Here is a 56698-nt window from a genome sequence, read left to right as displayed (position 1 = left end):
CGCGGCCGCTGAGTTCGGGAAAGGGCTTGCACCAGGTGATGATGGTGCGGCCCGCCAGCAGCACGCGGTCCTGCTTGAGCATGGTGGAACCGGCCACGTAGGGATAGGCGTCCAGCGAGACGTCCTGCTTGGCCATCGCGGCCTCGATCAGCGGCAGGGTCTCGGCGGAGCGGCCGAAGTTGGGTTGGCCCATGACCTTGTGATGCGAGATCACGACCGGCACGTCCAGTTCGCGGCCGATGCGGAAGGTTTCTTCCAGCGCCTCGACGATGTGTTCGCCCTCGTCGCGCATGTGGGTGGCGTAGATGCCGCCGTGCGTTTGGAGCGGGCGGCAGACTTCGATGATTTCCTCGGTGGTGGCCTGGGCGGCTGGCGGGTAGAACGTGCCGGTGGAGATGCCGATGGCGCCGCTGGCCAGCGCGTCGTCGGCCAGCGTCTGCATGGCCTGCACTTCATCCGGCGTGGCGGCGCGCTGCAGGTCGGGCATGACCGCCGCGCGCAGCGTGGAGTGGCCGACCATGCAGGCGGCGTTGACGGCGGCGGGCGTGGCGCGCAGCGCGTCCAGGTAATCGGAGAAACGTTCGAAGCGATACGAGCCGCCTTCGTCCAGCAGGTCCAGCGGCGCGGGCGGGCTGGCGTGGGCGTGGGCCAGCGGCGCCAGGCTGATGCCGCAGTTGCCCGTGACGACGGTGGTGACGCCCTGCGAGATCTTGGGCGTCATGTCGCGGCGCTTGAGCAGGTAGTTGTCGTCGTGGGTGTGCGAGTCGATGAAGCCGGGCGCCACCACTTTGCCCGTCACGTCGATGCGGCGTTGCGCGGCGCAGCCGGACAGGTCGCCCACGGCGGCGATGCGGTCGCCGCGCACGCCCACGTCGGCGCGCTGGCCGGGGGCGTTGGTGCCGTCGATGACGGTGCCGCCGGCGAGGATGTAGTCAAACGGGGTGGCGTCAGGCTGGGACATGCGGTTCTCCGGCTGAATGGGATCAGGCAATGGGGCAATAAGGCAATGCGGGGATCAGGCAAAGTGGCAGGCGACCTGCTGTTCGGCGGCGACCTGGCGGGGCTGGGGCGTTTCTTCGGCGCAGCGCGGCTGCGCCATCGGACAGCGCGTGCGGAACGCGCAGCCGGATGGAGGCGACAGCGGGCTGGGGATTTCCCCCTTCAGGACCTCGACCGGATTGCGCTCTCCCTGGCGCGCGGACGGCACGGCGGCCAGCAGCGCGCGCGTGTACGGATGCGCCGGGCGGTCAAAGATCGCGTCGCGCGTGCCGATCTCGACGATCTTGCCCAGGTACATCACGGCCACGCGGTGGCTGATGTGGCGCACGACGCTCAGATCGTGCGAGATGAACACGTAGGTCAGGCCCAGGTCGCGCTGCAGGTCCATCAGCAGGTTGATGACCTGCGCCTGCACCGACACGTCCAGCGCTGACACCGGCTCGTCGCAGACGATGAGGCCAGGGTCCAGCGCCAGGGCGCGCGCGATCACTATGCGCTGGCGCTGGCCGCCCGAGAATTCGTGCGGATACTTGTCGGCCGCATCGGGCCGCAGGCTGACGCGCGCCAGCAGCTGCGCCACGCGCTCGCGGATGGCCTCGCGGCCGTGTCCGAAGTTGCGCAGCGGCTCGCCGATGATGTCGCGCACCCGCATTCGCGGGTTCATCGACGAAAACGGGTCCTGGAAAATGAACTGCATGCGGCGGCGCATGGCGCGCAGCTGGTTGCTGTTCATCTTGGCGAGGTCTTCGCCTTCCAGCAGGATGCGGCCTTCGGTCGGATCGGTCAGGCGGATCAGGCACTTGCCTGTCGTGGATTTGCCGCAGCCGGACTCGCCGACCAGGCTGAGCGTCTGGCCGCGCGGCACCGATAGCGAGATGCCATCGACGGCGCGCAGCACCTTGGCGCCGCGCCCGCTGTCCACAGGAAAGTGCTTTTTCAAGCCGATGACTTCCAGCATGGGCACCGCAGTGGCCGCGGGCGCGGAAGACGCGAGAGGAATGTCGTGCAGATTCATGGCGGGTCTCATGCGTCTCAGGCAGTCAGGGCGGCGCGCGCGGGGGCGTCCTGGCGCGCCCAGCACCAGACGCGGTGGCGCGCGCCGGCGTCGGTGGCGGACGGCGCTTCCTCGGTGCAGCGCGGCAGGGCCTCGGGGCAACGCGCGGCAAAGGCGCAGCCGCGCGACGCGGGTGTGCGCACCGGGACGATGCCGGGCAGCTCGGCAAGCCGGGCAGTGTGGTCCTGGCCGTCGACGAAGTCGGGCAGCGAACGGATCAGCGCCTGGGTGTACGGATGTTGCGGGCGGTCCAGCACGTCGTCCACGCTGCCTTCCTCGACCTTGCGGCCGGCATACATGACGATGACGCGTTGGCACATCTGCGCGACCACGCCCAGGTCGTGCGTGATCAGCACGATGGCCGTGCCAAGCCGCGCCTGGATGTCTCGCAACAGGTGCAGGATCTGCGCCTGGATGGTGACGTCCAGCGCCGTGGTGGGTTCGTCAGCGATCAGCACCTTGGGCTGACAGGCCAGCGCCATGGCGATCATGGCGCGCTGGCGCATGCCGCCCGAGAGCTGGTAGGGATACTCGCGCACGCGGCGCGCGGGGTCGGAGATCTGCACCAGGTCCAGCAACGCCTCGGCCTGCACCAGCGCCTCTTTGCGCGACAGGCCCTGGTGCAGCATGAGCGATTCACTGATCTGCTTGCCCACCGTGATGACGGGGTTCAGCGACGTCATGGGCTCCTGGAAGATCATCGAGATCTGGTTGCCGCGGATGGCGCGCATCGATTTTTCCGGCAGCGCCAGGAGGTCGCGGCCGTCGAATTCGATGCTGCCGCCCGCGACGCGGCCGGGAGCGCGCAAGAGCCGCATGATGGACAGGGACGTGACGCTCTTGCCGCAGCCCGATTCGCCGACCAGACCCAGCGTTTCGCCGGGCAGGAGGTCGAACGAGAGCTTGTCGACGGCCAGCACGGTGGTGTCGTCGCCGTCGAAACAGGTGGTGAGGTCTTGCACGCGCAGGACGGGTTGGGTTTGCATGTGCGCTCCTACAGCTTCTTGGCCAGACGGGGATCGAGCATGTCGCGCAGCCCGTCGCCGACCAGGTTGACGGCCAGCACGGCCACGCCCAGGAAGAGGCCCGGATACAGGATGATGTGGAACGCCACGGCCACGAAGTTGCGGCCTTCGGCCATGATGTTGCCCCAGCTCGGAATGTGCGGCGGGATGCCCACGCCCAGGAAGCTGAGCACCGCTTCGGTCAGGATGGCCGAGGCCGCGATGAACGTGGCCTGCACCATCAGCGGCGCGAAGAGGTTGGGCAGGATGTGGCGCAGCAGGATCGACGGCACGCGCGTGCCGACCGAGACGGCGGCCTCGATGTACGGCTGTTCGCGGATGGTCAGGACCAGCGCGCGCACCAGGCGCACGACGCGCGGCACTTCGGGCACGACGATGGCGATGATGACGGTGCCCAGTCCCCCTTTTAGCGTGGCCATCAGCGCAATCGCCAGCAGCACGCCGGGGATGGCCATCAGGCCGTCCATGATGCGCATGATGACGGCGTCGATGCGGCGGAAATAACCCGCCATCATGCCCAGCACCACGCCGGCCACGGTGGAGACGACCGCCACCACGATGCCGACCAAGAGCGAGATGCGCGCGCCCCAGACGGTGCGCGAATAGACGTCGCGGCCCAGCGCATCGGTGCCGAACAGATGCTCGGCCGATGGGGGCTTCATGCGCGCCATGGGATTGATCTCTTGCGGATCGACGGTGGCCAGCCACGGCGCGGCCAGCGCGATGGCGGCCAGCACCAGCAGGATGGCGCCGCCGGCATACAGCATGGGATGGCGGCGCACGGATCGGAAGGCGCGCCGCAGGCGCGGGCGCGCGGCGGGAAGCGGCAGGGTGGTCGTGTTCATGCGTTGCCTCTTCTCAGTAACGGATGCGCGGATCGAAGAGCCGGTAGCTCAGGTCGACCAGCAGGTTGATCAGCACGTAGATGCCCGAGGCCACCAGCAGCACGCCCTGGATGACCGGGTAGTCGTGGCGCAGCACGGCGTCGATGGTCAGGCGGCCCAGGCCGGGGATCGCAAACACGGTTTCCGTTACGACCACGCCGCCGATCAGGAGCGCCACGCCCACGCCGATGGTGGTGACGATGGGATTGGCGGCGTTCTTCAGCGCATGCCAGACGATGGGGCCGGACGACAGGCCCTTGGCGCGCGCGGTCCGGATGTAGTCTTCGGACAGGGCTTCCAGCATGGTGGCGCGGGTCATCCGCGTGAGCAGGGCCATGTAGACCAGGCCCAGCGACAGACAGGGCAGCACCAGGTGGCGCAGGTAAGGCACAAGGCCATCGGCCAGCGGTTTGTAGCCCTGGACTGGCAGCCAGCCGAGCTTGATGGAAAAGCCGTACACCAGGCTATAGCCGATCAGGAACACCGGCACCGAGAACGCACAGACCGCGCCCACCATGACCAGCCTGTCCAGCCACTTGCCGGCGTTCCACGCGGCCAGCACGCCCAGCGGAATCGCGGCCAGCACGGCAAACAGCATCGTGAAAAGCGCGATCGAGATCGTGGGGCCCATGCGCTGCGCGATGAGCTGCGACACGGGCATCTGCGTGGACATCGAGGTGCCCAGGTCGCCCACGGCGATATGGCTGATCCAGATGACGAACTGCTGCAGGAGCGGCTTGTCCAGCCCCAGGTTCTGCCGGATTTTTTCGACGTCGTCGGCGGTAGCGTTGTCGCCTGCGATGACCGCCGCGGGATCGCCCGGCGACAGGTGTATCAGCAGGAACACCACGACGGCCACGACGGCCATGACGGGTATGACGGCCGCGATGCGGCGCAGGATGAATTTCACGCTGGATTCCCCCCGGCTTGCGGCCGGGCGCGCGCGGCGCCCGGCGTCTGCCTTACGGTTTCTCGATGTTCCACATCACCGGAATGCCGGACTTGATCAGATCGGTCTGCTTCAAGCCGCGCACCGCGAAGACAGGCTTGAATTCGCCCCACATCACGTAAGGCACGGTCTGGTAGGCGCGCGCCTGGATCTGCGCCGCGATGTCCTTGCGCTTGGCGGCGTCCGTTTCGCGGATCCAGCTGGTGCGCAGCGTGTCCAGTTCCTTGTCGCACGGCCAACCGGGCAGGCTGTTGCCGCAGGCGGCGGACAGCCACGGGTTGGTCACCGGCGTGCTGGCGTCGAAGTAGCCGCCCCAGGTCAGGAAGATGTTCCAGCCGCCCTGGGCGGGCGGATCCTTCTTCAGGCGGCGGCCGGCCAGCGAGGCCCAGTCCATCGACTGCACGTCCACGTTCACGCCGGCCTTCTTCAGGTTCTGCGCCAGCACCATGACGGCGGGGGCGCTCAGGTGATCAGTCGGGTACAGCAGCACCACCTTCTCGCCCTTGTAGCCGGCTTCCTGCAGCAGTTGCTTGGCGCGTGCGGGATCGGTCTTGGCGTAGGGCGCGGCGCCCGCGTCCGTGGCCAGGGGCGAACCGCAGATGTACATGGTGGCGCAGTAGTCCACGCGGTACTTGTCCGGGTAGCCCATCGCGGTCAGCATTTCCTTCTGGCTGACCAGGTAGTACACCGCCTGGCGCGCGAGCGGGTTGTTGAATGGCGGATGCAGCGAATTCAGGATCACCATGCCTTGCGAGGCCACCGACGTGCTCAGCGTGATGTCCGGGTTGGATTCCAGCACCGGCAGGAAGTCGGGCGTGACCTGTTCGACCATGTCGACCTCGCCGTTCATCAGCGCGGCCGTCGAGGTGTTGCCGTCGGGGATGTAGACCCATTCCACGCGGTCCACCTTCACGTTCTTGCCGCCCGCCAGGCCGTCAGGCGCTTCGGAGCGCGGCACGTAAGCCGGGTTCTTGACGTACACGACCTTGTTGCCGGGCACCCATTCATCGCGCTTGAAGAGGAACGGGCCCGAGCCGACCATCTCGGTGACCTGGGTGTTCGGATCAGTGGCGGCCAGCCGCTTGGGCATGATGAAGGGCGGCATGCCCGAGGGCTTGGACAGCGCGTCCAGCACCAGGCCGAAGGGCTCTTTCAGCGTCAGCGTGAATGTGTTTTCGTTGGTGGCGGCAAATTCTGCGCCGGCCGCCATCATGGCCTGGCCCAGCGTGTCCTTCTTTGCCCAGCGCTGGATCGACGCAATGCAGTCCTCGGCCGTCACCGGCGTGCCGTCGTTGAACTTCAGACCGGGACGCAGGGTGAAGGTCCAGGTCTTGCCGTCTTCGGACGTGGTCCAGGTGTCCACCATTTGCGGCTTGACCTGGCCCTTGCTGTCCTGCGCGAACAGGGTGTCGAACACCATGTAGCCGTGGTTGCGCGTGATGTAGGCGGTGTTGAAAAGCGGGTCCAGCGTCTTCAGGTCGGCGTGCGGCACGAGGCGCAGCGTCTTGGTCTGGGCGAGTGCACCGGTCGCGGCGCTCATGGCCAGGAGCGCGGCGGCTCCCAGCAGGCTGAAACGTCTGATCATGGATTTCCCCTTGTTGGTTCTGAGTGCCCGGGCAGGGCGGCTATGGTGGGCGGCTTGGTCTTGGTGCCGAGCCTTGATGTCAGGCCTTGAAGGGCCACTTGGGCAATTTGCGCTTCACGAACGGCAGCGTGTTGAGGTCATTCGTGATGGCGCCGGGCGTTTCGACGTAGATGACGTGGCGGCCGACCTTCGAATACGAGGCATAGAAATGCTGCGAAGACTTCACGATGATGAGTTTCATCGCGGCCAGGTCCACGCCGAACTGCGTGAACAGGTCGGTGCCCATGGCCTGGGTGCGCGAGGTGGTCATGACGAGGGTGACGCCGCCGGTGCGCACGACGGCCACGTCGCCCAGCAGCGCGGGCGTGCCGGCCAGACCAGTCATGACGGCGTCGCGCTTGAGCGCCAGGATCTCGCAGTCCAGGTCCAGCGGCTGGCCGGACACCGGCGCCACCTTGCCGCCCACGCGCAGCTTGATCTGCGCGCCTTCGCCGGCCTCGAAGCACAGTTGCACGGCAACCGGATCCCAGAACGGGCCGGTGGCGACATCGGTGATGCCGCGCGCCAGCACGCGTTCCAGGATGAAGGTGGCATCGCTGGGCGCGCCGCCGCCGGCGTTGTCGGCCGAATCGGCCAGCACCACCGGGAATTCCTTGTGCGCCAGCGCCTGGTCCAGCGCTTCGTCCGCGCCGGGGTAGGGCGGCGCCAGCTGATCGCGGAAACCGATGATCTCCTCGCCCAGCGTGCGCGCCAGCGCCTCGGCCTGCGCGGCGTCGCCGTCGGTATAGACCAGCACCTTCGAACCCATGTCCGGCGTGTCGCCCCACGGGAAGCCGTGCGCGATGGACACGGACAGCACGCCTTCCTTGCCTTCCATCGCGAGCAGGCGGTCCACGAAGCTGCGCATCGGCTCGCGGCTGGTGTGCATGATGGAGATCATTTCGCAGTCGTAGACCGCACGCGTGGGGTTGATGCGGCCCTCGGCGCGCGCCACGCACAGGTCGACCAGGTCGAACGCACGTTCCAGGATGTCGGTGTGCGGGTATTCCTTGAAACAGACCAGGAAGTCGGCGCTCTCGACCATCGCGTCCGTCAGGTGGCAGTGCGGATCGAGTTCGGCGCCGATCACAGCGTCCGGGCCGACGATCTCCCGCGCGCGGCGCAGCAGGTCGCCTTCGCAGTCGTCGTAGCCGTCGGCGACCATCGCGCCATGCAGGCCGAAGAGTGCGATATCCACCTTGCCCGCGCGGCGCAGGTCGTCCAGCAGCTCATCGCGCAGCGTCTCGTAGGCGTGGCGGGTGGTGATGCCGGCCGGCGTCGCGCCTGCGGTCAAGCCTTCGATCAGCGTCCAGTCCTTGCCCGCGGCGCGCTGGCGCGCGGCCCACAGCGGACCCGAAAACATCTGCATGCGGTCCGGATGCTGGCCGGCGGGGAAGTAGCCGCGCGCCCGGTAGGAAGCCAGGCCGGTCGGAATGGGGGAGAAGGTGTTCGTCTCGGTCGCCAGGGACCCGGAAAAGATCTTCATGAATGACGCTCCGCGCTAGAGAGGGGCTTTGAGGGCGCGGGCATCGGGGCGCGCGCTGGGGGGTGTCGCCCCGCCAGGCGTGGGCCTGGCGGTGTCATGCAATCGAACGAATACGGCGTCAGGCGGCTGCGGGACCCTTGGGCTGGCTGTCGCCCAGCCAGGCCTGCACTTCGATCTCGACATCCACGTCCATGGCCAGCTTGGCCTCGACGGTGGAGCGCGTGGGGAAATCGGAGGAGAAATGGCTGCGGTAGGCCTCGTTGAACTGCGCGAACAGCGCCAGATCGGTCAACCACACGGTCACGCGAACCACGTCCTTCAGGCTGGCGCCGGCCAGTGCGAGCGTGTCCTTGATGCGCTCGATGGCGGCATTCGTCTGGGCGGTGATATCGCCACGCACGACCTGGCCGTCGGCATCCAGCGGGATCTGCCCGGACAGGAACAAAAAGCCGCCCGCCTGAGTGGCGCGCGAGAAGGGCAGGGGCAGGCTGCTGGGGTATCGGGTGATGGCGGTCATGTCGGGGTCTCGGTTATCGGTGATTGGATCAGCGCAAGCGCTCGGGCCGCACGGCGTCGGCATTGACGCCGTGCGCGTGGAGGTGATCGGGTAGGGGCTGGCGCGTCAGCAGCGCGGCGGCAAGCTCGGACGTGGCGGCGGCGGTCTGAATGCCGTAGCCGCCTTGCGCGGCCAGCCAGAAGAAGGCCGGCGTGGCCGCGTCCCAGCCCACCACGAAATCACCATCGCGCACGAACGAGCGCAGGCCGGCCCAGATGTGCTTCGGGCGGCGGATGGTCAGCGACGTGGCGGTTTCGATGCGGTAGATGCCGGTTGCGACATCCAGCTCTTCGGGCACGACGTCGTGCGCGTCGACCGGATCGGCATTGGCGGGCGAGCCCAGAAGTTGTCCGGCGTCCGGCTTGAAGTAATAGCTTTCGTCCACGCCGACTACGGCGGGCCAGTGCGAGAAATCGACGTCGTCCGGACCGCTGAAGGTGAAGGCGGTGCGGCGGCAGGGTTGCAGGCCGACGGGGGCGGCTCCGCACAGCGTTGCCGTGTGGTCGGCCCACGCGCCCGCGGCGTTGACGACGGCGCGCGCTCGGATCTGGCGCCCGTCGGCCAGGGTCAGCGTCCAGACCTCATTCTCGAACGCGGCGCCGGTCAATTCGGCATTGTTGTGCAGCACCGCGCCTTGGCGGCTCATGCCGCGCAGAAAGCCCTGATGCAGGGCATGCACGTCGATGTCGCGCGCGTCCGGTTCCTCGATCGCGCCGCAGAGCTGGTCTTCGCGCAGGCAGGACACGCGGGCCACCGCTTGCGCGGCGTCGATCAGCGTGACGTTGGGTGACTGGCGGTGGAAGTCATCGAACACTTCCTGCAGCAGATCCTTCTGGTCCGGCGTTGCGATGTACAGCACGCCGCGCGGGCTAAGCAGCGGATGCTCGCAGAAGCCTTCGGGCGGATGTTCGTAGAACGCGCGGCTGGCGCGCGTAAGCGCCTTGATCTGCGTGGTGCCGTAGGTCTCCATGAACATGGCTGCGGAGCGGCCGGTGGAGTGATAACCGGGTTGGGACTCGCGTTCCAGCACTGCCACGGACGCCGAGGCGCTGAGGCGGTAGGCCACGGAGGCGCCGGCGATCCCGGCGCCGACCACGGCAAAGTCGTATAGGGTTTCAGCAGTCATTTTGTCGGAAGCGAGAATTCTCTTATTTGATAATTCTCGAATACGATAGTTTTTTGACGCGGCTGGAGTAATAGGGGAATGCCCGCATGGGCGCAAAAGGCGCGCACGATGCGGCGCAGCCTTGCGCGGAGAGGGAAGCCGCGCTACCTGTCCATGGGTGCGCGACGGCGGGCCGCGCTACCCCAGCTTGCCCAGCAGCCCGATCAGTTTTCGCCGATCCGCCGCGCCCAGCTTGCCGCTGATACGCGCGTCGTGCGCCTGCACGGCCTCGGTGATGGCGGCCAGCGCGGTGTGGCCGGCCGGCGTCATGGCCAGCGCGTAGGCGCGCCGGTCGCGTTCGGCTTCCTGGCGCTCCACGTAGCCCAGGTCCTGCAACTGGTTGACGATCTGCACCGCGCCCGAGCGCGCAATGCCCAGGATGCGCGCCAGGTCGGTGAGCTTGAGGTTTTCATTGGCGGCGATCAGCGTCAGTGCCGAATAACGCTGCGGCGTGATGTCCCACGGCGCCAGCGCGGCCAGGAAGTCCTCGTAGATCAGGATCTGCGCGCGGCGGATGGCGTAGCCCACCAGATCGTCCAGCGCGCCGTACTGAATGCCGGGCACATGCGGATCGAAGTGTTCGCCGCGGGCAGCAGGGCGGCGAGGGCGTGGGACGGAGGCTTTGGACATCGGGGGCGGATCGTGAAACGGGGCCTCAACACTAATGCACGCGTCGCCGCCGCGCCACCGGATTGCGGGAAATCCCTCGTGCGAAACGCGGGGCGATTTTGTTATGTTGCATAACAAATAAGACCAGGAGTAGACATGCAAATCGTCATTGCCGGGGCCGGGATCGGCGGGCTGACCCTTGCGCTGATGCTGCATCGGCGCGGCATCGGCTGCCGCATCTATGAAAGCGCGCAGGAATTGCGGCCATTGGGCGTCGGCATCAATCTGCTGCCCCATGCGGTCAGCGAGATCGAACAATTGGGCCTCATGCCCCAGTTGGCCGAACGCGCCATCGAGACCTCGCAGCTTCACTACTACAACAAGCTCGGCCAGCCGATCTGGCGCGAGCCGCGCGGCCTCGAGGCCGGTTATCCGCTGCCGCAGTTTTCGGTGCATCGCGGCGAATTCCAGATGCTGCTCGCGCAGGCCGTGCGCGACCGGCTCGGCCCGGACGCCATCGTGCCGGGCATGGTGCTGGAATCGGCCAGCCAGGATGCGGCGGGCGTGCACGCGCAGTTCCGCCGCCGCGCGGACAACGCGCTGCAGACCGTGCACGGCGACATCCTGGTGGGCGCCGATGGCATCCACTCGGCACTGCGCCGTCAGCTTCATCCCGTCGGGGACGAGCCCCGTTTTTCCGGGCGCATGCTGTGGCGCGCCGTGACCGAGGCGCCGCCGTATCTGGACGGGCGCAGCATGTTCATGGCGGGTCACCAGGACCAGAAGTTCGTCTGCTATCCGATCTCCGAACCGCTGCGCAAACAAGGCCGTTCGCTCATCAACTGGATTGCCGAGCTGTCGATCCCCGGCGCGGAACTGCCCGCCACCGACTGGAATCGCAAGGTCGACAAGTCCGTCTTCGCAGACCGCTTTGCCGATTGGCGCTGGGACTGGATCGACATCCCTGCCATCATCGACGGCGCCGAAGCAATCTACGAATTCCCGCTGGTGGACCGCGATCCTTTGCCGCGCTGGACGCGCGGGCGCTTTACGCTGCTGGGCGACGCGGCGCATCCGATGTATCCGATCGGCTCGAACGGATCGGCCCAGGCGATCCTGGACGCGCGCTCCCTGGCCGACTGGCTGGATCAGGCGGTGCAGGGCAAGGCGCGTTCAGCAGAGATCGCGCTGCTGGAGTACGAGGCCGAACGTCTGCCGCGCACCGCCGGCATCGTGCTGCGCAATCGTTTGAACGGCCCCGAGCAGGTGATGCAGTTGGCCGAAGAGCGCGCGCCGCAAGGCTTTGCGAACATCAACGACGTCATATCGGGCGAGGAGCTGGCGGCGGTATCGCTGCGCTACAAGCAGCTGGCGGGTTTTGACCCCGCCGCGCTGCGCCTTGCCCGCGGAGAAAAGCCATGAGCAGTGCCGATGCCATCAACGAACCCCACGCGCCCCGGCTGGAACATGTGACCACCGTGGTGGTCGACGTGGGCGCGCCGCAGGAAGTGGGCGATACGCCGCAGGGCCGGCGCCGCGTGATCCCGATCACGGGCGGCACGGTCGACGGTCCGCGTCTGTCGGGCAAAGTGCTGCCCGGCGGCGCGGACTTCCAGATCATCCGCTCGGCCACATTCACGGACATCCACGCACGCTATGTGATCGAGACGTCCGCAGGCGAGCGCGTGTATGTCGAGAACACCGGCATCCGCACGGGCAGCGCCGAGGACATCGCGCGGCTGGCGCGCGGTGAAGCCGTCGATCCGGCGCGCATCTACTTTCGCAGCTATCCCCGCTTTGAAACGTCGTCGCCCGCGCTCGGCTGGATGAACGAAAGCCTGTTCATCGGCACCGGCGCGCGCTACCCCGACCGCGTCGAATTGCGTTTCTATCGCATTTGCTGAACCCGCGGCAGCCGCCGCGGCATTAAAAAAACCAGGAGACAACCATGCAAACGATGCTGCGCCGCCTGCTGGGCGGCTTCATGCTGTGCCTGCCGCTTGCGGCAGTCGCCCAGTTCCCCAATGGGCCGGTGCGCCTGAACGTGGGCTTTCCGCCCGGCACGGGGCCGGACATCGTGGCCCGCACGTTGTCCCAGCACATGGGACCGCTGCTGGGCGAAAGCGTGGTGGTGGAGAACAAGGTCGGTGCGGGCGGGCAGATTGCCGCCCAGAACGTCGCGCGCAGTCCGGCGGACGGCCAGACGCTGCTGCTGGGCGAGGTCGGCTCGATCAGCATTTCGCCTGCCACGTACCGCAACCTGAACTACGATCCGCCGCGCGACTTCGCGCCGATCTCCGAGGTGGTGCGGGCCGACTTCGTGCTGGTGGTGCCGGCCAGCTCGCCGTACAAGGACCTGCCGGCGTTCATCGACGCCGCGAAGAAGGCGCCGGACCGCGTGAACTTCGCCACCTTCGGCGCGGGTACGCCCGGCCATTTCGGCGCGGAGCTTTTCGCGCGCGAGGCGGGCCTGAAGATCGAAGCCATCCATTACCGGTCGACGGGCGATGCCGTGTCGGGACTGGTGTCCGGCGGCGTGCAGGCGGCCTTCGTGACGACGGCTCTGGCCGCGCCCCAGGTGCAGGGCGGCAAGCTGCGGGCGCTGGCCACCACCGGCGCGAAGCGCTCGTCCGCGTTGGCTGACGTGCCGACGTTCGCGGAGGGCGGCCTGCCGGCGGTCAACTTCGGCGCCTGGTTCGCGTTGTTCGCGCCGGCCGGCACGCCGGAGGCCGTGCTGACTCGCTTGCAGGCTGACAGCGCCGCCGCGCTGCGCCAGCCGGCCGCCGTGAAGACGCTTGGCGAAGCGGGATTTGTCGTCGTGGGCTCGGACCGGCAGGCGCTGCAGGCCTTGCTGACCGCGGAGTCCAAGCGCTGGGCCGACGTGGTGAAGGCGACGGGGTTCCGCGCCGACTGACTTTGACGAAACCAGACATTTGAAGGCGGCCGTCTAATGGCGGCCGTCTAATTGCGGCCGTCTAATTGCGGCCGTCACTAGGCCGCCGTCGGAAGGCGGCTGATTCATCGCGCAGATCGCATGTTTCAGCCCCTTTGACATCACCAGTGGAACAGTATGTTCCAGCCAAAGTGCGTTTGAACGGGTATTCGCGTCATGGTCGAGCCGGTAGAATGCCTCCCATCGTCATCTCTATCTACTGGTCGAAAGGTCAAATAATGAGCAACGCATATCTCGAAGCGCTCAAGCAGCGCCGCACGCAGTATTCGCTGGGCCGCAACCTGTCGGCCTCCAAGGAAGAACTGACCACGCTGATCCAGGAAGCGATCAAGCACAGCCCGTCCTCCTTCAACTCGCAAAGCTCGCGCGCCGTGATCCTGTTTGGCGCCGAAAGCGACAAGCTCTGGAACCTGGCTACGGAAGAAGTGCGCAAGGTTGCGCCCGCCGAAGGTTTCGACAAGACCGAAGCCAAGCTCAAGAGCTTTGCCGCCGGCGTGGGCACCATCCTGTTCTTTGAAGACCAGGACGTCGTGCGCAGCCTGCAGGAAAAGTTTGCGCTGTACGCCGACAACTTCCCGGTCTGGTCGGAGCAATCGGGCGGCATGGCCCAGTTGTCCGTGTGGACCGCGCTGGCCAACGCCGGTGTCGGCGCCAGCCTGCAGCACTACAACCCGCTGATCGACGCCGCCGTCGCGCGCGAATGGAACGTTCCCGCCTACTGGAAGCTGCGCGCGCAGATGCCGTTTGGCTCGAACGAAGCCGGTTTCGGCGACAAGGCTTTCATGGACGACGCCGAGCGCTTCCGCGTGTTTGGCTGATCGAATCCGGGGGGCGTGCCGCGCACGCCCCGCATGACCGCGGTATTCAGGCCCGCATTGCCCCACACGGCAATGCGGGCCTTGTCATTGGCGGGCTGACTGAATGGGCAAGCCGGCAATGCATCCCGGTGGTATCCGTTTGACCGAGCCCCCATATCGCCTGCAGCGGATGGCGCTATAGTCGACCGATCCCCACCAGGAAGGAGATGTCATGCAGACCAACGAGATCCATCGCGGCCGTCTGATCGATCACATCCAGCTTGTCGTGCGCGATCTGCCGGCCAGTCAGCGCTTCTACCAGGCGGTGTTCGATGCCCTGGAGGTGCCGATGGGCGGCACGGCCGACGACTACTTCTGGGCGGACGAGCTCTTTGTCTCGTCGGCTGACAGCCAGGCCGCGCTGGGCCAGTTGACGGGACGCCACCATCTGGCGTTCCAGGCGCGAGATCAGGCGATGGTCGACGCGTTTTACAAAGCGGCGCTGGCTCACGGCGGCAAGGACAACGGCGCGCCGGGATTCCGCGAATACCACCCCGGCTACTACGGCGCCTTCGTGCTGGATCCGGACGGCAACAACATCGAAGCCGTGTTCCATGGCGAAGCCCGGCGCAGCGCGCCGTCAGTCAAGGTGACGTTCTGACCGGAGCGTTTCCGTGCAGCTGCGCCATCTCCGGTACTTCGTGAAGATCGTCGAGGCGGGCAGTTTTTCCCGCGCGGCGGCGCTCATTCCGGTGGCGCAGCCGGCGCTCAGCCAGCAGATCGCGGCATTGGAAGAAGAGCTGGGCGTGACGCTGCTGCATCGCAGTGCGCGGGGCGCGCGTCCCACGGCCGCGGGCGCCGCGCTCTACACGGAAGCCGCGTCCATCCTGAGCCGCATGGAGCGCATTCCGCAGATCGTGCGCTCGCTCAGCGGCGACATCCAGGGCGTCGTGCGCATCGGCATGTCGTCGACGCTGGCGTCGTTTCTGGCGGGCGAACTGATGGAAAAATGCCGGGCGGCGCTGCCCAAGATCAGCCTGCGTTTCAGCAGCGATGCCAGCGGCCAGCTGGGCGCCCGCATCCGCGACAGCTCGCTGGATCTGGCGCTGGTGTTCGAGGACGAACCGACCACGGGTTTTGCGCGCCAAGCGCTGTTCCGGCAACGGCTTTTCGTGATCAGCCCGCGCAAGCCCGGGCGCCGGCCGTCCGCCATGCGCTTCGAGCAACTGGCGGACATGCCGCTCATCCTGCCCGCGCATCCCAACATGACACGCAATCTGCTGGACCGGCTGTTTGCCGAGGCCGGCATCGCGCCGCAGGTGGTGGCGGAAACCGAGGTCTTTTCCGGCATGCTGTCGGCGGTGCAGGCGGGCATCGGCCATACCATCCTGCCGCTGGGCGATTTCTCGGGGCAGCCGGGAAACGCGATGGTGTCCGCCGTGCTGATCGAGCCGCCCGTCTATCTGACGGCGGCAGTCATCGCGTCCAGCGACGTGCCGCTGGCGCCGCCTGCCGAGGCGGTGCGAACACTGCTCAGCGAGGTCGTGATGCAGCAGGTGCAGGAAAAAGGACTGGCCGGCGCGGAGCCGCTGCCTTCCTGACGCGCCGCTAAAGGCCATATCCGCGGGTGATACCCGCATATCGACATAGTATTTTTCCAGCTTCGCCGGCAGGCGCAATCTTCACGCTCATGCAGCAACCGCAATGTCTGCGGCCTGCAGAACTGGAGAGTGATGATGGCAAAGCTGGTTTATCGCGTGGTGTCCGCGTGCGGCGCGTTGGGATATGGATTTCCCCGTGAATCGCTGCAAAAGGCGCTGGAAGGGCGGATCGACGCCGTGATCTCGGATGCTGGATCGATGGACGCCGGCCCCTATTACCTGGGCACGGGAACCGAATACTTCGAACGCGAGGCCGTGAAGGCGGACTTTCGCCACATGGTCGAGGCGGGCGAACGCATCGAGGGTCCGGTCATCCTGGGAAGCTGCGGCATGGCGGGCGGCAACCGCAACCTGGACTGGATGATCGACGTCGCCAAGGAAGTGTTTGACGAGCTGGGCGTGAAGGACCGCGCGGTGGCTGTCATCCGGTCCGAGCTGGACCCGGCCAGCGTGATCCGCGAATTCCGCGCGGGTGCGCTTCGGCCCACGGGCGCCGGGCCGGAGCTGGATGCAGCGGCGCTCGAAGAGAGCACCATCGTGGGTCAGATGGGCGTGCATCCGCTCATCACTGCGCTGGAAAGCGGCGCGAAGTACGTGCTGGCAGGCCGCTCGTGCGACATTGCACTGTTCGCGTCCGACATGATCCGCCGCGGTATCGATCCGGGTCTGGCGTACCACGTGGGCCACGTGCTGGAATGCGGCGCGCTGGCCTGCGACCCGGGCTCGCCGTCGGATTGCCTGATCGCCGAAATCTACGACGACGGCACGGCGCTTTTCGTGGCGCCGGACTCGGGACGGCGCTGCACGCCGTATTCGATTGCGGCGCATTCGCTGTACGAGGAAAGCCATCCGCAACTGCAGTTCTATCCCGAAGGCATCCTGGCAATGGAACACACGGAATTCTTCGCGCGTGATGCCCGCACTGCCGGCATCCGCAACAGCCAGTTCGTGCATGCCGGCAAGCCGTGGCCGTGGAGCATCAAGCTGGAGGGCGCGCGGCGGCTGGGCAAGCGCAAGGTGTCGCTGGTCCATCTGGACCCCGCGGATCTGCCGCGTGTGCCGGGCGACGTGCTGGTCTATGGCCGCAACGGGGTTCAGGCCGTGCCGCTGCGCGAGGGCGAAAAGGAGCTGGGTCTGATCGTGGAAACGTGCGCGGCGACGCCGCAGGCGGCCGAAACGCTCGCCAGCCTGCTGACTCACTATCTGATTCATTACGGTTACGCGGGGCGCAAGGCCACCGCCGGCAACATTGCCTATCCGCTGTCGCCCAATCTGGTGAGCTTCCGGCGTGAAGATGGGCAGTACGGCGCGGTGGTTCCCAGCGGCACGCGCGATCCGGTGTTCCAGGCCAATTACCCGATGATCAAGGACGCGGTCATCACGCTGGTTCAGGCGGAATTTCCGGACGCGCTGCGCGCCGCCACCTGGAAAATCCATGAGGCCGACGCGAGCCATCCGGTCGCGCTTGTGCGCACCATCGACCGCGATCCTCGAGTGCTCGCCGACCGCCATCACGCCGAGCTGCAACGCCTGCTGTCGTTGGCCGCCGCGCGCGACGGCTCGCGGATGGACATGGATGCCGGCGATGCCTACGAATGGACGCTGTACCACCTGCTGCAGAATGAAGACATCATCAAGAACCGCATGTTCCCGATCACCTACTTCCGCGCCAACGGCGCAACGTGGACGGAAAGCGGGTCCGGCCGGCCACGGTATTACGACATCGGCATCACGGATTACCAGGGCAATCTGGACGACCGCACGCTGTCCCTGATCGCCGACGTGCCGCCCGACGGCACGCCCCAGCGCGAACAACCGCTGCTCGACATGGCCGTGGTGGTCCGCAGCAAGGACGCGGGCATCAACCGGCTGACGTTCGACATCGTGTTCAACTCGGCCGCTGATTACGAGGCCGCGTTGCGCTCGAACGTGTTCTGCCCGGCCAATGTGGCGCAGGTGCTGGGCGTGGCGCCCGAGCGCGTGGTTGGCACGTTCTTCGTGGATAGCTGCAACGCCATCAAGCTGACCATCGACCGTCCGAACATTTCTGCTTCGCCGGATGAGCGCGACGTGTTCGGGGCGCAGCAGCAGGTCGTCATCGAGCGTCTGTCGATACCGCATTACGCGGAGCGGCTGGCGATGGCCTCGGCGCTGTAGCGCGTGTTGAGGCCGCCGCCGATCGCGAACGGGAAGGGCGATCGGCGGCGTGCGTCCGCGGGGTCGTCCCCGGTTTCGTGCCAGAATTGCGGGCTGTCCAACCGCCATCGAACCCGAGAAGAATCCGATGAAACCTGGAATTCCCGCCCTACGGTTGTTGTCCCTGGCTGGCTTGTTCGCCTTGTCCGCGCCCGCGCTGGCCATCGATTGCAAGAAGGCATCCACCGGCGTCGAGAAGCTGATCTGCGCCGACCGCGGCGCGGTGTCCGCCGACGCGGAATTGAATCGCAGCTACAGCGCACTGTTGAAAGCCGCGCCCGATGCCGAGATCCGCACCATGCTGATCGACGGCCAGAAGCGTTGGCTGGTGGCGCGCGACAACGCACTGGAAAGATTGATCGAGTCGCCCGACCTCCTGCCCGACGGCAAAACCCCCGCGCAGGCCGCACGCAGCCTGATCCAGGCGCGCAGCGCCCAGTTCAAGGAAAAGGCCAAGGGGTCTGGCACGCCGGTCCTGATCGCGCGGGCGCTGGATCAGCGCAAGTTCCGGGCGCAATTCTCCGGCGGTCCGTTTGCCGGTTTCGCGTCGTCGTGCGACGTGCTGCCGCCCGACTACAACAACTATTCCTGCTTCGCGACCCGCCATTACCAGCACAAGGACCGCGTCTGCTCGGTGGACGAGTATTGGGCCTCCGGCGGCGTCTACACAAAGCGGTACGTGGCCGGCGTGATGAACGGCAAGCCCAAGGTCATCGCGTCGTGCTCGTTCAGCAGCGCCGACGAGGCGTGCGACGACGGCAATGGCAAGACCCACTGGAACCGGTCGCCGGCAGCGCCCGATTTCAGTTATGCAGACAAGCCCCTGCCGAAGATCGACGGCGAAATCTTCGATACCGACGACTACGAATGGGCGCAGGCTTGCCTGGCAAGCCCGGTGTATCCCGCTGCCAAGTAGCGCGTTCAGGCCTGCGCGGCCGTGCGTGGGCCTGACGGGGAAGGTGTCAGACTGTAATCGCGCCCGCGCTGGCCGTGAGGGCTGGACCGCGCCCGCCGGATGACAATTTCCCATGCGGGGCACACGGCGCGCGGACGGTTCGATCACGTTGCCCCGGGCTGGTCGGCCGCAAGATTTGGAAACGGACTGCGCCGCGCAGCGGTAATTTCGTCCACGGCACGGACGTAGAATCCCGCTTTTCGTCAATGCCACGCGGCCGTCAGGAACCAATCATGAAAAAAACCATCCTTCTTGCATCCGTCTGCGCGGCGCTGCTGTCTGCCTGCGCGCCCACGACCTCACCCCGCGAAGGATCGTCCGCCATGCCTGATTCCGCCACCATGTCCGCCGAAACTCAGGCCGGCCTGAGCGCCTACCATTGGCGCCTGACCGCCGCCACCGATGCCGCGGGCAAGGCCATCGCGGCGCTGCAAAAGGGCGTCGAGCATCAGGTGCGCCTGACCTTCAAGGACGACGGCGTGAACATCCGCGGCGGCTGCAATGCGCAATTCGGCGGGTACACGTACAAGAACGGCGTGCTGACCATCGCGAATCTCGCGTCGACGATGAAGGCCTGCGAACAAAGCCTGATGCAACTCGATGCCGAGATCGCCCAGCGCCTGAAGGGCGATCTGCGCGTGACGATGTCGGGCGACAAGGCCGAGCCGACGCTGGACCTCACGACGCAGGACGGCAGCGTGCTGAAGTTCGTCGGCGAACCCACGCCGGAAACGCTGTACGGCAGCGCGGGCCAGATCATGTTCCTGGAAGTGGCGGCCAAGCGCGCCGAATGCAGCCATCCGATGATTCCGCACTATCAGTGCCTGATGGTGCGCGAACGCAAGTTCAATGACGCGGGCATCGCGCTGCCGGCGCCGGACAAGTGGCAGCCGCTTTACCAGTCGATCGAAGGGTTTGAGCATCAAGAGGGCGTGCGCACCGTGCTGCGCGTCAAGCGCTACGACTGGAAGAACCCGCCCGCCGATGCGCCCTCCAAGGTCTACGTGCTGGACATGGTGGTGGAGCAGGACGCCTCGGGCAAGCGCAAGTAAACGGGGAGGTTCGCGCGGAGGGGCGCGTGGAGGGGCGTTAGCGCGATCCGCGCGGTTATCGTCCTGTTCGCGGTCAGCGCCCCTGGCCCGGTCACCAGGTGACGTAGAACATCGCCTTGGCCAGCACGACGATGGCCAGCATGTGGCAGAACACGCTCAGGTGCAGACGCCCTTGCAGCGCGCCGGTGAGCTTGCGCTGCCTGGCCAGCACCAGCGCAGTGGCCACATGAACCAGCACGCTGATGGCCAGCGCGATCTTGATGGACAGCAGCAGGCCGAACGATGAGACCAGCGGCGCGGACAGCGCGCCGCGGTGCTGCCACGCCAGCCCCAACCCCGCCAGATACAACACCACCACCGACCACGGCACCACCGAACGCACGCGCGGCCCGAGCTGGCTGCCCAGCGCCTTGCGCACGTCGGGCGGCAGGCGGCGGTGCACCGGTTCAAGAAACAGCACCTCGAACGTGACAGTGCCGACGAACATGAAGGCGGCAAGCAGGTGCAGGATGAGCAGCACGGGGTAGAGGGTCATGAGGGCATTCTCCGCCCGCGGATCGCGGCGCGAAATGACAAACATCAAGGGTGCAAGGTCCGGGTTGAGTCCAGCGCATCATCGACCCAAGCGAGCAGCCCGATAAAAAAGCCGGGCCGCGCTCCCTCGCAGGAAGTCGCAGCCCGGCTTGTCCATCCCCGGAACTCAGGTCACTTGCCCGCCGGCTGCAGCGTCAGCGTATCCGACCGCTGGCTATCCACCTTGGCCCGGCTGAAGGCCATCGGGAAGTACTCGCCCGTCGCCCAGCCCTTGATCAGGTCCTGGTAATGCGGGCTGCGCGGATCCGCCGATTGGCCCGGCACGTTCTGCACGCGCGAGTTGTCCCAGTCGGACACGTCGATCACCTGGCGGTACGACGCGCCGCTGGTCACGCGGTAGTCGCTCTTGCGGAACGTCGCGCGATGCACCGTGTCGTTGTCGCCGCCGACCGGATAGCGCGGCGTGCCCCACGCCTTGGCCGTGTCGGGCGGCAGCAGGCTGGCCAGGCTGTGATCGAACTGGATGTGGTGCAGCTTGCCCCACTGCCACTGCTTCGAATCCGGCCCCATCTTCGCGGTGAGCTGCGTCAGACCATCGGCCAGCGCCTGCAACAGCAGGGCGTCGCGGCCCTGATCCGGGCGAGGTCCAAAGGCGGCGTCGGGCGTGGCCAGCTTTTCCAGTGTCTTGCGGGTGGAAAGCTCGCCGAATGCCGCGCGTCCGTTTGCCGGCACATACAGGTCGGTTACGCGTTTGACGACCTCGGGCAGCCAGAAGGCATAGACGGTGGCGGCCCGGGAGTCCGTGGCCATGCGGTAGTCCCAGTCCTTCAGCAGGCTCAGCGCTTCGCCGACCTTCGCGTCCGCCGAATTCAACGACTTGGCATAGCCGCCCAGCGTGCGGGCAGGAATCGACAGATTGTCGAACTGCAGATCCTGCGACTGCTGCACGGTCAGCCCCTTGCCGTCAGCCACCACCTCGCGGATTCGCTGGATCCGGAAGGGTTCGGCCCAGGTGCGCGCCGACATGTCCTTGTACGGATAGTTGGCGGGCAGGTTGTACTCGTTGGCCGTGGCGACATAGCCTTCGGGCGGATTGAAGACGCGGGGCAGGGCGTTGCCGGGCAGCACGCCGCGCCATTCGAAGTCGCCATTGCCCGGCACGGGCAGCATGCCGGACCAGTCGTTGCGCGGACGGATGGGCGCGATGCTGCCGCCGAACCAGCCGATGTTGCCGTCCACGTCCGCGTAGACCATGTTCTCGCTGGGCGTGTAGTGCTTTTCCATGCCGGCCACGAACTCGTTCCAGTTCTGCGCCTGGTTCAAGCGCAGGCTGGCCAGATAGGCGGCCGTACCCGGGAATTCCAGGTAGGCGGCGCGCAGTGCGTAGGCCTTGCGCCGCACCGGGTCTTCGTGGATGACGGGACCGTGGCGCGTGAACTTCAGGCTGCGCATGGCAGGCGACGAGCCGCGCACCGGAATGCTCTCGTCGATCTGGCGCATCTTTTCCCAGCGGCCCTGGTAGCGGTATTCGCCGGGGTTCGCGGGGTTGGTGTCGTAGACGTACAGGTCTTCCTCGTCGCCAAACGCGAAGATCGTCAGGCCGAATGCAATGCGGTCGTTGTGGCCCATCGACACCCCGGGCAATGCCGGTTCGCCCGCGCCGATCACGTTCCAGCCCGGCGCATTCAGGTGGACCATGTAACGCAGCGACGGCATCGTGATGGACCGGTGCGGGTCGCCTGCCAGGATGGGCTTGCCGGTGGCGGTGCGCTCGCCGCTGAGCGTCCAGTTGTTGCTTTCGTAGCGCGGCGCCAGCGGATCGAAGGCCGGGTCCAGCGACGCAAGCCGCCCCTCGGACAACGCGCTCGCCAGCTTGGCGCGTTCATCCGCGGCAAGCGGGCTGCGCGGGAAGTCGCCCGCCTCGAACTTTTGGCCGTCACGCGCCAGCCGGTAGGTGGCCAGGACGGACTTGTTGATCTGGCGCACGTCCAGGCCGGCAGGCACCTGCAGCGCCAACGGCGGCTCGAAGGTGCTCAGCCCCTGCACGTTGTTCAGGCCCAATGCGGCGATCTGCTCGGACATCCGCACTTCCTCGCTGACATTGCGCGTCAGGCCGTAGATGCGGATCAGGGACGTCTCCGGACTCCAGTAGCCCGGCTCGGTGCCGGTCAGCTTGAACTCCGGCGGAAGCTGGTCGGGATTGGCCTTGACCCAGTTCACGTAGGCATTGATGCCGTTGGCGAATGCGGTGAGGATGGCCTGACCTTCGGGGTGATAGCTGGCGAACTCCGCCTGCATGTCGCCGCGATACAGGAAGAGGCGCGCGGCGCGGTCCTGCTCGATGAAGCGCGGGCCGAACTGTTCGGCCATCTTGCCTTCGCCCTGGCGGCGCCACAGGTCCAGTTGCCACAGGCGGTCGCGCGCGGCCGAAAAGCCCTGAGCAAAGAACAGGTCCGCCTGGTTCTTGGCGTAGATGTGAGACACGCCGTGCTTGTCCCTGACGATTTCCACGGGCTGCGAGAGCCCGGGCATGGCAATCGTGTCCTTCTTGCCGCCTGGCGAGGCGCAACCCGCCAGCACTGCGATCAGGCCGCTTGCCAGGAATGCGGCGGCCCTGCGCTTGAACGTACGCATAGACTTCTCCTCCGGTTATTGATCTTTTCTCTGCCGGCAGTACGTCAAACGCTGGAAGCCGCGCCGAACGCAACACCATGCAGCGACTAGAACTAAAGCAGAAGCGTGGGGAGAACTGTTTTATTTGATTAGATCTGGCAGGACTTGTAACGCTTCGTTGAAGTCTGACCACTATGGGAAAGCGCACCTGGCTGACATCACGTCGTTTAAAGACGCGATCAGGCATGAAATTTTTGGTCACGACATCGCGCTTCGGCCGGTAAACTCGGGCGCCCTGGATACCGGCGGGCGCGCTTGCTGTTCGCCGTCCTCACCCATAGCCGTACCTCATGCCGATCTCCGACCTCGCACGCAGCCTGTCCCGTCCCATTCTTGCCGCCGATGACCTGGAGTCGATGGAGCAGTTCTTCAGGCGGCCCGAGGTTGGCGCCTTCCTGACCCATGCCCGCAACCCGGCGAACACTGCTGCGGCCCTGCGGGATTGCGCCGATCTTTTGCCGCAACTGCATCCTTCCCATGCTGCGGCGCTTGCGCTGATGGGCGGATCGCTGGTGGAGGGCGGCGCCGATCCCGCCATTCTGTTTCCCACGCTGCACGCACTGCTGCGCGACTGGCTGCAACGCCTGCGTCCGTTCTGCGCGCAGGAAGTCGAAGAGGACGACGAGGAGGTCGAGGAGACCGACCGCCAGGCTTGGACGGACGCGCAGGCCAGGTTGGCAGCGGTGCCGCAGGACGCATTCTGGGAGGTCGAAGCCCTGCAAGCGGCCGTGGACGTGCTGGTGCTGCCGATGATGACCATGCTCTTGCGCCACCGTGGCAATCATCAGGCGTTCATCGCCGACGACGCGCTGATGGCCTTGCTGTATGCCATGACCTCGCTCAACGACAGCCTGCCGTTCGACCAGCTGCATTTCCTGTGGCTGGCGTCGCGCGTCAGCTACGAAGACGAACTGGTGGTCGTGCTGCCGGCGTCCGGAACGGGTTTCATCGCCGAGGCCCACGCCATCAACAACACCTTTCATGCCCTCACGCTGCTGCAGATCCTGATCGGCGAACACGCGCAGGCGCTGCGCGTGCAGCGGGACATCGCCTCGCGCACGCCGGACATGGATGGCGACACGGCCGACTTCCAGTGGTTGCAGGCCGGCGCGTATGCCGGAGGCGAGCTGAAGAACATGCTGAAGTGGGCATGGGGCGAAGCCGCGCTGCGCGACCATCCGTCCCGCCACGGAAAGCGCGTGCTGATCGCGTTGGAAACGGACGAGGGCACCAAGCGCAACTGGTCGGGTTTCAACGGCGCGATCCACGAGGCGCAGCAGCCGTTGATGACGTTCAAGCGCTATCTGACGCCGGAGGAAGTGGCGTCGTACTTGGCGTGAGCCGGCGCAGGTTCAGCTGCGCCCGAACAACCCGTCCACGCTGTCCTGGAGGTCGAAGACGTCCGACACGGCATACAGGCCCACCGGCTTGCCCAGTCGGCTGGTGTCCGGCGGCGTTTCCACGCAGGCCTTGATCAGCACGAATTGGCCGGCCGGATCCGGCATGAACTTCATGCCGGCGACCGACATCCGTTCGATCCGCACGCTGCCATCGTTGTAGCGGCGGCCGCGCGCGGGCTTGTCGCGTAGTTCGTCGATGGCGGGCACATGGTCGAAGACGGCGTCGTAGAACTCGATGACCGGACTCTGGTTGGTCTGCGCGCAATGGTGGACATACGCTGCGTGATAGCGGCCGTAGAGCTGGTATGACACCACGTCGCCCGCCCGGTAGAACGTCAGGCTGTCGGGCAGGCCGGGCGCGCGCTTGAGCGGTGCGGGCGGCGTGTGCAGGAAGGCGGCCTTGATCGCGGCGGTCTTGCGATGAAAATCGTCGCTCAGGGCCACGGCCTCGTTCAGGGCGTCGATGGCGGCATCCGCGCGGTCGGCGATGCCGGCGTCGGCGATGCCGTACTTGTGCAGCAGGATGGCCAGCGCCACGGCGGTCTTGTGGCGATACAGCGGCGAGGCCGCGTCGTCGCCCGCCTGCAGCACGCAGTTCCAGCGGCGCAGCAGGCGCGTCAGTACGCTGTCCGATGGGTTGGCCGCAATGGCGGCGTCATGGCGGGCGCGCGCCATGGTGTCCGCCAGCAGGCGCGCAAGGTCTTCGTCCAGCGTCTGGACCAGGATGTCGGCGGCGAGTTTCTTCAGCGCCTGGGCGTGGGTAATGGCGGTCATGGTGTCTGGCGTGGCCGCGCCGTCGGAGCCGGCGCGGGCCGAGCGGGCGGCGGAGAATCAGGCCCGCAGCGTGTCCCGCACCTGCATGAGCGCGAAGCCCAGCAGGTTCAGGCCGCGCCACAGGTTGGGATTGGCGATGTGTTCGTCGTCCTGCGCCATGCCCACGCCCCAGATGCGGTCCACGGGGCTGGCTTCGACCAGAACGCGGTTGCCGGTCTGCAGCAGGAACTCGCGCAATTCGGGGTTCTGGCCGAATTTCGCCTCGTTGGCGCGCACGACGATGGCATAGCGGTTTGCCAGCCAGGTCTCGTCGTTAAAGCCCATGACCTGCCGGCCCAGCGCCTTGGCCGCGCCGGGATTGGGCGCCTTGAACACGAGCGCGCGTGTCGCCTCGTCGCCAAAGAGCCGGGCCTTCTCGGCCATCATGTAGTGTTCCGCAGTGGGGTAGCGCTGGCCTTCGATCTCGAAGGGCGCGCCGTACCACTGGCTGAAGCACGAGGCCGTGATGCCGTGCTTGCCGGGCTGGTGGCCCCAGAAATTGACGAACTTGAGTTTGGCGCCCGCGTTGTAGCGGCGGCGCAGGTCTTCGATGTAGCGGGTGTCGGTCATGCCGGAAGGCGGGGTCCGGATAAGGAAGAGGCTGGAGGATAAAGGGGGATGGTATCCCGCTCGTTACCAGATGCAAGCCGATCCGCCGATTATTTGCCAAATGGCGTCGCGCGGCGGGGCAGGGCAGCCCCGTCGCCGCGCGGGGTCATCGTGTTGCAGACATCACCACCTGCGCTCCGACCCGCTTGTGGGCTGCGCTGCCGACTGGCCCATGCCGCCGGTCCGGACGGTGGATTCGTATTTCTTGTAGTCCTCGATGTACGTGGGCGAGTTGACGTTCGGGCTTTCCTCGCCAGCCCATTGTTCTTCCAGCCCGGCTTCGCGCCATGCGGCCAGGTCGCGTTCGACGTCGGCCCGGGTGGGCGTGAAGTCCGAGGAAGGCGCCGCGGTGGCCGGCGCCGTTGAGGCGGATTGCGCACCCGCGGGGCTGGACAGCAGGGCAAATGCCGCCAGCGCAGCGGGGATAAGGGCGCGGAATGGCAGGACAGGGTTCATGAATGGCTCCTTGGGGATGCGTGGGGGCGCAGCGTTGGGACCGGTGCCGTTCGGGGCGCGCGCGATAGCGCTACACGGCCGAGGGCAGCTGCGGGACCGGATGGGCGGAGTCATGGTCCGGCGGGCTCAGGCGCCGGTTTGCGGGCCTGCAGATCGCGAGCGCAGACGGGGTGGTGACCCGACAGGCGCTTGGAGGCCCGGGTCTCATGCCTTCGTGCTCATCGTAGGGCCGCATGGGTGCAGGCCGCATACCCAAATCTGAGTACACCAAGCGGCGCACTGGCCTACAACAACGACGCCAGGCGGACCAGTTCGGATTGGCGGCTGCACTCCATCTTGGTCAGCAGAGACGCCACCTGCTTGCGCACCGTCAGGACCGAGGCGTGGCGCAGCGTGGCCACTTCCTCGACGCTGTGACCGGCGGCCAGTCCGGCCAGCACCGCGGCTTCGGCATGCGTGATGGAGAACACCGATTGGAGCTTGGTGACGTCCGGCATCGCGAACGCGCTCTTCTTGCGCATTCGCATCAGCAGCATCCGGCCGCCGATGAGGCTGAGCGCAGGCGGCGCGGCGCTGATGTCGACCCAGAACAGCTCGCCCCAACCCGAGGCCGTGGCCATCGACCGCATCTGGCCGTCACGCGCCACGGCGGCACAGTGCGCATCCAACAGCCGCTGCACCTTGGCGTCCGCATGGCGCAGCCGGCGGCCATGCAGCGTCCAGCCGTTGACGTCGTCCAGAAAACCCACGGCCAGCGGCGACAGTTTGTCGACGATGCAATCCACGCTGATCAGCAGCACGGCTTCGTTGACATCGGAAAACGCGCTTTCCAGCGACTTCCATCCGATCACGCGGTTGCGCTCGCGTTGCGACAAGTGGTGGCGCAGCGCGCGGAAATAGCGGGCGTAGTCGCCGGATTGCAGCCGGTCGCCGGCCTTCGCGTCGATGGACGACCGCTGAAAGCCGATCGCGGCGTGCAGCACGGTGTTCGATTCGATGATGAGCGACAGCACCTGCGCCATGCGATGCCGGGCCATGAAGTCCGCATAGAACTCGGTGCGCTGCAACTGCGCGGGTTCGTACATCCGCGTAGTGTCCAGCCAGGTGCCGGCGGGGGCATTGCGCCCCTCCTGCTCAACGATGTCGCAGTTGCAGTAGTGCTCCTGGTAATCCGAGACGCATGCGTCGGCAAAGCCGATGGCGGTCAGGGTCAGCAGCTTGTTCCTGGCGTCGAACACGATAAGCGCGCCGCTGTCGGCCCCGACAAGATCGCGGGCGGTGCCCAGGATGTCGCGCCACGGCGGTTCGGGGTCGGTCAGGTGGTCGACGGCCTCGACGGCGCGGCGCAATGCGATTCGATGATCGGGCATGGCGAGCCTCCAACTCTGGTTCAAACGTAATCGCTGCTACGTGTCACAGATGGTGGTAGGTGGCGCCGGCCGGCAAGACATGGCGGCGCACCGCTGCTGCGGATCAAAGCGGAGAGCGCGTCGCAGAGAGCGTACAGGGATAGCGGCGGGCCCAGCGCAGATTATCGTCGCAAATTTGCGGGCGATGATGATTTTGCTGCGCTTTCCCGCAAGGAAAATGGCGTGTTGATGCGGCGATACCAGGAAAATTCAACTGGCGCGAAACCCCTGCATATCGCCGCGTGACACCGCCGCGCTTATTGCGCCAGCAGTTGCAACAGCAGCGCCTTTTTCGGTTCGTCCGCTTTGCGCGCCAGTGCCGCCAGCTTCTTGTCGGATCCGAACAGCCGTTCGCGCACATGCGCCCTCAGGTGCTCGGGGAGTGCGGCCAGTGCGTCAGCCAGCAGCGCAAGCAATGGCGCATCTTCAATCGTGAACCCCGCGGGCGGTTTGAAGCCGTCGGTGCAGACGCACAGGCATGCCACGACGGTGGCAAGGGTCTGCGGCGTCAGCCCATGCTGTTCGAGAAACACGGTGGTGTAGCGGTCCTGCACTGACTGATGTTCGTCGTCCACCAGATCCATGTAGTGGCGCAGCAGCGCAAAGTGGCCGGCGTCGGCCAGACCCAGCGCAAACGTCGCATACGTGCCGGACAGGCAGGCCTTTTCGGCCTCCGCATCCGAATACCATTCGTAGGGCTGGATGGCGGCGTGCGCATAGCGCGCCAGCGCATCGTGCGCCTCGGGATGCTGCGCGGCGTTGGCAAAAAAGCGATGCGTGTCGGACTTGGCCAGGCCCTTGATGGGCAGGTAGTGGCGTGCACGGCTTTTCAGTTCGATGCGGTAGCCGGCCGGAAAGCCCGCGCGCAACAGGCTGGCGAGGAAGTCCAGCGCCAGGCAATAGGCCGCCGGCGACTCCTGCCGGATCGCAATGGACACGGTGGCCAGTACGTCGTTGGCGGCGCAGGTGACGGTGCCGGTCGCCAGGCGTGCGCGATCGGCGGGAATGGCGCCGCTGCCGCTGGCGAGCATGGTTTCGGCGCGCGCGCTGCCGACATCGCGCGCCAGTTCCAGAAAGGTCAGGCCAAGCGGCCGCGCATAGCCGGGTTCAAAGCGCAGGATCAGCGTTGCCGCGTACAGCAGCAGGTCGATGCCGCGGTCGTTGGCATCCAGCGTTGCGCCGGGCTTGAGCTTGTAGGTGTTCGTGCGGAAGGCGTTCTGCGACACGTCGAAATAACGCGGCAGATACTGTTCCTCGGACCAGCGGCGCAGCGCGTGGATGATGGAGCCCCGCTGCTCGGCCAGCGACTCCTGGCCCGCGTTCAGCGCCAGCACGCGCGTGAAGACGGCAATCAGCCAGGGGTAATCGAACTTGGGAAACAGGCGTTCGTTCAGCAGATGGCGGCACAGCAGGCTGATGTGCAGGCGGCCGGTGGGTTGGGCGCCGTTCAGCACTTCCTGGTCTACGTATTGCGCAACGCGTTCGCGCAGGCCTTGCTGCTTGGCCTCGTCGGTGTGGTCCACCAGCGTCAGGCGCAGCCGGCCCTCGGTGGTGGGGAACTGCGCGCGAAAGCGGAAGTGGTGGTCCAGGTGCGGTTTGCCGGCAAGCCGGGCGATGCGTTCAAGCACGGCCTCGCGCAGCACGGGCGCCAGCGATTCGTGGACTTCAGCGGGACTGAGCGGGCCGTTACGGCCTTCGGCGCGCAGGCCGTCTTCGTCGTCGGGCTCCCAGCTGGGCATGACGTCGAACATGATGCGCGAGGGCTCGTACTCCAGCAGGATCTCGCTGTGGATGCCGGCCTGCAGCGGTGTGCGGGCCACGATCGCGTCGATGTCGTCGCGCGCTTCCAGCTTGTCGAACCAGCCATGGATGGCGGCAAGCGTTTCATCCTGGATCTGCTGGGCGGTCTTGTGATGCAGGCCAATGGCGCGGGACTCGTGGGACATCGTGATTCGTGAGGGTGGCAACAGGTGCGCCGAATGCTACACGATGAGGCGCCGCGCCCGCGTCAGTGCCGGGACGCGAAATCGCCGATGGCGGCCGCGGGCGACAGCGCAAACGACGCCTTCATATCGCGCACTTCCTCCACAGGCGTGCGGCCAAAGAATCGCTTGAACTCGCGGCTGAATTGCGATGCGCTTTCGTAGCCGACGCGGGCCGAGGCCGACGCGGCGGTCAGGCCGTCGCGGATCATCATGAGGCGCGCCTGATGCAGCCGCGTGGACTTGATGTACTGAATGGGCGAGGTCTGCGTCACCGCCTTGAAATTGACGTGAAACGCGGGGACGCTCATGCCGGCCTCCTGCGCCAGGTGCGTCACGTCCAGCGGCTGGGAATAGTCGGTATGGATGCGGCGCAGCGCGCGGGCCACGCGGCCGAAGCGGCCCGGATGCGCGAGGGCGGCGCGCAGGGCGCCGCCTTGCTCGCCGCTCAGGACGCGAAAGCAGATTTCGCGCACCAGCGCCGGGCCGAGGATTTCGGCATCGAGCGGATGGCACAGCGCGCGCAAGAGGCGCACGGTGGCGTCGGCCAGCTCATGGGACAGCGGGGTCGAGGCGATGCCGAGCGGCGCGTCGCCGTTGAGGGCGCCCGCTGCGGCTTCGGAACCTTCGCCCGATTGGTTGTCGATCGCCACCACCAGATCGGCCACGGTCGCCAGATTCATCCGGATGGACACCGCGAGCATGGGCTCTTCCTTGCTGGCCTGAGTCTCCGTGGAAAAGGGCAGGGGCACGGACAGCACCAGAAAGTGCTGCGCGTCGTAGACGTAGGTTTCGTCTCCCAGAAAGCCGAGCTTGCGGCCTTGGCACACGATGACGATGCCGGGCTCGTAAAGCACCGGCGTTCGGCCCAGCGGCCGGTCCGAGCGCATGAAGCGTACGCCGTCCAGCGCGGACAGGCTGTAGCCCTCGTTGGGCGCCAGGCGATCGATGAGGGCAATCATTTCGCGCGACAGCGGATTGGACGGCAGCGTCATGGGGCATCCGTGGTTCGGTTCCGGTGGGGGACATTCTACCGGCGCCCATCGGGGCGGAACAGGGTGCGCAATAGGAATGGGCAAGGGTGCGATAGACGCAGGTATTCGCGCGCGGCGCCGCAATCCTTAGCATTTCAGTCACGTCAACGACTTGGAGAAATGACCATGACTGCAGCACAGAACCGGCAATCCAAAGTGGTGCTGATCACCGGCGCCAGCAGCGGCATCGGCGAGGCCACGGCGCGGCTGCTGGCCGCGCAGGGCCACCGCGTGTACGTCGGGGCGCGCCGCACGGACCGGCTGGAAACACTGGTGCAAGAGATTCGGGCAAACGGCGGTACGGCAGCGTTTCGCGCGCTGGACGTCACGTCGGCCGAGGACATGCGGGACTTCGTGCGCGGCGCCGAGGCGGCCTACGGGCAGGTGGACGTGATCGTCAACAACGCGGGCGTGATGCCGCTGTCGCCGCTGAATTCTCTGAAGGTGGAAGAGTGGGACCGGATGATCGACGTGAACATCCGCGGCGTGCTGCACGGCATCGCCGCCGTGTTGCCGGGCATGGAGCGCCAGGGACACGGACAGGTGATCAACGTGTCTTCCATCGGCGGGCTCGCCGTGTCGCCGACGGCGGCGGTGTACTGCGCGACCAAGTTTGCGGTGCGCGCGATCTCGGACGGCTTGCGCCAGGAGACCAACAAGATTCGCGTGACGGTGGTCTGCCCCGGCGTCGTTGAATCGGAGCTGGCCGACACGATTACCGACGACACCGCGCGCGTGGCGATGCAGTCGTTCCGCCGCGTTGCTCTGCACCCGGACGCCATCGCCCGCGCCATTGCCTACGCCATCGAACAGCCTGACGACGTGGACGTCAGCGAAGTGGTGGTGCGCCCGACGGCCAGCCCGCATTGAACCTGCAACCATAAGGAATCGAACCATGATGGCAACGACTATTTCTGACCAACCCTTTTCCGGCCAGACGGCCATCGTGACCGGCGCCGCCAGCGGCATCGGCCTGGCCACCCTGGAACTCCTGCATGCGCAGGGCGCCCGCGTCGTGGCGGTGGACCGGGACGAGGCCGTGCGCGCGCTGGCGCGGCCCGGCGTAGAGCCCCTGGTGGCCGATATTTCGCGGGAAGACAGCGCCGAAAAGGCGGTCAAGACCACGATGGACTGCTTCGGCAGGCTGGACATCCTGGTGAACAACGCGGGCGTCATCATCAACAAGCCGGTGATCGACATGACGCTGGACGACTGGGAAGGCATTCTTGCCGTGAACGCCACGGGCGCCTTCCTGTTTTCCCGTGAAGCGATGCGCGTGATGGTACCGGCGGGCCGTGGCGCGATCGTCAACGTCGGCTCGTACGCCTGCTACCAGGCCTTTCCGACCATCGCGGCCTACGCGGCTTCCAAAGGCGCGCTGGCGCAGCTGACGCGCGCGTTGTCGCTGGAGGCCATCGAGCACGGTATCCGTGTGAACGCCGTGGGGTCGGGCGACGTGGTCACCAACATTACCAACCACATCCATGAGGACGGTCCCGGCTTCCTGGCCGAGCACGGCAAGAACGCGCCGATCCGGCGGGCGGCCGAGCCGCGCGAGATCGCGGAGGTGATTGCGTTCCTGGCATCCGACAAAGCCAGCTACATCGTGGGCGCGGTGGTGATGGCCGACGGCGGCATGAGCGTGGCGCTGCGCTAGGCGCAATGCGTGTGCGGGGTCAGCGCGGCGGAAAGATCGCCGCGCGCCACAGGTCCAGGAAGTGGCGCTTTTTCAGCGGGTCCAGATACACCAGCAGGCCGACGCCCAATGCCACGGGCCGCACGCCGGCTGCGGGCACGACCGATGCGCTCACCGGCCGCATGCCGGACTCGCGTGCCAGCGCATCCTGCCCGCGCGCCGACAGCAGATAGTCCAGGAACAGCGCGCCCAGGTCGCCGCGCGGCGCCTGCTTCGGAATGATGGCCGAGCGCGACAGCATCAGCGTGTAGTCCTGCGGGTAGATGATGGCGAGCGGCGCGCCGTTGTCGATGCGGTGTCGGGTATAGGACTCCAGCAGGTTGTAGGCCAGCGTGACGTCGCCGCTTTCCAGCTTGTCCAGCGCGTGTTCGGTGGACTCGTGGATGGACACGCCGTTGCGGCCGAAGGCGCCAAGCAGCGCGCCCGCCATGCTGTCCAGCCGCGTGTCCTGCGTAGCCGCCAGATAGCCGATGCCGCTGCCCTGCACGTCGTAGGTGGAGATGCGGCCGGCGAGCGGCTGGTCGGGCGCCTGCAGCAGCGACAGCAGTTCGCGGCGGGTGTGCGGCACGCGCGCGGCATCGAGCTTGCGCGTGTTGTAGACCATCACGATGGGGTCGGTGCCGATGCTGAAGACCTCATCGCGCCAGTTGGCCCAGCCGGGCAGGGCGCGCGTCTGCGGCGATATGTGCACGCGCGCGTAGCCGTCGTTGACCAGCTTGGTTTGCAGGTCCATGGCGCTGCTGATGACGATGTCCGGCCCTGACGGGACGCCGGGCGCCGTGGCAGCGCGGGCCACGGTGTCGCTGTAGAGATCCTGCGTCGACAGCTCGGTGTATTCCAGCCGGACAGATGGGTTCAACCTGCTGAAGTCTTCCAGCACGCCGCGAAACACCTGCACGCTGTTGGACGCGTGCACGACCAGCACGTTGCTGCTGTCGGCCGGTCCCAGCGTGAGGCCGCTGCCGCTCATTTCGGCGGCGTGGCTGATCGCGGACAGCGTCAGCGCGGCGATTGCGGCCAGGCCGCGCAGGATGGAGCGGGCGTCACGCATGATCGGCTTTCGCGGGCAAAGCGGTTGCGGGCAACGTGATGACGGCGTCCAGCCCGCCGCCCACGCGGTTGCTCAGGCTGAGCGTGCCGCCGTGGATGTCGACGACGCGCTTGATGATGGACAGACCCAGGCCGGCGCCTGGCGAGCGGGGATTGGGGCCTCGCGCAAACCGTTCGAAGGCCGTGTTGGCCAGGGCCGGCGGAATCCCCGGCCCCTGATCGGACACCGTGACGCGCCAGCCACCGTCGTGCGGATCCAGCCGCACGTCGATGTGGCCATCGTCATTGGCGCCGTGCCGCAAGGCGTTGTCGATGAGGTTCTTGAAGGCCTCGCGCAGCATCAGGTTGTCGCCCATGACGCGCGGCGGATTGCCGCCGTTCGCGGACGGCAGATGCAGCCGGACATCAGGCTGCGGATCCGCCTGCGGGACGGTGTCGTACACGGCCTGGCTCAGCAGCTCGGCCACGTCGACGGGCTGGAACTGCCGGACGTTGCTGCGATGGATGACGCTGGCGTCGCTGAGCAGCTGGTTGACCAGGCGCGACAGCTTTTCGGCGTTGCGCAGCACGGCCAGAAGACTGCGCCGCTGCTCGGCCGGATCGTCCTCGTCCAGCGCAACTTCCATCTGCGCATGCAGCGCGGCCAGCGGGGTGCGCAGCTGGTGCGCGGCCTCGGCAATGAACAGGCGCAGCGTGTCCAGGTTTTCCGACAGCCGGCCCATGAAGCCGTCCAGCGAATGAACCAGCATGTCCAGTTCCTCGGGCACCGGCGCGGCGATGGGATGCAGGTCCGACGCGGTGCGGCCGGCCAGCTCGCGCTCGACCCGCTGGATGGGCGACAGCGACCGCTGCAATCCCCAATAGGCCAGCGCCAGCGCGGCCGCCGTAAAGCCGATGAGCGCCAGCGTGCCTTGCCACAGGATGCGCTCGGCTAGCGCGTTGCGCGCCTCGCGCGTCTGGGCGACCTGGATGATCGCGGTCTCGGTCTCTTGCGGGCCGGCCACCTTGCGTTCCATCCACGCGACGCGCACCGGTTCGCCCTGGTATTCGGCGGCGTAGAGCTGCGGCGTGCTGGCGTCGGCATTGCCGCGCGCGGGCGGCGCGGGCAGGTCGCCGTATCCGGAGATCAGCGCACCGCGCGCCGAGGCCACCCGGTAGAACACGCGGTCGCGCGGCGCCTGCTCCATCAGTGCAAGCGCCGCATAGGGCATGTCCATCTGCCACTCGCCCTGCACGAGCTGCAGGCTGTCGGCCATGGACAGCACGGACGCGCGCAGCAGCTGGTCGTAGGTGGTGTCGGCAGTCTGGTGCGCATAGCCGCGCACCAGCAGGTAGATCGCGCCCAGCCCGACCGCGAACAGCGCGCCGAGCACGGTCAGCAACCGGCGACGCACGGAAATACGGCGGGGCTGCTCGGAACGCGGCCGGTTCATGGCGTTGCGGACCGCTACGGATGCGGCGTGGCCGCGGGCTCGCCGTCCGCGCCTTCCGCTGCCGTCAGCAGGTAGCCGGTGCCGCGCTGCGTCTCGATGCGCAGGGGCGAGCCTTCCAGCTTGCGGCGCAGCCGGGCGATGTAGACCTCGATGGCGTTGGGCGCGGCGTCGTCGTCAAACGCGAACAGCTTGTTTGCGATTTCGCTCTTGCTGACAGCGCGGTTCATGCCGGCCAGCAAGATTTCAAGCAGGCTGAATTCGCGCTTGGGCAGGTCGATGCGACGGCCGGCCAGTGTCACCTGCCGCGCCGCGCTGTCGATGACCAGTTCGCCAAAACGCAGGGTGCCGGTGGCCTGCGGGCTGGGACGGCGCAGCAGCGCGCGGCAGCGGGCTTCCAGCTCGCGAAAATCGAAGGGCTTGGCCAGGTAGTCGTCCGCGCCGGTATCCAGGGCATGCACGCGGTCCTCGATGTCGATGCGCGCGGTCAGCGCCAGGACGGGCGTCTTGCTGCCGCGATCGCGCAGCCGGTGCAGGATGTCAAAGCCCGACATGCGCGGCAGGCCGATGTCCAGGATGACGAGATCGAAGGTCTCGTACTGCAGCACGCCGTCGGCGTTCAGGCCATCGTTCTGGCTGTCGACGGCATGGCCGAGACGGCGCAGCCGGCGCACAAGTGCGTCGGACAAATCCTCATCGTCTTCGATTACCAGAATGCGCATAGCGGCGATTGTCTCACGCCGAAAACGACAGGTTCCAGACAGCTTTTCTTCCTAGTCTTGCGTACCCGCTTCCCCAGCCGGAGGCAGGCACACATAACAACGACTAGCTGGAGATAACCCTCATGCTTCTGACCCTGCTTGGCTTCGGCATGGTGATCACGTTCATGACGCTGATCATGACCAAGCGCCTGTCGCCGCTTGTCGCCCTCATCCTTGTCCCCATTATCTTTGCGCTGCTGGGCGGTTTTGGCGCGGGCATCGACAAGATGATGCTGGACGGCATCCGCAAGATCGCGCCGACCGGCGTGATGCTGATGTTCGCCATCCTGTATTTCGGCGTGATGATCGATGCGGGCCTGTTCGACCCCATCGTGGGCCGCATCCTGCGCGCGGTGAAGGGCGATCCGCTGAAGATCGTGGTGGGCACGACCGTGCTGGCGCTGGTGATCTCGCTGGACGGCGACGGTTCCACCACCTACATGATCGTGGTGGCGTCGATGCTGCCGCTGTACCGCCGACTGAAGATGAACGCGCTGTCCATGACCTGCCTGGCGATGCTGGCCAGCGGCGTCATGAATCTGACGCCGTGGGGCGGACCCACGGCGCGCGCCGCCAGCGCCCTGCACGTGGACGCGGGCGACATCTTCGTGCCGCTGGTGCCGGTGATGGGCGTGTCCATCGTGGCGATCCTGATCCTGGCGTTCTTCCTGGGCCTGCGCGAGCGCCGCCGTCTGGGCGTGCTGGCGCTGCCGGAGGGCGCGTCGCTGCATGCCGGCTACGACGAGGACGGTCCGAAGAACCTGCCCGAGATCGAGGTCGACCACGACCTGCGCCGTCCCAAGCTGCTGTGGGTGAACGCCGGCCTGACGCTGGCGCTGATGGTGAGCCTGGTGCTGGGCGTGCTGCCGCTGCCCGTGCTGTTCATGATCGCCTTCGCGATTGCGCTGATCATCAACTATCCGAACCTGGCCGAGCAGCGCCGCCGCGTGGCGCAGCATGCCGGCAACGTGCTGTCGGTGGTGTCGCTGATCTTCGCGGCGGGCATCTTCACCGGCATCCTGTCCGGCACCGGCATGGTCGAAGCCATGTCGCGCAGCCTGCTCGCCGTCATTCCCGACGCGCTGGGACCGTATCTGGCGGGCATCACCGCGCTGGTCAGCCTGCCGTTCACGTTCTTCATGTCGAACGACGCCTTCTACTTCGGCGTGCTGCCCATCCTGAGCGAAGCCGCGCAAGGCTACGGCATCACGCCCGTCGAGATGGCGCGCGCCTCGCTGATCGGCCAGCCGGTCCATCTGCTCAGCCCGCTCGTGCCGTCCACCTACTTGCTCGTCGGCCTGGCCGGCGTGGAGTTCGGCGACCACCAGCGTTATGCGCTGAAGTGGGCCACGATGGTCTGCATGGTGATGCTGGCGGCCGCCCTGGCGTTCGGCCTGTTCCCCCTGGTGGGCGCGGCCGCCTGATTCCCCGCGGCGCCAGCCGCATGACTTTGAAAGGAAGCATCATGGCTTTGCGCATCGCTTACGTCACCAGCGGCATGGGACACACCGGCACCGCGATCTGCCAGGCGCTGCATCGCGCCGGCCATCGCGTGGTCGCCGGCTGCGGTCCGCGCTCGTCCCGCAAGGACCACTGGCTGAAGGAACAGAAGTCGCTGGGCTACGACTTCATCGCCTCGGAAGGCGACGCCACCGACTGGGCGTCGACCGAGGCGGCCTTTGCCAAGGTCCGGCGCGAGGTCGGCCAGATCGACGTGCTGGTCAACAACGCCGGCTCCATGCTGGACATGCGTTTTCGGCAGATGAGCCACGCCGACTGGTCGGCCGTCCTGCGCAGCAATCTGGATACGCTCTTCAACAGCACCAAGCAGGTCGTCGACAGCATGGCGGACCGCGGCTGGGGGCGCATCATCAACATCGGATCAGTGGCAGCCGAGAAAGGCCAGATCGGCCAGATCAACTTTGCGACCGCCAAGGGTGCAGTCATTGGTTTCACGCGCTCGCTCGCGCAGGAAGTGGCGGCGCGCGGCGTGACGGTGAACCTGGTGTCGCCGGGCTTCATCGCCGACGACACGGTCCGCGCGTTCCCGCCGGCGCTGCTGGACCGCATCGTGGAAAGCGTGCCGGTGGGCAGGCTGGGCACGGCGCAGGACCTGGCCGGGTTGTGCGTGTGGCTGGCCTCGGACGAAGCTGCGTTTGTCACCGGCGCCAATTACGCCATCAATGGCGGCGTGTACATGAGCTGATTTCCGGGACAGCGGGAGGCCGCCAGCGGCCGCTCGCGCCCGGCATTGTTTACGTCATTGCCGCGCAGGTCGTCCGCACTTCAGTTCGTCACCACCTCAGTTCGCCAGCTTCACCGCGCCGCTGTCGATCAGGGCCTTCCATTTGGCGTTGTCCGCCTGGATGAATTTCAGCAGGTCTTCCCGCGACCCGCCGCCGGCCAGCATGCCGGCGTTGTCGACCGCCGCCTTGAACGCGGGCGTGGCGACGGCGGCGCGCAGCGCGGCGTTGATGGGTTCAAGCTGGTCGCTCGTGATGGCATTGCTGGCCGCCACCGAAAACCATTGCGTCGCGGCGTAGCCTTTGAACCCTGATTCCTCCACTGTGGGCACGTCGGGCAGGCTGTCCAGGCGATAGGGCGTGGTCACGGCGTAAGCCTTCAGTGCGCCGGACTTGATCTGCGGCATGACCGGCGCGGATCCCAGGATGGCCAGCGGAATCTGTCCGCCGGCAACGTCCGCCACCGCCTGGCCACCGCCCTTGTACGGCACATGCACGATGCGGGTGCCGGCGTATTGGTTCAGCAACTCGCCCGCCAGATTCTGCGAGGTGCCGTTGCCCGAGCTGCCATAGCTCCAGGCTTCGGGTTGGCGGCGGGCATCGGCCAACACGTCCTGCAGGCTGTTCTTGGCGTTGCGGGCAGGGCCTACGATCACCATGGGGCCTTGCGCCATCAGCATCACGGGGGCTAGCTCGCGACCGATGTCGGGTTGCGGCGTCGGGTAGATGAGCGGTCCCGGCACGGTGAGCAGATAGCCGTCGGCGGCCTTGCTGCGCGCGACCAGTTGAAGCGCGATCGCACCCGAGGCTCCGGGACGGTTCTCCACGATGACGTTCAGGCCGGTCTGGCGCGCCAGCTCCTGCGCCGCAATGCGGGTCAGCACGTCCGCCGTGCCGCCGGGCACGAAGCCCACCACCCACGTGATCTGTTTGGCCGGCCATTGAGAATTGCTGTCGGCCGCCGTGGCGGCCGCGGCGGGCATGGCGATGCTTAGAAGCATCGCGCAGCATTGGATAGCGAATTTCATGTTTTCCCCTTGATTTCGGCTATCGGTGATTCGTCTTGCGCTCAGCCGGGATCCCGCTTGCCGGGGGGCGTGTTCGGATGCTCGGCGCACGACTGGTTGAACGCCTGCACCATTTTCAGGATGGGGCCGAGCACCCACGTATTGAAGATGAGAATGTCGCTCTCCTCCTTGGGGTCCTGTAGCAGATTGAACAGATACGGGGATTCCAGTTTGCCCTTGCCCTCGTTGACCTCGGGCTCCCAGTAGAAGTGCAGCTTCCAGTCGCGCCATTTCACGGCGCGCAGGTCGCCCTTGATGTAGAACAGGAATCCCTCGCGCAGGGATTTCGGGCTGGCTCCGGTAAAGAAGTCGGTCTGGTCGATGCCGTCGATGGGCCGGTCCCGCGGAACGTCGGCGCCGCCGATGCGGGACAGCGTCGTGTACAGATCGGTCACGTGGACCATCTCGTTGGACACCTGACCCGGCTGTACGCGGCCGGGCCAGCGGATGATGAAGGGCACGCGCAGGCTGCCTTCCATGGCGGTATGGTAGGTGCCGCTCCAGGGGCCCGCCGTGCCGCGGTACGGCTTGCGGTATTCAGGGCCGTTGTCGCTGCAGAAGATGAACACGGTGTCCTCGCGCAGGTTCAGCTCGTCTACGGCCTGCACGATCTGGCCGACGCGATGGTCCATTTCGACCATGGAGTCCGCGAAGTCGCCCGCGCCCGTGCGCCCGGCAAAGTCGGGGTGCGGCAGGGTGGGAAAGTGCAGATGCACCAGCGGCAGATACAGGAAGAACGGGCGCGCCGCCTCGGCATGCTTGCGCATGAATCCGATGGACCGGTCCACCAGTTCGGCGTCGATGCCGCGCCGCGTATCCAGATCGTAGACCTTGACGTTCTCCGACGGCCCGCCGGCTTCGCCTTGCATGATGTGCGGAATGTCCGCCACCGTGGGATCGAAGCCGATCGACGACGTGAACTGGCTTTCGTCGGTGGTGCGCGGGATGCCGTACCACTCGTCAAAACCCCGGTCGCTGGGATAGCGGCCGGGTATGTCGCCCAGATGCCATTTGCCGAAATGCGCGGTTGCGTAGCCCTGGTCCGACAGTTGTTGCGCCAGCGTGATCTCGTCGCGCGCAAGCCCTTGCGGCAGGCCGGGCGGCACGGATTGCAGGCAGCCCGTCCGGATGGGGTGACGCCCGCTCATCAGCGCCGAGCGCGTGGGCACGCAGTCGCTTTCCACGTTGAAGTTCTGCAGCAGCAGGCCCTCGGTGGCCAGGCGGTCGATGTTCGGGGTGGGTGCGCCGCGCAGGGCGCCGCCGCCGTAACAGCCAAGTTCTCCCCATCCCAGATTGTCGGCCACGATCAAGACGATGTTCGGCTTGTGTTCCATTGTGCTCTCGCCTCGGTGAATGCTCGGGTTGATCCCAGGATTCTAGGAGGGCAGGGCCGCCGTTATATTCCCGAAAGGACGTAAATGAATGAACTTCGGTTATGAATCTGTCCCTGCGGGATATTGAATATTTCCTCGCCGCCGTCGAGTACGGCAACCTGGAACGCGCCGCGGCGTCGTTCGGCGTCAGCCAGCCGGCATTGTCGAAATCGCTGCAGCGGCTGGAGGCCGATACGGGGCTGGCGTTGCTGGACCGCAGCGGCCGTGGGCTGCGCCTGACGTCCGCCGGGCTGGTGTTCCTGGAGCATGCCAAACGGCTTTGGGCCGAGTACCGGGACGCCATGCGCCACGCCGCGGAATTGCGTGTGGGCCAGGCGGGATTGCTGCGCGTGGGGGTAACTGGCGCGACCGTCGACAGCGTGGCGATGCCCGCGATGCGGCACCTGCTGCCGCGCCGACCGGCGCTGCGGGTGCAATTGACGCAGGGGTTATCGGATGACCTGAACGAGCAGGTCGCCAGCGGCAAGCTGGACCTGGCCGTGACGCCTATCTATGCGGACGTGCCTTCGACCCTGCACCATGAACCGATCATGGAAGACCGCCTTTGCGTGGCGGCCAGCCGCCACCATCCGCTGGCCACGCGCCGCAAACTGGCGTTGCGCGATCTGGCGGACCTGCGGTGGATTCTGCCCAAGCCTTCCTCGATTGCCCGCAAGGCCCTGGATTCGCGGTACGCGGAAAGCAATCTGCCGTTGCCCGCCGCGGCGCTGGAGGTCGAGCACTTTTCCAAGGGCACGCTCGAGCTGTGGCGCAGACGGATCTGCTGGCGCTGCTGCCGCAAAGCGCGCTTGAGACTGAGGCGGACGTCGTCGCGCTACCGGTGGCGCTTGGCCGGCCGCTGCCCCGCGCCATTGCGCTGATCTCCCGGCAGGGGACCGCCTGGTCGCCGCTGATGCATGAATTCCGGCGCGCCATTCTGGATTGCGCAGCGGGCATGCCCTGAGCACGGCGACTGGCGCAACGGCGGTTTTCGGCTGTGCCACAATAGTCCGCTTTCAATTCATCAGGAGCGGGGTTCATGGCTGGAACGTCATTGCGGGTTGCGGCGGGCGTGGGGCTGCTGTCGCTGGCGGCGCTTGCCGCGTGCGGCAAGAAAGACGCCTATCCGCCCGAGGTCCAGCGCGAGACCTACAGCTCGTGCGTCGCCGGTTTTAAATCCCGGGTCCAGGCGTCGCCGGAAGTCGACGCGAAGGCCGCCAGTTATTGCAATTGCATGGTCGACGGCTTGCAGAATTCCGTGCCCTACGAGGAATTCAAGCAGCTGGACCAGTTGCTGGCGACCAAAAGCGCCACGCCGGACAGCGAAAGGCTGAGCAAGGGCGTGACCGATGTGGTCAATGCCTGCTTGAAGCGCGAAATGCCCAAGGGCTGACGGCCCTATTACCGAATGCAGTTGCCGAGCGCGCGTCAGGTGCACTGCCAAAGGTGCCCGCTGACGCGGCAGGCGGCGCACCAGAAGGTGTAGTTGCAGCCGCCGCTGCCCCACAGCCATTCACCGCCGTCCTCTTGCGGCAGGCCGGAGTCCAACTGCATGGCCAGGGGCATGTCATCCCCGCAGTCGGGACACGCCGGGTAGTCGGCGGATTGCACCCAGCTCGGCGCGCCGCCGACCCGGCTGAGGTTCTGGCGGCCATTGGACTCGCCCCAGTCTTGCCAATGCCAGCGCGCCGGCGCCCTGAACAGCGTCACGTCGGCTTCCAGCAGCGGACTTGCGACGAAGTCCGGCGTCAAGGGGGCATCGCGCTGCTGCCTGGGGTGCATAAGCGGCGCGCCGTCCTCGGCGTGGCGAAAGAAAAGGGCGCCGTCGGTTTCCCAACCCTGGCACGACAGGCAGGTCGAGAATTCGATGGCGCTGGGGCTATCGATGCCTGCTGCGGCGGCATCCTGAATCGCCAGCAGCCGGTGCAAAGGGCTGTGGCACAAGCCGCAGCGGCTTGCCGACGTGCCGCCCATGCGCGCTTGGACACAATCCGTTGATTCAGGGTTCCAGGTGGGATGCGCGCGCTGCACCTCGCGCCGCCATGCCGGCTGTTGCGCCAGCATGGATTTTCTTTGCGCAGCGCTGAAGCCGATGTGCAGCGGCTGTTCGCCGTGCAACGCGCGCAAGCCCCCTCCGTGTTCCGCATAGCCCGCTTGCTGCAACCACGATGCGGCATCGGGGGCGTCGGCCTCGGGAAACAGGCGACGCCAGGCCGCGTATACCGTCTGCGGCCGGCGCGACCGCAGCAACGCGACGGCGCGCGCGCGTCCTGGACTGCCTTCGGCGAGGTCGTCGTCCAGCCGGTGCAGCCAGTCGCGCAGCGTGGCGTCGTCAAGAGCGCGCCATGCGAGATCGGCCGCGTATTCCGGCCCGCCGTCGTCGTCTTGCACGGCTGTCAGCAGCCGCTCCCAGTCTTGGGCAAAGGCTTCAGGGTGCTGGACCGCTGCGGAATCCAGGACCGCGCGTGCCAGTTCGGAATCCGCGCCGCGCCGCCAGACTTCGCCAACCGTGGCCACGTAGGCCGCGTCGTCCATCAGATCGAGCGCGGCGTCAATGAAGGTGGCGTGCTTGATCGGCCGGTCCAGCGCCTGCAGGACCAGATCGGCCAACGCGGCGGGCGCATCCCGCCGCAATTGCAGCATTTGCGCCATGGGGTCGTTGTTCTTCCAGCCCAGGCGCTCATAGGCGTCAAGAATCTCGGTGGCGGTTTTCATCGGCCGGTCCAGTTTTGATTGAGCCGGGAGGATATCCGATGACGTCGCTTGCCGCGGCCCGGTGACGCAGGCCGGAATTCCGATCGAGGTTTAATTGGTTACTCATTAAGCACAAAGCGCGTTGACTTCGCCCCGCGCGCCGCCCATAGTGGCCTGGAGTCTTTTCGAGCATCGTGATTTTCGTCCGGTCTTGCACCCTTCGTGGGGCGCCTCATTGTTCGCGATCCTTTCCTTGACTGGCCTCATGTCGCGGGATTACCCGCATTCAAAGGAAAGCATCAATGGAAACCGGAATCGTGAAGTGGTTCAACGATGCCAAGGGGTTTGGCTTCATCATGCCCGAGGACGGCGGCAAGGACATATTTGCGCACTTCTCCGAGATCGTCAGCGACGGCCACAAAGTGCTTGTTGAAAATCAGCGTGTCAGCTATGTGACCGCGCAAGGCGCCAAGGGCCCTCACGCGACGCAGATCCGCGCATTGTGACCGGCGGCCGCAAGGCCTTTCGGTCAGACATTGGAGGTCCCATGTTTCAGAACAATATGGTCTACAAGGGCTACCGGCTCACCGCGAGCGTCTCCCGGGTGGCAATCGGGAACGCGCGCCGGCCGGCTTTTACTGCAACCGTGGCTGTGGAATTGGCGGGCAATCAGGACCGGCTCAGCGAGCCGCATGCCGTACCGCTTTTCGACGCCGGCGGGTTCGTCGCCACGCCCGGTATGGCGGTCGATGCGGCGATCACGCATGGCCGCTTGATGGTGGATTCGCATTCCCGGGCAGATTGACGGCGCGATGCGAGCCGCGAGGTAGCGTGGATCGCTGCCCGTGAACGGTGCAATAACCAGTTGGGGCCGCCCTCGTGATGTGGGGCGGCCCCGTTTCATGTCGGGCAGCGCTGGTTAAGTGTGGCGATGGCGGGAAATGGCGTCTGAAGGGGCTTTCTGATCAGCACGCCGGTTGCCGCACAACTTTACGGTAATGCGCCTCACGCCTTCAGGCCCAGCCGCCTTGCCAGCTTGTGCAGGTTGCTCGGATCCACATCCAGCGCCCGCGCCGCCACCGCCCAGTTGCCTTGGTTTGCATCCAGCGCCCGCCGGATGACCTGACGCTGGCAGGCGTCGACCGCGTCCCGCAGCGATTGCAAGGGTGCGCTTGCATCGGGCGTCTCGGCCGCATCATCCTCCAGCGACGCCGGCATGTCGCCATCGGACAAATCCAGCAGCTTGGCCCCCAGCGTGACAATCTCGTTGCGGCTGGCGCCGTGGCTGACGGCCTTGATGGCCGCGCGGCTGATGACGTGTTCCAGTTCGCGCACGTTGCCCGGCCAGCGGTAGCGCCGCATCATTTCCTCGGCCTCGGGCGACAGCCGCAGGCTGCGCAGACCGAGCCGCGCGCGGTTCAGTTCCAGATAGCGTCCGGCCAGCAGCAGGATGTCGTTGCCGCGGTCGCGCAGGGGCGGGATGGGGATGGGATAGACCGACAGCCGATGATAGAGGTCGGCGCGGAAGTCGCCCGCGCGCACCAGGTCGCGCAGGCTGCGGTTGGTGGCCGCCACGATGCGCACGTCCACGGTGCGCGGGCGGTCGTCGCCCAGCCGCTGGATCTCGCCGTTCTGCAGGGTGCGCAGCAGCTTGGCCTGCACCAGCAGCGGGAGTTCGCCGACTTCGTCCAGGAACAGGGTGCCGCCATTGGCGGCTTCGAAGCGGCCGGGGCGGTCAGCGACGGCGCCGGAGAATGCGCCCTTGGCGTGGCCAAACAACTCGCTTTCGGCCAGCGATTCGGGCAGCGCGGCGCAGTTTACGTGCACCAGCGGCCGGTCGCGGCGGCGCGACAACCCGTGCACGCGATGCGCGAACAGCTCCTTGCCCACACCGGTCTCGCCCAGCAGCAGGATGGGCAGCTCTGAATCGGCCACGACTTCGATCTCGTGCAGCAGCCGGCCGATGGATTCGCTTTGGCCCAGGATGTCGCTGCTGGCCGGAGCGGCGCTGTCCGCCGGCGCCTGCCCGCGCGCCACGCGCAGGGCACGGATCTCGGCTTCGAGGCGCGTGGTGCGGAGCGCCGCTTCGAGCAGCACGATGTAATCGCGCAGGTCGGCCTGCGCCTCCATGTCGAACGTGCCGACCTCCAGCGCGTCCAGCGTCAGCACGCCCCAGGTCTTGCCCTCGATATGCAGGCTGGTGCCCATGCAGTCGTGCACCGGCAGCGGTTCGCCCGCCATGCCATTGATGAGTCCGTCATAGGGATCCGGCAGCGTGCTGTCGTGATGAAAGCAGGTGACGCCGCGCCGTCCCAGGATGGCCGCCAGCCGCGGATGCTGCTGCACGGCGAAGCGGCGGCCCAGTGCGTCCTGGGTCAGGCCGTCCACCGCGATGGGGCGCAGATGGTCCTCTTCAAGCTGCAAGAGTGCGACCGCGCCGCATCGGAAATGGGTGCGAAGGCTGGAGACCAGTCGCTGAAGCCGGATGGCGGGCGGCAGGTCGGCGACCAGGTCCGCAAGCAGGAGATTTTGCATGGGGTGAATTCTACCGTTGCAAGGTCAATAGAACCCTCCTGTTGAAGGGTGATATCTACCCTTTAAAACGCAGGTGGTTGATAAATCTCAAGTTTTTCCTGGCACGGATTTCGCAAGTAGAGAAGCACCGCAATGATCTTTGGAGAGACGCGATGAGCATGGTTGAGCAATCCCTGGGCCAGTTGGCCCGCAGCATTCCCGGCGCCACGCAGGTGTTTCACGAGTTCGATCTGGACTTCTGCTGTGGCGGCAAGAAGAGCCTGGCCGAGGCGGCGGCCCAGCGTTCGCTGGACCCAGCGCAGATCGAGGCCCGTCTGGAGGCCCTGGCGCAGAGTCCGCAACAGGAAACCGACTGGGGGCTGGCTTCGCCGGCAGAACTGGTCGACCACATCCTGGCGCGCTACCACGAGGTGCATCGCCAGCAGTTTCCGGAACTCATCCGCCTGGCGCTGAAGGTGGAACAGGTGCATGCCGACAGCCCGGACTGCCCGACCGGCCTGGCCGACCACCTACGCACCATGCAGCAGGAACTCGAAAGCCACATGCAGAAAGAGGAACAGGTGCTGTTCCCCATGCTGGCCCGCGGTCACGGCGCCATGGCGACCATGCCGATCATGGTGATGCGCATGGAACACGACGACCACGGCGTGGCGCTCGAACGCCTGATGGCGCTGACCAACAACGTGACGCTGCCGCGCGCCGCCTGCAATACGTGGCGCGCGCTGTACCTGGGCATCCGCCAGTTCAAGGAAGACCTGATGGCGCACATCCACCTGGAGAACAACATCCTCTTTGAAAACGCAGGCGCGCGCGCGCCGGCCTGACGGGCGTGGCAAGGAAGGGCGGGGCCTGCCGGCCCCGCGGCATCAGCAGGGAAGGTTTGTATGAACATCGACAAATTCAAGCAGCAGCACGTGGATATCCTGGAAGGCATCGCGACGCTGCGCAGGCTGGCCCTGGCGGGCGTGGCGCGCAACGCGGCTGAAATCGCCCAGGGCATCGTGGCCATGAGCGCCACCATCAAGCTGCATCTGGCGGTCGAGGACCGGGCGCTGTACCCGGCCGTGGCGCGCAGCGCCGACGCCGAACTGGCGCGCAAGGGGCGGGAATTCCAGGAAGAGATGGACGCCATCGCCGCCGCCTATGAAGGCTTTGCCAAGCGCTGGAACAACGCGCGCAACCTGGAACTGGACGAGCGCGGTTTCCGGGACGACGCCAACACCGTGCTGCGCCGCGTCCACGAGCGCATGCAGCGCGAAAACCGCGATCTTTATCCGCGCATCGAGGCGATGTAGCAAACCGGCCCGGGCCGGACACAAAAGGAATGAAAAGCGCCATCTCCGTTGCATGAAACCGGCGACCGTCGCCTGTACACTCGGAACACCTTACAGGGCGACAGGGGTTCTTGATGGCCGGAAGCAGTTTCTTCGCGTTGTTCGACGATATCGCCACCATCCTGGATGACGTTTCCGTCATGACGAAGGTGGCCGCCAAGAAGACGGCGGGCGTGCTGGGCGACGACCTGGCGCTCAATGCCCAGCAGGTCAGCGGCGTGCCGGTCAACCGCGAGCTTCCCGTGGTCTGGGCGGTGGCCAAGGGCTCCTTCATCAACAAGCTGATCCTGGTGCCCGCGGCGCTGCTCATCAGCGCGTTCGCGCCTTGGGCCATCACGCCGCTCCTGATGCTGGGCGGCGCGTTCCTCTGCTACGAGGGAGTCGAGAAACTGGCGCACAAGTACCTGTCTCACGGCGAATCCCCCGAAGGCCACCACGCTGCGCGCGCCGAGGCGCTGCAGAACCAGTCGGTCGACATGGTGGCGTTCGAAAAGACCAAGATCAAAGGCGCGGTGCGCACCGACTTCATCCTGTCGGCGGAAATCATCGTCATCAGCCTGGGTGCCGTGGCCGGCGCCGACTTCACGCGGCAGGTCGCGGTGCTGTCGATCATTGCCATCGGGATGACGGTGGGCGTCTACGGTCTGGTTGCCGGCATCGTCAAGCTGGATGACCTGGGCCTGTACCTCAGCCAGAAATCGTCGCGCGCGCTGGCCTGGATGGGCGAGCGCATCGTGGCCGCGGCGCCTTATCTGATGAAGACGTTGTCGGTGGTGGGCACGGCCGCGATGTTCATGGTCGGCGGCGCCATCCTGACCCACGGCATCCCGCCGGTGCATGCGGCCGTCGAACACGCCGCTGCGGCGGTTGGCGGGGGCGGCGTCGTTCACGCGCTGGTGTCCACGCTGCTCAATGCCTTGTTCGGCATCGTCGCCGGCGCGGTGGTGCTGGGCGTGGTCAGCCTCGTCAAGCGCCTGTTCAAGAAGGGCTGACAGGCAGCGGGGTCCGGCGCGCCGGGCAGGCGGGTGTGACCGGGCAACGGGGGCGCCCGGAAGACCGCCACGCCGAAAAGGCCGTGGCGTGCCGCTACCGCTACTTCTATCGACTGCTACTGCTACTTCTACCGACCGCGACCGCTACTGCTGCGGCGCGGCGCTGGCCGGCGAGCCCATCGCCTGGAACAACGCCGCCGTTTCCGTCATGCGGGCGTTGGCGTATTCCAGTTCACGCAGGCGCGCCGCCACGTAATGCTGCTCAGACGCGTACTGCGTGTAAGGCGCCAGCGCACCCAGCCGAACGCGCTTGGCCGTGTTCTGATAGGACAGCTCCGCCGAGCGCCGTGAGGCTTCGGCTGATGCCAGCGCCTGTCCGCCGGCATCCAGCCGTGACAGCGTGTCGGCCACGTCGCGGAACGCGGTCAGCACGGTCTGCTTGTACTGCAACACGGCAGCCTCGTAACGCGCCTTGGCGGCGCTGCGCTCGGCAAGCAACTGCCCGCCGTGGAAGATCGGCTGCGTCAGCGACGCCCCGATGGCCCAGATGGAACCGGCGCCCGACAAGGCATCCGCCCACGCAAACCCGCCCTTGCCCATGGAAGCCGTCAGCGACAGGCTCGGAAAGAGCTGCGCGGTCGCCAGGCCCACGTCCGCCGCGGCCGCCACCAGCGCCGCCTCGGCAACCAGCACGTCCGGGCGGGAAGCCAGGAGTTCCGACGGCACCACCACCGGCACCGTATCGGGCACGGCGATCGTGCTGAAGGCCAGATCCGGCGGCGCCTGATCGGGGCTGCGGCCCAGCAGCACGGCCAGCGCGTGACGCGTCGCATGCCACCGCGCGCGCAGGCCGGGCAGCGATGCCTCCAGCGTGGCGGCATCCTGATCCGCGTCCAGCGCGTCGTTCTGCGACGCCGCGCCCAGTTCGTACCGGCGCTGCGTATCGCGCGCAACCTGCCGCAACAACACCACCTGCTTTTCCGTCAGCGCCACCTGTTCGGCCAGCGAGGCCGAGGTGATCGCTCCCGTGACGATGTTGGCCGCCAGCGATCGGCGCGCGGCTTCCAGCTGATAGGCCTGCTGTTCCACCTGCGCGGCGAGCGACGTGTTGGCAAAGCGCGCTGCGCCAAAGAGGTCCAGGTTGTAGCTGGCCTGCACCTGACCTGTGAAGACGTTGAAGAGCGCAGTGGGCTGCGGCAGGTTGGGCATCGTCAGCGCACGGTTGCGCGTGGCGCTGACGCCCGCGTCCACCGTGGGCAGCAGCGACGAATTGACCTGTCCGCGCAATTGCTCGCGCGCACCGGCCAGATTGCGTTCGGCGGCGGCCAGGTCCGGGCTGTTGGCCAGGCCTTCTTCGACCAGCGCATTCAGCGCGTCGGACTGGTAACGCGTCCACCATTGCGGGACCGGGTGCGCGCCGCGTTCGAAGCGCTGCGCCACGCCCTGCGCGGCGGCGCCGGCGGCAGGGGCGGCCTCGACCCCGTATTGCGCGGGTTCGGCCATCGCGGGCGGCCTGCTGTCCGGCGCAAAAGCGCAGGCGCCCAGCGCCAGCACCAGCGGCAGCGCGGCAAATCGCAGGCACACGGAAGGGATGGAATGTTGCATCGTCAGGCTCCTCGTTCCACCGTGTCGCCCGCGTTGGCGCCGGGCGGCACGCCTTCAGGTTCGTCGCGCTCGTCGTGCTTCACGCGGAACCACGCGGCATACAGGGCCGGCAGGAAGAACAGCGTCAGCACCGTGGCGCTGGTGATGCCGCCCATCAGGGCCGTCGCCATGGGGCCGAAGAAGTTGCTGCGCAACAGCGGAATCAGCGCCAGCACGGCGGCGGCCGCCGTCAGCGTGATCGGCCGGAAGCGCCGGACCGTGGCGCCCACGATGGCGTCCACGCGTTTGTGGCCCGCGCTGATGTCCTGATCGATCTGGTCCACCAGAATGACCGAGTTGCGCATGATGATGCCGAACATGGCAATCACGCCCAGCATCGCGACAAAGCCGAAGGGCTTGCCGAACAGCAGCAGGGCGGCCACCACGCCGATCAGCCCCAGCGGCGCGGTCAGCACCACCATCAGCACGCGGGCGAAGCTTTGCAGCTGCACCATCAGCAGCGTCAGCACGGCCACCGCCATCAGCGGCATCTGCGCATTGATGGAGGTCTGGCCCTTGGCGCTTTCCTCCACCGGGCCGCCGACTTCGATGCGGAAACCGACCGGCAGCTCGGCGCGCAGCGTGTCCAGCTTCTTGTCGATGGCGCGCGTGACGTCGATGCCTTGCGCGCCGCCAATCACGTCGGCCTGGACGGTGATCGTGGGTTGGCGGTCGCGTTCCCAGATGACGCCGTACTCCAGGTCGTACTTCACCTGGCCGATGCTGCCCAGCGGCACGGGACCGTTCGCCGTGGGCATTGCCAGCGTGGCAAGGCGGGCGGGGTCGACGCGCTCTTCGCGCGGGGCGCGCAGGCTGACGTTGATGAGCTTGTCGCGTTCGCGGTACTGCGTCACGGTGTAGCCGGACAGCGTCATCGCCAGGAAGTCGGAAATGTCGCTGGAGCTGATGCCCAGTTCGCGCGCCTTCTGCTGGTCGACTTCGAAGCGGACCGAGCGCTCGGAAGGCTCGTCCCAGTCGAACTGCACGTTAGCCGAACGTGTGTCGGCGCGGACTTCGGCGGCCACCTTTTCGGCCACCGCGCGCACGTCGGGGATCTTGTCGCCGCTGACGCGGAACTGCACCTGATAGCCGACCGGCGGCCCGTTCTCCAGCCGCGACAGGCGGCTGCGGATGGCGGGGAAGTCGCTGCGCAGCATTGGTTCCATCCACTGCGCAAGCTTTTCGCGATCCTCCACCGAATGTGTCGTGATGACGAGCTGGGCGAAGTTGGGCGTGGCCAACTGCTGGTCCAGTGGCAGGTAGAAGCGCGGGGCGCCCGTGCCCACAAAGCTGACCGAATGCGCGATTTCGGGCCGGCCCTCGATCGCCTTTTCCAGACGCTCGACCTGGCGCAGCGTCGCCGCAAACGACGCGCCCTCCTGCAGCCGCACGTCGACCAGCAGCTCGCTGCGGTCCGAGCTCGGAAAGAACTGCTGCGGCACGAACTTGAAGCCCGCCATGGCCACGGCAAAAACAATTACCGTGCCGGTCAGCACCAGAAAGCGGCGGTCCACGCACCACGCCACCCAGCCGCGCAGGCGCTGGTAGAAACGGGTGTTGTAGATGTCGTGTTCGTGGTCGTGCGGCAGATGCGCCTCGCGCTTGCGCTCGGGCAAGAGGCGGTAGCCGAGCAACGGAATCAGCACCACGGCCGCGAACCACGAGGTGATCAGCGCAATGGCGGACACCTGGAAGATCGAGCGCGTGTATTCGCCCGTGGCGGACTTGGCCAGCGCAATCGGCAGAAAGCCCGCCACGGTGACCAGCGTGCCGGTCAGCATCGGAAACGCCGTGCTGGTGTAGGCGAACGCGGCGGCGCGTGTGCGGTTCCAGCCTTGTTCCAGCTTCACCGACATCATCTCGACCGCAATGATGGCGTCGTCCACCAGCAGGCCCAGCGCCAGCACCAGCGTGCCCAGCGACACCTTGTGCAGGCCGATGCCGAACATCTCCATGAACAGCGCCGTGATGGCCAGCACCACGGGGATGGAAATCACCACCACCATGCCCGTGCGCAAGCCCAGCGACACCAGGCTCACGGCCAGCACGATCGCCACGGCTTCCGCGACGGAGCGCAGGAATTCGTCAACCGAATGCGACACCGCCGTGGGCATGCTGGAGACTTCCTTCAGCGTGAGGCCCGCGGGCAGTTGCGCCTGCAATTCCTTGAACTTCGCGTCCAGCGACTTGCCCAGGCGCACCACGTCCTGATTCGGCTGCATGGTGATGCCGATGCCCAGCACGGTTTCTCCGCTGAACCGCATCTGCTGCGCGGGCGGATCGGCATAGCCGCGATGAATGGTGGCGATGTCGCCCAGCCGGATCGACTTGTCGTTCACGCGGATCAGCGTGTCGGCCAGCGCCCGGCTGTTGGGAAACTGCCCCGAAGGCCGCACGAAGATGCGGTCGTCGGCCGTGGTCAGCGTGCCCGCGCCCTGCACGGCGTTCTGGCTGTTGATCGCCTGCGCGATCTGTTGCGGCGAGACGCCCAGCCGGGTGAGCTGCGTGTTCGTGATCTCGATATAGATGTGTTCGGGCTGATCCCCGAAGTAATCCACCTTGGCCACGCCGGGCACGCGCAGCAGCACCGTGCGCAGCTTGTCCGCATAGTCGTGCAGCTGCGCCGGCGAAAAGCCGTCGCCCTGCAAGGTATAGATGTTGGTGTAGACGTCGCCGAACTCGTCATTGAAGAACGGCCCCTGCACGCCTTGCGGCAGCGTGGCCCGCATGTCGCCCACCTTCTTGCGCACCTGGTACCACTGGTCGGCCACCGTGTTGGCGGGCGCCGAGTCCTTCATCGTGTAGAAGATCAGCGATTCGCCGGGCCGCGAGTAGCTGCGCAGGAAGTCCGTATTGGCGGTTTCCTGGAGTTTCTTGGCGATGCGGTCGGTGACCTGCTCCTGCACCTGCTGCGCGGTGGCGCCCGGCCACAGGGTCTGGATCACCATGACACGGAAGGTGAAGGGCGGGTCTTCCGACTGCGCCAGCCGCGAATACGACAGCACGCCGAACAGCGTGACGAGCGTGATAATGAAGATCACCAGCGGCTGATGCCGCAGCGCCCAGGCTGACAGGTTGAACCGGCCTTCCTCGTGGCGATGGGCGTCCTGGCTGGCTTGCTTGCCCCCTTCCTGGCCGGGGGCGCTCATGACGCGAAGTCCTCGGGATGCAGCGGCGGCACCGGGCGAACCTTCTCGCCGGCCGACACCGTGTGCACGCCTTGCCACACCACGCGCTCGCCGGCCTGCAGGCCTTGCGACAGCGTGACGGTGCGCGCGTCGTATCGAAGCACCTGCACGCGACGCAGTTCCAGCGTGTCGGCATCGGGCTTGACGATCCACACCGCGGGCTCTCGGCCTTCATGGAACAGAGCGGTGGCCGGCACGGTAAAGGTGGTCTGCCCGTTGGCCGAGCGGTTGTCGAAGCTGATGTTCGCCGTCATGCCCAGCCGGACTTCGGGCGAGGGCGATTCCAGCGTGAGCTTGGCGCGGTAGGTGCGGCTTTGCGGATCGGCGGCCGGCGCAATCTCGCGCAGCACTGCCGTGAAGGTCTGACCGGGCAACGGACCCAGCGTGACGCTGGCGCGTTGGCCGATTGCCAGTCCCGCCAGCACGCTTTCCGGCACGTCGCACAGTGCGTCGATGTCGCCCGACCAGGCCAGTTGGTAGACCGGGGTGCCCGCCGCCACGTTTTGTCCGGTATCGGCCTGTTCTGCCGTGATGACGCCAGCGTGGTCGGCCGTGAGGGTGGTGTAGTTGAGCTGGTCGGCCGCCAGCGCCGCCTGCTGCGCGGCCTGGTCCCGCTGCGCAAGCGCGGAGGCATAGGCGTTGCGGGTTTGTTCAAGCTGCGTCGCGGCAATCAGGTTTTCACGTGCCTGGGCGCGGTCGCGGTCCAACTGCTGCCGCGCGTAGTCCAGCTGGTGCTGCGCCGCGGACAGCGAGGCGCGCGCCGCCGCGGCGTTCTTGGCCGCGTCGGCCGGATCCAGCTTGGCGAGGACCTGGCCGGGCGCGACGGTGTCGCCCAGCCGCACCTTGCGTTCGATGATCTTGCCGCCCACGCGGAACGACAGCGGCGTGCTGTAGCGGGCCTGGACTTCGCCGGGCAACGTCCAGGCGGGCAGGGCTTCGTCCGCCTGCGCGGGCATGGCGACCACGGGACGCGGCGCCGGGGCGGGCGCCTCCTCGCGGCCGCAGCCGGCCACGGCGGCAGCCAGGGCAAGCACGGCAGACAATGCCATCAGGCGTGTCCGGCGGTGGGGCAGGGAAACGGGAGGTAGCGGCGCTGCATCCGCAGCGGCGTGGCGCGCGGTGGAACGCGCGGCCGGGCCAAGACAATTCACGAAACACCTCGCGGCGCGGAAGAGGGCAGGAAAAGGGCGAGTCGGACTCGATACGGACTGGATTCTAATACAGTCATGTATCCGGATTCAATGTTGAATCTGAAACCGTCGCCGGTGCTAAACTCCGCCCATGTCAAAAGTCCGCCTAACCCGAGAGCAGAGCCGTGACCAGACGCGTCAGCGCCTGCTCGACGCTGCCCAGTCGATTTTTCTGTCCAAGGGGTTCGTGGCGGCCAGCGTCGAAGACATCGCCGAGCAGGCGGGCTATACGCGCGGGGCGTTCTACAGCAACTTCGGCAGCAAGTCCGAACTGTTTCTGCAACTGCTCAAGCGCGACCATGAAAACGTCATGGCCGACATGCGCGCCATCTTCGAAGCCGGCGAGACCCGGCAACAGATGGAAGCGCGCGTGCTCGATTACTACAGCACGCACTATCGCGAAAACGACTGTTTCCTGCTGTGGATGGAAGGCAAGCTGCAGGCCGCGCGCGATCCGGACTTCCGCGTGGGATTCATCGCCTGTCTGCGCGAACTGCGCGCCGCCACCACCGAATACATCCGCCAGTTTTCGGCTCTCGTCGGCACACCGCTGCCGCTGCCGGCCGAGCAGCTTGCGCTGGGCCTCCTGGCTCTGTCCGACGGCATGCAGTTCAGCTATGCCTTCGATCCCCAGGCCGTCACGCCCGAGATGACCGAGGCCGTGCTGGCCGGGTTCTTCCGCCGTGTGGTCTTCGGCGACGCAACGCCCGAATAAGACCGTGGCGCCGATCTGATAACTTCCGATTCCTGACTCAGGTGATTGTCAGCTTGGGTGCGCCCGTGATAGTAATACCGGCGGTGCACCGGTCGTGCTGAGGGGGCCAGCGCCATGTTCCGCGACCCTCGGGCACAAGGAGTGCATCCATGACTTCGGAATCCCGATCCGGCACGACGATCCATCGGCCCGTCTTCTTTTCCGCAGCCCTATTCACCGTGCTGCTCGTCGCCTTCGCCATCATTGCGCCCAAGGCGGCGCAGGACCTCTTCGGCGCGATGCAGGCCTGGATCATCAGCAACGCCAGCTGGTTCTACATCCTGGTCGTCGCGATCATTCTGCTCTCGGTCGCGTTCCTGGCGATCAGCCGGTACGGCGACATCAAGCTGGGCCCGGACCACAGCGAGCCCGATTACCGTAATTTCACCTGGTTCGCCATGCTGTTCTCCGCCGGCATGGGCATCGGGCTGATGTTCTTCGGCGTGGCCGAGCCCGTCATGCACTTCGTGTCGCCACCGGTGGGCGAGGGCGGCACGGTCGAGGCGGCGCGCGAGTCCATGAAGATCACCTTCTTCCATTGGGGCCTGCACGCCTGGGCGATCTACGCGGCGGTGGCGTTGACGCTCGCATTCTTCAGTTTCCGTCACGGGCTGCCGCTCACCCTGCGGTCCGCGCTGTATCCGCTGATTGGCAACCGCATCCATGGCCCGATCGGCCATGCGGTCGACATCTTCGCCATCATCGGCACCGTGCTGGGCGTGGCGACGTCGCTGGGCCTGGGCGTGGCGCAGATGAACAGCGGGCTGAATCACCTGTTCGGCATTCCGGTCGGCGTGGTGCCGCAGATCATCCTGATCGTCATCACCTGCAGCCTGGCGACGATGTCGGTGGCCAGCGGGCTGGACAAGGGCATCCGCATCCTGTCGGAAGCCAACATGGTGCTGGCCGTGATCCTGCTGCTGTTCGTGCTGATCGCCGGCCCCACGGTGTTCCTGTTCCAGACATTTGTGCAGAACACCGGCGCCTACCTGTCCGACATCGTCAACAAGACCTTCAATCTGTACGCCTACGAGCCGACCGATTGGCTGGGCGGCTGGACCCTGTTCTATTGGGGCTGGTGGATCGCGTGGTCGCCGTTCGTGGGTCTGTTCATTGCCCGCATCTCGCGCGGCCGCACCATCCGCGAGTTCGTCTGCGGCGTGCTGCTGGTGCCCGCCGGCTTCACGCTGTTCTGGATGACGGTGTTTGGCGACACGGCCATCTACTACATCCTCGTTGGCGGCGACCAGGGCCTGGCACAGGCGGTGGATAAGGACAGTTCGCTGGCGCTCTTCGCGTTCCTTGAGTTATTGCCCTGGAGCAGCGTGATATCGGTCTTTGCGATTGCAATGGTGGCCGTGTTTTTCGTCACGTCCGCCGACTCCGGAGCGCTGGTCGTGGACCTGCTGGCCTCGGGCGGCGCGGACCGCACGCCGGTGTGGCAGCGGATCTTCTGGTCGCTATCCATGGGGGCGGTGGCTATTGCGCTGCTGCTGGCCGACGGCCTGACCGCGCTGCAGACCGCCACCATCGCCAGCGCGCTGCCGTTCTCGATCATCCTGCTGCTGTCGCTATGGGGGCTGTTCAAGGCGCTCAAGCTTGACGCGACCAAGCGGGGCATCCGCTACCAGTCGCTCACGCTTTCCCGGCCGGCGCGCGGCGGCCAGTCCTGGGAACGCCGCCTGCGCAACATGGTCATGATGCCGCGCCGGGCTCACGTGCTGCGCTTCATCTCGGACGTGGTGCGGCCGGCCCTGGAAGACGTGGCCGATGAATTGCGCAAGCAGGGCTATGCCGTAGAGGTGCGCGAAGACGAAGACGACGGCGGCGCGATCCTGGAAGTCTCGCACGGCGAACATCTGGACTTTTCCT

51 protein-coding genes (2 of these 51 only partly in view) are annotated in these 56698 nt (G+C 66.5%); 23 read left to right on the top strand and 28 right to left on the bottom strand.

Features of this window, described 5'->3' with window-relative positions:
• From KW836_RS22745 to KW836_RS22700, 10 genes are all read right to left on the bottom strand, one after another.
• On the bottom strand, positions 1-961 hold the 5' portion of the coding sequence (locus KW836_RS22745) for an amidohydrolase family protein (RefSeq protein ID WP_218344853.1). The gene continues 536 nt to the left of window position 1, outside the view; the window shows 961 of its 1497 coding nt (coding positions 1-961); its start codon is at positions 959-961; its stop codon lies off the left edge, out of view.
• A 54-nt stretch (positions 962-1015) separates the two neighbouring features.
• Positions 1016-2014 (bottom strand): ABC transporter ATP-binding protein, encoded by a 999-nt coding sequence (locus tag KW836_RS22740; RefSeq protein WP_218344852.1) that lies wholly within the window; start codon positions 2012-2014, stop codon positions 1016-1018.
• A 17-nt stretch (positions 2015-2031) separates the two neighbouring features.
• Positions 2032-3039 carry an ABC transporter ATP-binding protein gene (locus tag KW836_RS22735; RefSeq protein WP_218344851.1) on the bottom strand — a complete coding sequence of 336 codons (1008 nt, stop codon included), beginning with the start codon at positions 3037-3039 and terminating at the stop codon, positions 2032-2034.
• Positions 3040-3047: 8 nt separating this feature from the next.
• The gene (locus KW836_RS22730) at positions 3048-3923 is read right to left on the bottom strand and encodes an ABC transporter permease (protein WP_218344850.1); all 876 of its coding nucleotides are present in this window, start codon (positions 3921-3923) and stop codon (positions 3048-3050) included.
• A gap of 13 nt (positions 3924-3936) precedes the next feature.
• Positions 3937-4872 carry an ABC transporter permease gene (locus tag KW836_RS22725; protein ID WP_175123077.1) on the bottom strand — a complete coding sequence of 312 codons (936 nt, stop codon included), beginning with the start codon at positions 4870-4872 and terminating at the stop codon, positions 3937-3939.
• Positions 4873-4924: 52 nt separating this feature from the next.
• On the bottom strand, positions 4925-6496 hold the full coding sequence (locus KW836_RS22720; protein WP_218344849.1) for an ABC transporter substrate-binding protein: 1572 nt from the start codon (positions 6494-6496) through the stop codon (positions 4925-4927).
• Between the two features lie 79 nt (positions 6497-6575).
• Complete coding sequence (locus tag KW836_RS22715; protein WP_218344848.1) at positions 6576-8021, bottom strand: M81 family metallopeptidase; 1446 nt, start codon at positions 8019-8021, stop codon at positions 6576-6578.
• A gap of 118 nt (positions 8022-8139) precedes the next feature.
• Positions 8140-8538: a RidA family protein gene (locus KW836_RS22710; protein WP_175123074.1), complete on the bottom strand. Its 399-nt coding sequence runs from the start codon at positions 8536-8538 to the stop codon at positions 8140-8142.
• A 28-nt stretch (positions 8539-8566) separates the two neighbouring features.
• Complete coding sequence (locus KW836_RS22705) at positions 8567-9703, bottom strand: FAD-binding oxidoreductase (protein WP_218344847.1); 1137 nt, start codon at positions 9701-9703, stop codon at positions 8567-8569.
• Positions 9704-9880: 177 nt separating this feature from the next.
• Complete coding sequence (locus KW836_RS22700) at positions 9881-10372, bottom strand: MarR family winged helix-turn-helix transcriptional regulator (protein WP_218344846.1); 492 nt, start codon at positions 10370-10372, stop codon at positions 9881-9883.
• Positions 10373-10507: 135 nt separating this feature from the next.
• Between KW836_RS22700 and KW836_RS22695 the strand changes: the two genes are divergently transcribed.
• The 9 genes from KW836_RS22695 (at position 10508) to KW836_RS22655 (ending at position 19965) form a co-directional block, all read left to right on the top strand.
• Positions 10508-11773 (top strand): flavin-dependent oxidoreductase, encoded by a 1266-nt coding sequence (locus tag KW836_RS22695; RefSeq protein ID WP_218344845.1) that lies wholly within the window; start codon positions 10508-10510, stop codon positions 11771-11773.
• Positions 11770-12255, top strand: a complete 486-nt coding sequence (locus KW836_RS22690) for a DUF3237 domain-containing protein (protein WP_218344844.1) — start codon at positions 11770-11772, stop codon at positions 12253-12255. The genes KW836_RS22695 and KW836_RS22690 overlap by 4 nt, the downstream gene beginning before the upstream one ends.
• A gap of 44 nt (positions 12256-12299) precedes the next feature.
• The gene (locus KW836_RS22685) at positions 12300-13265 is read left to right on the top strand and encodes a tripartite tricarboxylate transporter substrate binding protein (protein WP_218344843.1); all 966 of its coding nucleotides are present in this window, start codon (positions 12300-12302) and stop codon (positions 13263-13265) included.
• Between the two features lie 257 nt (positions 13266-13522).
• Positions 13523-14122: a nitroreductase family protein gene (locus tag KW836_RS22680; RefSeq protein WP_175123067.1), complete on the top strand. Its 600-nt coding sequence runs from the start codon at positions 13523-13525 to the stop codon at positions 14120-14122.
• Positions 14123-14333: 211 nt separating this feature from the next.
• The gene (locus tag KW836_RS22675) at positions 14334-14762 is read left to right on the top strand and encodes a VOC family protein (RefSeq protein WP_175123066.1); all 429 of its coding nucleotides are present in this window, start codon (positions 14334-14336) and stop codon (positions 14760-14762) included.
• A 13-nt stretch (positions 14763-14775) separates the two neighbouring features.
• Positions 14776-15702, top strand: coding sequence for a LysR substrate-binding domain-containing protein (locus KW836_RS22670; RefSeq protein WP_218344842.1), 927 nt, complete (start codon positions 14776-14778; stop codon positions 15700-15702).
• 135 nt (positions 15703-15837) lie between these two features.
• On the top strand, positions 15838-17919 hold the full coding sequence (locus KW836_RS22665) for a DUF4387 family protein (protein ID WP_218344841.1): 2082 nt from the start codon (positions 15838-15840) through the stop codon (positions 17917-17919).
• A 127-nt stretch (positions 17920-18046) separates the two neighbouring features.
• Entirely contained in the window at positions 18047-18874 is an 828-nt protein-coding gene (locus tag KW836_RS22660; RefSeq protein WP_218344840.1) for a lysozyme inhibitor LprI family protein, read from the top strand.
• A 362-nt stretch (positions 18875-19236) separates the two neighbouring features.
• Positions 19237-19965, top strand: a complete 729-nt coding sequence (locus KW836_RS22655) for an META and DUF4377 domain-containing protein (protein ID WP_218345035.1) — start codon at positions 19237-19239, stop codon at positions 19963-19965.
• A 91-nt stretch (positions 19966-20056) separates the two neighbouring features.
• Here the strand turns inward: KW836_RS22655 and KW836_RS22650 are convergent, their stop codons facing one another.
• Both KW836_RS22650 and KW836_RS22645 read right to left on the bottom strand, forming a co-directional pair.
• Positions 20057-20500 carry a CopD family copper resistance protein gene (locus tag KW836_RS22650; protein ID WP_218344839.1) on the bottom strand — a complete coding sequence of 148 codons (444 nt, stop codon included), beginning with the start codon at positions 20498-20500 and terminating at the stop codon, positions 20057-20059.
• Positions 20501-20670: 170 nt separating this feature from the next.
• Positions 20671-23133, bottom strand: a complete 2463-nt coding sequence (locus tag KW836_RS22645; RefSeq protein WP_218344838.1) for a penicillin acylase family protein — start codon at positions 23131-23133, stop codon at positions 20671-20673.
• A gap of 329 nt (positions 23134-23462) precedes the next feature.
• Between KW836_RS22645 and KW836_RS22640 the strand changes: the two genes are divergently transcribed.
• Positions 23463-24512, top strand: coding sequence for a hypothetical protein (locus KW836_RS22640; RefSeq protein ID WP_218344837.1), 1050 nt, complete (start codon positions 23463-23465; stop codon positions 24510-24512).
• A gap of 12 nt (positions 24513-24524) precedes the next feature.
• On the opposite strand, the gene KW836_RS22635 is transcribed toward KW836_RS22640, so the two are convergent.
• The 6 genes from KW836_RS22635 to KW836_RS22610 all read right to left on the bottom strand — a co-directional run bounded on the left by KW836_RS22635 (position 24525) and on the right by KW836_RS22610 (position 30836).
• On the bottom strand, positions 24525-25346 hold the full coding sequence (locus tag KW836_RS22635) for a hypothetical protein (protein ID WP_218344836.1): 822 nt from the start codon (positions 25344-25346) through the stop codon (positions 24525-24527).
• Positions 25347-25403: 57 nt separating this feature from the next.
• Positions 25404-25955, bottom strand: coding sequence for an NADAR family protein (locus KW836_RS22630; protein WP_218344835.1), 552 nt, complete (start codon positions 25953-25955; stop codon positions 25404-25406).
• 162 nt (positions 25956-26117) lie between these two features.
• Entirely contained in the window at positions 26118-26450 is a 333-nt protein-coding gene (locus KW836_RS22625; RefSeq protein WP_175123057.1) for a DUF4148 domain-containing protein, read from the bottom strand.
• 284 nt (positions 26451-26734) lie between these two features.
• The gene (locus KW836_RS22620) at positions 26735-27820 is read right to left on the bottom strand and encodes a LuxR C-terminal-related transcriptional regulator (RefSeq protein ID WP_175137278.1); all 1086 of its coding nucleotides are present in this window, start codon (positions 27818-27820) and stop codon (positions 26735-26737) included.
• Positions 27821-28116: 296 nt separating this feature from the next.
• Entirely contained in the window at positions 28117-29805 is a 1689-nt protein-coding gene (locus KW836_RS22615; RefSeq protein ID WP_218344834.1) for a DUF6138 family protein, read from the bottom strand.
• 62 nt (positions 29806-29867) lie between these two features.
• Positions 29868-30836 (bottom strand): AraC family transcriptional regulator, encoded by a 969-nt coding sequence (locus KW836_RS22610; protein WP_218344833.1) that lies wholly within the window; start codon positions 30834-30836, stop codon positions 29868-29870.
• Between the two features lie 165 nt (positions 30837-31001).
• Here KW836_RS22610 and KW836_RS22605 point away from each other — a divergent pair, with 165 nt between their 5' ends.
• Both KW836_RS22605 and KW836_RS22600 read left to right on the top strand, forming a co-directional pair.
• Complete coding sequence (locus tag KW836_RS22605; RefSeq protein ID WP_218344832.1) at positions 31002-31745, top strand: SDR family oxidoreductase; 744 nt, start codon at positions 31002-31004, stop codon at positions 31743-31745.
• A gap of 25 nt (positions 31746-31770) precedes the next feature.
• Positions 31771-32532, top strand: a complete 762-nt coding sequence (locus tag KW836_RS22600; protein WP_218344831.1) for an SDR family NAD(P)-dependent oxidoreductase — start codon at positions 31771-31773, stop codon at positions 32530-32532.
• 19 nt (positions 32533-32551) lie between these two features.
• On the opposite strand, the gene KW836_RS22595 is transcribed toward KW836_RS22600, so the two are convergent.
• Genes KW836_RS22595 through KW836_RS22585 form a run of 3 tightly spaced genes read right to left on the bottom strand, consistent with a single transcriptional unit; the run spans position 32552 to position 35773 of the window.
• Complete coding sequence (locus KW836_RS22595; protein ID WP_218344830.1) at positions 32552-33622, bottom strand: ABC transporter substrate-binding protein; 1071 nt, start codon at positions 33620-33622, stop codon at positions 32552-32554.
• Positions 33615-35054 carry a sensor histidine kinase gene (locus tag KW836_RS22590; RefSeq protein ID WP_218344829.1) on the bottom strand — a complete coding sequence of 480 codons (1440 nt, stop codon included), beginning with the start codon at positions 35052-35054 and terminating at the stop codon, positions 33615-33617. Before KW836_RS22590 ends, KW836_RS22595 begins: the two co-directional genes overlap by 8 nt.
• Before the next feature lie 14 nt (positions 35055-35068).
• Positions 35069-35773, bottom strand: a complete 705-nt coding sequence (locus KW836_RS22585) for a response regulator transcription factor (protein ID WP_218344828.1) — start codon at positions 35771-35773, stop codon at positions 35069-35071.
• A gap of 122 nt (positions 35774-35895) precedes the next feature.
• On the opposite strand from KW836_RS22585, the gene KW836_RS22580 reads away from it, so the two are divergent.
• The gene (locus KW836_RS22580) at positions 35896-37236 is read left to right on the top strand and encodes a CitMHS family transporter (RefSeq protein WP_175123048.1); all 1341 of its coding nucleotides are present in this window, start codon (positions 35896-35898) and stop codon (positions 37234-37236) included.
• Between the two features lie 41 nt (positions 37237-37277).
• Positions 37278-38018 (top strand): SDR family oxidoreductase, encoded by a 741-nt coding sequence (locus tag KW836_RS22575; RefSeq protein ID WP_175123047.1) that lies wholly within the window; start codon positions 37278-37280, stop codon positions 38016-38018.
• 96 nt (positions 38019-38114) lie between these two features.
• Here the strand turns inward: KW836_RS22575 and KW836_RS22570 are convergent, their stop codons facing one another.
• On the bottom strand, positions 38115-39083 hold the full coding sequence (locus tag KW836_RS22570; RefSeq protein ID WP_175137286.1) for a tripartite tricarboxylate transporter substrate binding protein: 969 nt from the start codon (positions 39081-39083) through the stop codon (positions 38115-38117).
• A gap of 41 nt (positions 39084-39124) precedes the next feature.
• Complete coding sequence (locus KW836_RS22565) at positions 39125-40456, bottom strand: arylsulfatase (protein ID WP_218344827.1); 1332 nt, start codon at positions 40454-40456, stop codon at positions 39125-39127.
• A gap of 101 nt (positions 40457-40557) precedes the next feature.
• Between KW836_RS22565 and KW836_RS22560 the strand changes: the two genes are divergently transcribed.
• Positions 40558-41376: a LysR family transcriptional regulator gene (locus KW836_RS22560; RefSeq protein ID WP_255596144.1), complete on the top strand. Its 819-nt coding sequence runs from the start codon at positions 40558-40560 to the stop codon at positions 41374-41376.
• A 158-nt stretch (positions 41377-41534) separates the two neighbouring features.
• Positions 41535-41888, top strand: coding sequence for a hypothetical protein (locus KW836_RS22555; RefSeq protein ID WP_255596143.1), 354 nt, complete (start codon positions 41535-41537; stop codon positions 41886-41888).
• Between the two features lie 35 nt (positions 41889-41923).
• Here the strand turns inward: KW836_RS22555 and KW836_RS22550 are convergent, their stop codons facing one another.
• Complete coding sequence (locus KW836_RS22550) at positions 41924-43210, bottom strand: hypothetical protein (protein ID WP_218344826.1); 1287 nt, start codon at positions 43208-43210, stop codon at positions 41924-41926.
• Between the two features lie 281 nt (positions 43211-43491).
• On the opposite strand from KW836_RS22550, the gene KW836_RS22545 reads away from it, so the two are divergent.
• Together KW836_RS22545 and KW836_RS22540 are read left to right on the top strand one after the other, a co-directional pair.
• Positions 43492-43695: a cold-shock protein gene (locus KW836_RS22545; RefSeq protein ID WP_218344825.1), complete on the top strand. Its 204-nt coding sequence runs from the start codon at positions 43492-43494 to the stop codon at positions 43693-43695.
• 41 nt (positions 43696-43736) lie between these two features.
• On the top strand, positions 43737-43994 hold the full coding sequence (locus tag KW836_RS22540) for a hypothetical protein (protein ID WP_218344824.1): 258 nt from the start codon (positions 43737-43739) through the stop codon (positions 43992-43994).
• A gap of 200 nt (positions 43995-44194) precedes the next feature.
• Here KW836_RS22540 and norR read toward each other — a convergent pair whose 3' ends face one another.
• Positions 44195-45724 carry a nitric oxide reductase transcriptional regulator NorR gene (gene norR / locus KW836_RS22535; RefSeq protein ID WP_218344823.1) on the bottom strand — a complete coding sequence of 510 codons (1530 nt, stop codon included), beginning with the start codon at positions 45722-45724 and terminating at the stop codon, positions 44195-44197.
• 152 nt (positions 45725-45876) lie between these two features.
• Between norR and ytfE the strand changes: the two genes are divergently transcribed.
• The 3 genes from ytfE (at position 45877) to KW836_RS22520 (ending at position 48050) form a co-directional block, all read left to right on the top strand.
• Positions 45877-46548, top strand: a complete 672-nt coding sequence (gene ytfE / locus KW836_RS22530) for an iron-sulfur cluster repair protein YtfE (protein ID WP_218344822.1) — start codon at positions 45877-45879, stop codon at positions 46546-46548.
• A gap of 60 nt (positions 46549-46608) precedes the next feature.
• Positions 46609-47019, top strand: a complete 411-nt coding sequence (locus KW836_RS22525) for a hemerythrin domain-containing protein (RefSeq protein WP_175123037.1) — start codon at positions 46609-46611, stop codon at positions 47017-47019.
• 113 nt (positions 47020-47132) lie between these two features.
• Positions 47133-48050: a DUF808 domain-containing protein gene (locus tag KW836_RS22520; RefSeq protein ID WP_175123036.1), complete on the top strand. Its 918-nt coding sequence runs from the start codon at positions 47133-47135 to the stop codon at positions 48048-48050.
• Between the two features lie 144 nt (positions 48051-48194).
• Here the strand turns inward: KW836_RS22520 and KW836_RS22515 are convergent, their stop codons facing one another.
• Genes KW836_RS22515 through KW836_RS22505 form a run of 3 tightly spaced genes read right to left on the bottom strand, consistent with a single transcriptional unit; the run spans position 48195 to position 53931 of the window.
• Positions 48195-49655 (bottom strand): efflux transporter outer membrane subunit, encoded by a 1461-nt coding sequence (locus KW836_RS22515; protein WP_218344821.1) that lies wholly within the window; start codon positions 49653-49655, stop codon positions 48195-48197.
• Positions 49656-49657: 2 nt separating this feature from the next.
• Entirely contained in the window at positions 49658-52843 is a 3186-nt protein-coding gene (locus tag KW836_RS22510) for an efflux RND transporter permease subunit (protein WP_218344820.1), read from the bottom strand.
• On the bottom strand, positions 52840-53931 hold the full coding sequence (locus tag KW836_RS22505; RefSeq protein ID WP_218344819.1) for an efflux RND transporter periplasmic adaptor subunit: 1092 nt from the start codon (positions 53929-53931) through the stop codon (positions 52840-52842). Before KW836_RS22505 ends, KW836_RS22510 begins: the two co-directional genes overlap by 4 nt.
• A 232-nt stretch (positions 53932-54163) precedes the next feature.
• On the opposite strand from KW836_RS22505, the gene KW836_RS22500 reads away from it, so the two are divergent.
• On the top strand, positions 54164-54787 hold the full coding sequence (locus KW836_RS22500) for a TetR/AcrR family transcriptional regulator (protein WP_175137294.1): 624 nt from the start codon (positions 54164-54166) through the stop codon (positions 54785-54787).
• Positions 54788-54936: 149 nt separating this feature from the next.
• A protein-coding gene (locus KW836_RS22495) for a choline BCCT transporter BetT (RefSeq protein ID WP_175137295.1) crosses the window boundary here: on the top strand, positions 54937-56698 show its 5' portion. The gene runs 212 nt beyond the window's last position; the window shows 1762 of its 1974 coding nt (coding positions 1-1762); its start codon is at positions 54937-54939; its stop codon lies beyond the right edge, outside the window.

Origin of the sequence: Achromobacter sp. ACM05, assembly GCF_019218915.1 — a bacterium.
In the GTDB taxonomy this organism is placed as follows: Bacteria; Pseudomonadota; Gammaproteobacteria; order Burkholderiales; family Burkholderiaceae_B; genus Achromobacter; species Achromobacter animicus.
Note: the sequence above shows the minus strand (reverse complement) of the source record. Positions and strands in the feature narration are given on the sequence as shown.

Coding starts and splice junctions, on each gene's coding strand:
- KW836_RS22510 (WP_218344820.1), bottom strand. CDS start 52,843: ATGAGCGCCCCCGGCCAGGAAGGGGGCAAGCAAGCCAGCCAGGACGCC.
- KW836_RS22560 (WP_255596144.1), top strand. CDS start 40,558: ATGAATCTGTCCCTGCGGGATATTGAATATTTCCTCGCCGCCGTCGAG.
- KW836_RS22640 (WP_218344837.1), top strand. CDS start 23,463: ATGCCGATCTCCGACCTCGCACGCAGCCTGTCCCGTCCCATTCTTGCC.
- KW836_RS22665 (WP_218344841.1), top strand. CDS start 15,838: ATGGCAAAGCTGGTTTATCGCGTGGTGTCCGCGTGCGGCGCGTTGGGA.
- KW836_RS22675 (WP_175123066.1), top strand. CDS start 14,334: ATGCAGACCAACGAGATCCATCGCGGCCGTCTGATCGATCACATCCAG.
- KW836_RS22595 (WP_218344830.1), bottom strand. CDS start 33,622: ATGCGTGACGCCCGCTCCATCCTGCGCGGCCTGGCCGCAATCGCCGCG.
- KW836_RS22565 (WP_218344827.1), bottom strand. CDS start 40,456: ATGGAACACAAGCCGAACATCGTCTTGATCGTGGCCGACAATCTGGGA.
- KW836_RS22700 (WP_218344846.1), bottom strand. CDS start 10,372: ATGTCCAAAGCCTCCGTCCCACGCCCTCGCCGCCCTGCTGCCCGCGGC.
- KW836_RS22720 (WP_218344849.1), bottom strand. CDS start 6,496: ATGATCAGACGTTTCAGCCTGCTGGGAGCCGCCGCGCTCCTGGCCATG.
- KW836_RS22730 (WP_218344850.1), bottom strand. CDS start 3,923: ATGAACACGACCACCCTGCCGCTTCCCGCCGCGCGCCCGCGCCTGCGG.
- KW836_RS22645 (WP_218344838.1), bottom strand. CDS start 23,133: ATGCGTACGTTCAAGCGCAGGGCCGCCGCATTCCTGGCAAGCGGCCTG.
- KW836_RS22555 (WP_255596143.1), top strand. CDS start 41,535: ATGGCTGGAACGTCATTGCGGGTTGCGGCGGGCGTGGGGCTGCTGTCG.
- KW836_RS22585 (WP_218344828.1), bottom strand. CDS start 35,773: ATGCGCATTCTGGTAATCGAAGACGATGAGGATTTGTCCGACGCACTT.
- KW836_RS22515 (WP_218344821.1), bottom strand. CDS start 49,655: ATGCAACATTCCATCCCTTCCGTGTGCCTGCGATTTGCCGCGCTGCCG.
- KW836_RS22680 (WP_175123067.1), top strand. CDS start 13,523: ATGAGCAACGCATATCTCGAAGCGCTCAAGCAGCGCCGCACGCAGTAT.
- KW836_RS22710 (WP_175123074.1), bottom strand. CDS start 8,538: ATGACCGCCATCACCCGATACCCCAGCAGCCTGCCCCTGCCCTTCTCG.
- KW836_RS22630 (WP_218344835.1), bottom strand. CDS start 25,955: ATGACCGACACCCGCTACATCGAAGACCTGCGCCGCCGCTACAACGCG.
- KW836_RS22550 (WP_218344826.1), bottom strand. CDS start 43,210: ATGAAAACCGCCACCGAGATTCTTGACGCCTATGAGCGCCTGGGCTGG.
- KW836_RS22570 (WP_175137286.1), bottom strand. CDS start 39,083: ATGAAATTCGCTATCCAATGCTGCGCGATGCTTCTAAGCATCGCCATG.
- KW836_RS22615 (WP_218344834.1), bottom strand. CDS start 29,805: ATGTCCCACGAGTCCCGCGCCATTGGCCTGCATCACAAGACCGCCCAG.
- KW836_RS22625 (WP_175123057.1), bottom strand. CDS start 26,450: ATGAACCCTGTCCTGCCATTCCGCGCCCTTATCCCCGCTGCGCTGGCG.
- KW836_RS22635 (WP_218344836.1), bottom strand. CDS start 25,346: ATGACCGCCATTACCCACGCCCAGGCGCTGAAGAAACTCGCCGCCGAC.
- KW836_RS22505 (WP_218344819.1), bottom strand. CDS start 53,931: ATGGCATTGTCTGCCGTGCTTGCCCTGGCTGCCGCCGTGGCCGGCTGC.
- KW836_RS22610 (WP_218344833.1), bottom strand. CDS start 30,836: ATGACGCTGCCGTCCAATCCGCTGTCGCGCGAAATGATTGCCCTCATC.
- KW836_RS22715 (WP_218344848.1), bottom strand. CDS start 8,021: ATGAAGATCTTTTCCGGGTCCCTGGCGACCGAGACGAACACCTTCTCC.
- KW836_RS22580 (WP_175123048.1), top strand. CDS start 35,896: ATGCTTCTGACCCTGCTTGGCTTCGGCATGGTGATCACGTTCATGACG.
- KW836_RS22590 (WP_218344829.1), bottom strand. CDS start 35,054: ATGAACCGGCCGCGTTCCGAGCAGCCCCGCCGTATTTCCGTGCGTCGC.
- KW836_RS22690 (WP_218344844.1), top strand. CDS start 11,770: ATGAGCAGTGCCGATGCCATCAACGAACCCCACGCGCCCCGGCTGGAA.
- KW836_RS22575 (WP_175123047.1), top strand. CDS start 37,278: ATGGCTTTGCGCATCGCTTACGTCACCAGCGGCATGGGACACACCGGC.
- KW836_RS22600 (WP_218344831.1), top strand. CDS start 31,771: ATGATGGCAACGACTATTTCTGACCAACCCTTTTCCGGCCAGACGGCC.
- KW836_RS22620 (WP_175137278.1), bottom strand. CDS start 27,820: ATGCCCGATCATCGAATCGCATTGCGCCGCGCCGTCGAGGCCGTCGAC.
- KW836_RS22735 (WP_218344851.1), bottom strand. CDS start 3,039: ATGCAAACCCAACCCGTCCTGCGCGTGCAAGACCTCACCACCTGTTTC.
- KW836_RS22525 (WP_175123037.1), top strand. CDS start 46,609: ATGAACATCGACAAATTCAAGCAGCAGCACGTGGATATCCTGGAAGGC.
- ytfE (WP_218344822.1), top strand. CDS start 45,877: ATGAGCATGGTTGAGCAATCCCTGGGCCAGTTGGCCCGCAGCATTCCC.
- KW836_RS22540 (WP_218344824.1), top strand. CDS start 43,737: ATGTTTCAGAACAATATGGTCTACAAGGGCTACCGGCTCACCGCGAGC.
- KW836_RS22605 (WP_218344832.1), top strand. CDS start 31,002: ATGACTGCAGCACAGAACCGGCAATCCAAAGTGGTGCTGATCACCGGC.
- KW836_RS22520 (WP_175123036.1), top strand. CDS start 47,133: ATGGCCGGAAGCAGTTTCTTCGCGTTGTTCGACGATATCGCCACCATC.
- KW836_RS22500 (WP_175137294.1), top strand. CDS start 54,164: ATGTCAAAAGTCCGCCTAACCCGAGAGCAGAGCCGTGACCAGACGCGT.
- norR (WP_218344823.1), bottom strand. CDS start 45,724: ATGCAAAATCTCCTGCTTGCGGACCTGGTCGCCGACCTGCCGCCCGCC.
- KW836_RS22650 (WP_218344839.1), bottom strand. CDS start 20,500: ATGACCCTCTACCCCGTGCTGCTCATCCTGCACCTGCTTGCCGCCTTC.
- KW836_RS22655 (WP_218345035.1), top strand. CDS start 19,237: ATGCCTGATTCCGCCACCATGTCCGCCGAAACTCAGGCCGGCCTGAGC.
- KW836_RS22695 (WP_218344845.1), top strand. CDS start 10,508: ATGCAAATCGTCATTGCCGGGGCCGGGATCGGCGGGCTGACCCTTGCG.
- KW836_RS22705 (WP_218344847.1), bottom strand. CDS start 9,703: ATGACTGCTGAAACCCTATACGACTTTGCCGTGGTCGGCGCCGGGATC.
- KW836_RS22545 (WP_218344825.1), top strand. CDS start 43,492: ATGGAAACCGGAATCGTGAAGTGGTTCAACGATGCCAAGGGGTTTGGC.
- KW836_RS22740 (WP_218344852.1), bottom strand. CDS start 2,014: ATGAATCTGCACGACATTCCTCTCGCGTCTTCCGCGCCCGCGGCCACT.
- KW836_RS22685 (WP_218344843.1), top strand. CDS start 12,300: ATGCAAACGATGCTGCGCCGCCTGCTGGGCGGCTTCATGCTGTGCCTG.
- KW836_RS22660 (WP_218344840.1), top strand. CDS start 18,047: ATGAAACCTGGAATTCCCGCCCTACGGTTGTTGTCCCTGGCTGGCTTG.